The sequence below is a fragment of the Leptospira yanagawae serovar Saopaulo str. Sao Paulo = ATCC 700523 genome (assembly GCF_000332475.2).
GTDB classification, from domain to species: Bacteria; Spirochaetota; Leptospiria; order Leptospirales; family Leptospiraceae; genus Leptospira_A; species Leptospira_A yanagawae.
Genome location: NZ_AOGX02000044.1, coordinates 1 through 57671, shown reverse-complemented (window position 1 = coordinate 57671; position 57671 = coordinate 1). Strand labels below are relative to the sequence as shown.

The 57671-nt window shown below is 35.9% G+C and carries 49 protein-coding genes and 1 pseudogene (1 of these 50 running past the window's edge); 34 read left to right on the top strand and 16 right to left on the bottom strand.

Annotated elements, in window-relative coordinates:
* Both LEP1GSC202_RS17745 and LEP1GSC202_RS17740 read left to right on the top strand, forming a co-directional pair.
* Positions 1-372: the 3' portion of a DoxX family protein gene (locus tag LEP1GSC202_RS17745; protein ID WP_015679147.1), read on the top strand. The gene continues 24 nt to the left of window position 1, outside the view; the window shows 372 of its 396 coding nt (coding positions 25-396); the start codon falls outside the window, past its left edge; its stop codon occupies positions 370-372.
* 6 nt (positions 373-378) lie between these two features.
* Positions 379-693: a winged helix-turn-helix transcriptional regulator gene (locus tag LEP1GSC202_RS17740; protein WP_015679182.1), complete on the top strand. Its 315-nt coding sequence runs from the start codon at positions 379-381 to the stop codon at positions 691-693.
* A 19-nt stretch (positions 694-712) separates the two neighbouring features.
* Here LEP1GSC202_RS17740 and LEP1GSC202_RS17735 read toward each other — a convergent pair whose 3' ends face one another.
* Genes LEP1GSC202_RS17735 through LEP1GSC202_RS17725 form a run of 3 tightly spaced genes read right to left on the bottom strand, consistent with a single transcriptional unit; the run spans position 713 to position 2341 of the window.
* Entirely contained in the window at positions 713-1681 is a 969-nt protein-coding gene (locus LEP1GSC202_RS17735) for a ketopantoate reductase family protein (RefSeq protein ID WP_015679171.1), read from the bottom strand.
* On the bottom strand, positions 1678-2106 hold the full coding sequence (perRA, locus tag LEP1GSC202_RS17730) for a peroxide-responsive transcriptional repressor PerRA (protein ID WP_015679097.1): 429 nt from the start codon (positions 2104-2106) through the stop codon (positions 1678-1680). Before perRA ends, LEP1GSC202_RS17735 begins: the two co-directional genes overlap by 4 nt.
* Positions 2107-2146: 40 nt before the next feature.
* Positions 2147-2341 carry a hypothetical protein gene (locus LEP1GSC202_RS17725; RefSeq protein ID WP_015679166.1) on the bottom strand — a complete coding sequence of 65 codons (195 nt, stop codon included), beginning with the start codon at positions 2339-2341 and terminating at the stop codon, positions 2147-2149.
* A gap of 291 nt (positions 2342-2632) precedes the next feature.
* On the opposite strand from LEP1GSC202_RS17725, the gene LEP1GSC202_RS17720 reads away from it, so the two are divergent.
* Genes LEP1GSC202_RS17720 through LEP1GSC202_RS17705 form a run of 4 tightly spaced genes read left to right on the top strand, consistent with a single transcriptional unit; the run spans position 2633 to position 9316 of the window.
* The gene (locus tag LEP1GSC202_RS17720) at positions 2633-4519 is read left to right on the top strand and encodes a PP2C family protein-serine/threonine phosphatase (RefSeq protein WP_039929450.1); all 1887 of its coding nucleotides are present in this window, start codon (positions 2633-2635) and stop codon (positions 4517-4519) included.
* Positions 4516-5820, top strand: a complete 1305-nt coding sequence (locus LEP1GSC202_RS17715; RefSeq protein WP_015679174.1) for a sensor histidine kinase — start codon at positions 4516-4518, stop codon at positions 5818-5820. Before LEP1GSC202_RS17720 ends, LEP1GSC202_RS17715 begins: the two co-directional genes overlap by 4 nt.
* A 41-nt stretch (positions 5821-5861) precedes the next feature.
* Positions 5862-8126: an NAD(P)-binding domain-containing protein gene (locus LEP1GSC202_RS17710; protein WP_015679100.1), complete on the top strand. Its 2265-nt coding sequence runs from the start codon at positions 5862-5864 to the stop codon at positions 8124-8126.
* Between the two features lie 2 nt (positions 8127-8128).
* Entirely contained in the window at positions 8129-9316 is a 1188-nt protein-coding gene (locus tag LEP1GSC202_RS17705) for a glycerate kinase type-2 family protein (protein ID WP_015679129.1), read from the top strand.
* On the opposite strand, the gene LEP1GSC202_RS17700 is transcribed toward LEP1GSC202_RS17705, so the two are convergent.
* Positions 9293-10636, bottom strand: coding sequence for a carcinine hydrolase/isopenicillin-N N-acyltransferase family protein (locus tag LEP1GSC202_RS17700; RefSeq protein WP_015679098.1), 1344 nt, complete (start codon positions 10634-10636; stop codon positions 9293-9295). The two genes, LEP1GSC202_RS17705 and LEP1GSC202_RS17700, sit on opposite strands and share 24 nt — an antisense overlap.
* 52 nt (positions 10637-10688) lie before the next feature.
* Here LEP1GSC202_RS17700 and LEP1GSC202_RS17695 point away from each other — a divergent pair, with 52 nt between their 5' ends.
* From LEP1GSC202_RS17695 to LEP1GSC202_RS17680, 4 genes are read left to right on the top strand one after another with little or no spacing between them, the layout of a single operon-like run.
* Positions 10689-13202, top strand: coding sequence for a cation-translocating P-type ATPase (locus tag LEP1GSC202_RS17695; RefSeq protein ID WP_015679140.1), 2514 nt, complete (start codon positions 10689-10691; stop codon positions 13200-13202).
* Between the two features lie 24 nt (positions 13203-13226).
* Positions 13227-14090 carry a patatin-like phospholipase family protein gene (locus LEP1GSC202_RS17690; RefSeq protein WP_015679115.1) on the top strand — a complete coding sequence of 288 codons (864 nt, stop codon included), beginning with the start codon at positions 13227-13229 and terminating at the stop codon, positions 14088-14090.
* Between the two features lie 10 nt (positions 14091-14100).
* The gene (locus LEP1GSC202_RS17685) at positions 14101-16026 is read left to right on the top strand and encodes a hybrid sensor histidine kinase/response regulator (RefSeq protein WP_015679131.1); all 1926 of its coding nucleotides are present in this window, start codon (positions 14101-14103) and stop codon (positions 16024-16026) included.
* A gap of 44 nt (positions 16027-16070) precedes the next feature.
* Positions 16071-18242 carry a hybrid sensor histidine kinase/response regulator gene (locus LEP1GSC202_RS17680; RefSeq protein WP_015679114.1) on the top strand — a complete coding sequence of 724 codons (2172 nt, stop codon included), beginning with the start codon at positions 16071-16073 and terminating at the stop codon, positions 18240-18242.
* A gap of 32 nt (positions 18243-18274) precedes the next feature.
* Here the strand turns inward: LEP1GSC202_RS17680 and LEP1GSC202_RS17675 are convergent, their stop codons facing one another.
* Positions 18275-20215: a SpoIIE family protein phosphatase gene (locus LEP1GSC202_RS17675; protein WP_244147770.1), complete on the bottom strand. Its 1941-nt coding sequence runs from the start codon at positions 20213-20215 to the stop codon at positions 18275-18277.
* 219 nt (positions 20216-20434) lie between these two features.
* Between LEP1GSC202_RS17675 and LEP1GSC202_RS17670 the strand changes: the two genes are divergently transcribed.
* Positions 20435-22822: an ATP-dependent Clp protease ATP-binding subunit gene (locus LEP1GSC202_RS17670; RefSeq protein WP_015679116.1), complete on the top strand. Its 2388-nt coding sequence runs from the start codon at positions 20435-20437 to the stop codon at positions 22820-22822.
* 67 nt (positions 22823-22889) lie between these two features.
* Positions 22890-23718, top strand: a pseudogene (locus tag LEP1GSC202_RS17665) (aldo/keto reductase).
* A 16-nt stretch (positions 23719-23734) separates the two neighbouring features.
* Here LEP1GSC202_RS17665 and LEP1GSC202_RS17660 read toward each other — a convergent pair.
* Positions 23735-24778, bottom strand: a complete 1044-nt coding sequence (locus LEP1GSC202_RS17660; protein WP_015679175.1) for a hypothetical protein — start codon at positions 24776-24778, stop codon at positions 23735-23737.
* Between the two features lie 180 nt (positions 24779-24958).
* Positions 24959-26122 carry a recombinase RecA gene (gene recA / locus LEP1GSC202_RS17655; RefSeq protein WP_015679137.1) on the bottom strand — a complete coding sequence of 388 codons (1164 nt, stop codon included), beginning with the start codon at positions 26120-26122 and terminating at the stop codon, positions 24959-24961.
* A 296-nt stretch (positions 26123-26418) separates the two neighbouring features.
* On the opposite strand from recA, the gene xerA reads away from it, so the two are divergent.
* The 9 genes from xerA (at position 26419) to LEP1GSC202_RS17610 (ending at position 38514) form a co-directional block, all read left to right on the top strand.
* A complete protein-coding gene (gene xerA / locus LEP1GSC202_RS17650; protein WP_015679146.1) occupies positions 26419-27354 on the top strand; it encodes a site-specific tyrosine recombinase/integron integrase in 936 nt (311 codons plus the stop codon).
* A gap of 193 nt (positions 27355-27547) precedes the next feature.
* On the top strand, positions 27548-28261 hold the full coding sequence (locus LEP1GSC202_RS17645) for a TetR/AcrR family transcriptional regulator (protein ID WP_015679101.1): 714 nt from the start codon (positions 27548-27550) through the stop codon (positions 28259-28261).
* Positions 28258-29712 carry a nitrilase-related carbon-nitrogen hydrolase gene (locus tag LEP1GSC202_RS17640; RefSeq protein WP_015679090.1) on the top strand — a complete coding sequence of 485 codons (1455 nt, stop codon included), beginning with the start codon at positions 28258-28260 and terminating at the stop codon, positions 29710-29712. Before LEP1GSC202_RS17645 ends, LEP1GSC202_RS17640 begins: the two co-directional genes overlap by 4 nt.
* 128 nt (positions 29713-29840) lie before the next feature.
* Entirely contained in the window at positions 29841-31997 is a 2157-nt protein-coding gene (locus LEP1GSC202_RS17635; RefSeq protein WP_015679102.1) for a PAS domain S-box protein, read from the top strand.
* A 65-nt stretch (positions 31998-32062) separates the two neighbouring features.
* Positions 32063-32845: a 1-acyl-sn-glycerol-3-phosphate acyltransferase gene (locus LEP1GSC202_RS17630; RefSeq protein ID WP_039929418.1), complete on the top strand. Its 783-nt coding sequence runs from the start codon at positions 32063-32065 to the stop codon at positions 32843-32845.
* 244 nt (positions 32846-33089) lie between these two features.
* Entirely contained in the window at positions 33090-34370 is a 1281-nt protein-coding gene (locus LEP1GSC202_RS17625; RefSeq protein WP_244147769.1) for a chloride channel protein, read from the top strand.
* A gap of 47 nt (positions 34371-34417) precedes the next feature.
* Positions 34418-35059 carry a hypothetical protein gene (locus LEP1GSC202_RS17620; RefSeq protein WP_015679142.1) on the top strand — a complete coding sequence of 214 codons (642 nt, stop codon included), beginning with the start codon at positions 34418-34420 and terminating at the stop codon, positions 35057-35059.
* 83 nt (positions 35060-35142) lie between these two features.
* On the top strand, positions 35143-36285 hold the full coding sequence (locus tag LEP1GSC202_RS17615) for a FecR family protein (RefSeq protein WP_039929443.1): 1143 nt from the start codon (positions 35143-35145) through the stop codon (positions 36283-36285).
* 156 nt (positions 36286-36441) lie between these two features.
* Positions 36442-38514, top strand: coding sequence for a methyl-accepting chemotaxis protein (locus LEP1GSC202_RS17610; RefSeq protein ID WP_039929416.1), 2073 nt, complete (start codon positions 36442-36444; stop codon positions 38512-38514).
* 142 nt (positions 38515-38656) lie between these two features.
* On the opposite strand, the gene LEP1GSC202_RS17605 is transcribed toward LEP1GSC202_RS17610, so the two are convergent.
* Positions 38657-39649 carry an HpcH/HpaI aldolase/citrate lyase family protein gene (locus tag LEP1GSC202_RS17605; protein ID WP_015679164.1) on the bottom strand — a complete coding sequence of 331 codons (993 nt, stop codon included), beginning with the start codon at positions 39647-39649 and terminating at the stop codon, positions 38657-38659.
* A 272-nt stretch (positions 39650-39921) separates the two neighbouring features.
* Between LEP1GSC202_RS17605 and LEP1GSC202_RS17600 the strand changes: the two genes are divergently transcribed.
* Positions 39922-40401, top strand: coding sequence for a globin domain-containing protein (locus tag LEP1GSC202_RS17600; protein ID WP_015679104.1), 480 nt, complete (start codon positions 39922-39924; stop codon positions 40399-40401).
* A gap of 49 nt (positions 40402-40450) precedes the next feature.
* On the opposite strand, the gene LEP1GSC202_RS20410 is transcribed toward LEP1GSC202_RS17600, so the two are convergent.
* The gene (locus tag LEP1GSC202_RS20410) at positions 40451-40582 is read right to left on the bottom strand and encodes a hypothetical protein (RefSeq protein ID WP_015679103.1); all 132 of its coding nucleotides are present in this window, start codon (positions 40580-40582) and stop codon (positions 40451-40453) included.
* A gap of 323 nt (positions 40583-40905) precedes the next feature.
* On the opposite strand from LEP1GSC202_RS20410, the gene LEP1GSC202_RS19955 reads away from it, so the two are divergent.
* Complete coding sequence (locus LEP1GSC202_RS19955; protein ID WP_015679189.1) at positions 40906-41064, top strand: hypothetical protein; 159 nt, start codon at positions 40906-40908, stop codon at positions 41062-41064.
* Between the two features lie 240 nt (positions 41065-41304).
* On the opposite strand, the gene LEP1GSC202_RS17595 is transcribed toward LEP1GSC202_RS19955, so the two are convergent.
* On the bottom strand, positions 41305-42237 hold the full coding sequence (locus LEP1GSC202_RS17595) for an ornithine carbamoyltransferase (protein ID WP_015679139.1): 933 nt from the start codon (positions 42235-42237) through the stop codon (positions 41305-41307).
* A gap of 82 nt (positions 42238-42319) precedes the next feature.
* Positions 42320-42667: an LEPBI_I2431 family sigma-54 regulated protein gene (locus LEP1GSC202_RS17590; protein WP_015679092.1), complete on the bottom strand. Its 348-nt coding sequence runs from the start codon at positions 42665-42667 to the stop codon at positions 42320-42322.
* Positions 42668-42985: 318 nt separating this feature from the next.
* Here LEP1GSC202_RS17590 and LEP1GSC202_RS17580 point away from each other — a divergent pair, with 318 nt between their 5' ends.
* Complete coding sequence (locus LEP1GSC202_RS17580; RefSeq protein WP_015679132.1) at positions 42986-43972, top strand: cytochrome-c peroxidase; 987 nt, start codon at positions 42986-42988, stop codon at positions 43970-43972.
* On the opposite strand, the gene LEP1GSC202_RS17575 is transcribed toward LEP1GSC202_RS17580, so the two are convergent.
* Together LEP1GSC202_RS17575 and LEP1GSC202_RS19950 are read right to left on the bottom strand one after the other, a co-directional pair.
* Positions 43969-44604, bottom strand: a complete 636-nt coding sequence (locus tag LEP1GSC202_RS17575) for a TetR/AcrR family transcriptional regulator (protein WP_051125393.1) — start codon at positions 44602-44604, stop codon at positions 43969-43971. The genes LEP1GSC202_RS17580 and LEP1GSC202_RS17575 overlap by 4 nt on opposite strands.
* Positions 44605-44620: 16 nt before the next feature.
* Positions 44621-44767, bottom strand: coding sequence for a hypothetical protein (locus LEP1GSC202_RS19950; RefSeq protein ID WP_015679135.1), 147 nt, complete (start codon positions 44765-44767; stop codon positions 44621-44623).
* 417 nt (positions 44768-45184) lie between these two features.
* Between LEP1GSC202_RS19950 and pyrE the strand changes: the two genes are divergently transcribed.
* Together pyrE and LEP1GSC202_RS17565 are read left to right on the top strand one after the other, a co-directional pair.
* Positions 45185-45745 (top strand): orotate phosphoribosyltransferase, encoded by a 561-nt coding sequence (gene pyrE / locus LEP1GSC202_RS17570; protein ID WP_015679154.1) that lies wholly within the window; start codon positions 45185-45187, stop codon positions 45743-45745.
* Positions 45742-46494, top strand: a complete 753-nt coding sequence (locus LEP1GSC202_RS17565; RefSeq protein WP_015679163.1) for a hypothetical protein — start codon at positions 45742-45744, stop codon at positions 46492-46494. Before pyrE ends, LEP1GSC202_RS17565 begins: the two co-directional genes overlap by 4 nt.
* Before the next feature lie 28 nt (positions 46495-46522).
* On the opposite strand, the gene LEP1GSC202_RS17560 is transcribed toward LEP1GSC202_RS17565, so the two are convergent.
* The 3 genes from LEP1GSC202_RS17560 to LEP1GSC202_RS17550 form a co-directional block, all read right to left on the bottom strand.
* A complete protein-coding gene (locus LEP1GSC202_RS17560; protein WP_015679181.1) occupies positions 46523-47425 on the bottom strand; it encodes a hypothetical protein in 903 nt (300 codons plus the stop codon).
* A gap of 38 nt (positions 47426-47463) precedes the next feature.
* Complete coding sequence (locus tag LEP1GSC202_RS17555) at positions 47464-49749, bottom strand: ABC transporter permease (RefSeq protein WP_015679124.1); 2286 nt, start codon at positions 49747-49749, stop codon at positions 47464-47466.
* Positions 49750-49925: 176 nt separating this feature from the next.
* On the bottom strand, positions 49926-50630 hold the full coding sequence (locus LEP1GSC202_RS17550; protein ID WP_015679122.1) for an ABC transporter ATP-binding protein: 705 nt from the start codon (positions 50628-50630) through the stop codon (positions 49926-49928).
* Positions 50631-50687: 57 nt separating this feature from the next.
* Between LEP1GSC202_RS17550 and LEP1GSC202_RS17545 the strand changes: the two genes are divergently transcribed.
* From LEP1GSC202_RS17545 to LEP1GSC202_RS17510, 8 genes are all read left to right on the top strand, one after another.
* Positions 50688-50972 (top strand): hypothetical protein, encoded by a 285-nt coding sequence (locus LEP1GSC202_RS17545; RefSeq protein WP_015679088.1) that lies wholly within the window; start codon positions 50688-50690, stop codon positions 50970-50972.
* A gap of 32 nt (positions 50973-51004) precedes the next feature.
* Complete coding sequence (locus tag LEP1GSC202_RS17540) at positions 51005-52741, top strand: proton-conducting transporter transmembrane domain-containing protein (protein ID WP_015679108.1); 1737 nt, start codon at positions 51005-51007, stop codon at positions 52739-52741.
* A 9-nt stretch (positions 52742-52750) separates the two neighbouring features.
* Positions 52751-53629: an NADH-quinone oxidoreductase subunit H gene (locus tag LEP1GSC202_RS17535; protein WP_015679172.1), complete on the top strand. Its 879-nt coding sequence runs from the start codon at positions 52751-52753 to the stop codon at positions 53627-53629.
* A 9-nt stretch (positions 53630-53638) separates the two neighbouring features.
* Complete coding sequence (locus tag LEP1GSC202_RS17530; RefSeq protein WP_015679169.1) at positions 53639-54250, top strand: membrane protein; 612 nt, start codon at positions 53639-53641, stop codon at positions 54248-54250.
* Positions 54247-55455 (top strand): proton-conducting transporter transmembrane domain-containing protein, encoded by a 1209-nt coding sequence (locus tag LEP1GSC202_RS17525; RefSeq protein WP_039929406.1) that lies wholly within the window; start codon positions 54247-54249, stop codon positions 55453-55455. The genes LEP1GSC202_RS17530 and LEP1GSC202_RS17525 overlap by 4 nt, the downstream gene beginning before the upstream one ends.
* Positions 55452-56891, top strand: a complete 1440-nt coding sequence (locus LEP1GSC202_RS17520; protein WP_015679095.1) for a hydrogenase large subunit — start codon at positions 55452-55454, stop codon at positions 56889-56891. The genes LEP1GSC202_RS17525 and LEP1GSC202_RS17520 overlap by 4 nt, the downstream gene beginning before the upstream one ends.
* Positions 56873-57139, top strand: a complete 267-nt coding sequence (locus tag LEP1GSC202_RS17515; protein WP_015675631.1) for a transposase — start codon at positions 56873-56875, stop codon at positions 57137-57139. The genes LEP1GSC202_RS17520 and LEP1GSC202_RS17515 overlap by 19 nt, the downstream gene beginning before the upstream one ends.
* A partial coding sequence (locus tag LEP1GSC202_RS17510) for an IS3 family transposase (protein WP_015679155.1) occupies positions 57136-57671 on the top strand: 536 nt, incomplete at its 3' end. The genes LEP1GSC202_RS17515 and LEP1GSC202_RS17510, both read left to right, overlap by 4 nt.

Genomic DNA, 57671 nt, shown 5'->3' with positions numbered 1-57671 from the left:
ATGGCTTCGTTTTATATTTTCGCGGGAGCGAATCATTTTCTATCTCCCGAATTTTACTTAGAAATCATGCCCGATTATTTGCCATTTCATGAATTATTAAATGTAACGAGCGGACTTTCGGAAATCACATTAGGATTGTTGGTTTTGAGTGAACGAATGCGAAAATTAGCTTGTTTTGGAATCATACTCTTGTTATTTGCAATTTACCCTGCGAATATCAATATGTTAGTGGAAGCTTTAGAAGGGAAGGATTTTGGATTCCCAATTTGGGCGCTTTATGCTAGGTTGCCGTTACAATTTTTATTCATCTATTGGGCATGGGCCGTAAGGAATATAAAGTTTTCAGAACAAGAAATGGATCACAAGGTTTAAAACTGAATGATGAAAGAACAAAAAGGAAAAACGAAAGAGGCTACAAAAAAGATTGGTCAATGGACGTTTTTATCGAATCATTCTCATGTTTTGATTTGTTTGAGTAAAGACCCAGAAATGCGACTAAAAGATGTGGCAGTCCTTGTTGGAATCACAGAACGTGCTGTGCAAACAATTGTGAAGGATTTGGTGGATGCCTCCATATTACAAAAAAGTAAAGACGGAAGGCGAAACCAGTACATCATCCAAACTGATCAAAAACTCCGCCATCCATTAGAAGCAAATCACTCGATTTCAGAATTATTGAAATTAGGGAAGTAAGGTTTCATCCAATACAATTTCAAAAATTATTTTCTAAAGTTAAAACTTCCGAAACGACTTTTTCATTATAGGGAACTGAAACTCCAAGTGATTTAGCAATTTGGATCACTTCACCATTGATAAAATTGATTTCAGTTTTTCGTTTGTGATCCAAATCTTGCACCATAGAAGTTCTAATTTTAAAATATTTCAATCCAAGGATGATGAGCACCAAATGGCGAATCCACTTAGGAAGTGCATTTTCTCCATCGCCTAATTTCTGAATGGGAAAAGAACCTGGAACTACTTCTTCCTTTACATTGAGTTTTTTCATAAGTGTTTTAATTTCAGAAAGGATGGCGATGGCCTCGTTTCTTGATTTCAAATTGAGAAATAATTCTCCCAAACTGGATTGTTTTGAAGCCGCAAGACCATTGATGATCGCATTGATTGCGAGTTTGTGCCAACGAAAACCTAATAGATGTTCGGTGGTAACCACAGGAATCCAAGGTTCTAGGAATTGATGCCAACGCGGATCCGGTTTTTTCCTGTTCGTCTGTCCCAAAATCAAACTACCCACATTGGATTGAAAGTAAGTCCCATCCGAGAGGACTTGCGTGTTCCAACCAACTACCCCACCCATGATTTTGTCTTTCAGAGAAAGAAAATGTCCTTCTGGTAACCCATTCTGAATGAAAATCCATTTTCCATCTGGTTTCAATACATGTTTTGTAAGTGTAACGTAATTTTCCAAAGATTGATTTTTACACCCAAGGAAAATAAAATCAAAGGGCAAAGTTACCAAATCTATCATTTGTAAATGATTTGCGAGGTTCAGAACAGTTGTCTTTTTGTTTGGACCTAAAAATCGAATGGGAGTTTTTAAACTTTCCATCCTTGTTTTGTCTTTGCAAAGGATGGTAAACGGGATACCATTTTGGTATAAGGCGTGTAAGATGGTGACTGTGACAGAACCGATGCCAAAAAAAGCGATGGTGGGTGACTTCATTTCCCTCTTAGGGTAATGACGAGTTTTGCGTTTTCCAGTTGTTTTCCTGTTTTCTGAAAATAACTTTCTTTGAGCTCGGAAAGGACTTTCTCTTCCAAGTTTTGGTTCAGTTCTATGTCCACAATTTCTCCGGAATTTTCATCCAGCGCATGGTGGTGGACATCGGTGTTGGAATCAAAATGAGTGACTCCTGATTTGATCTCCAAGGTGCCAAGTAATCCTTTTTCAGCGAATAACTTGAGGTTATTAAAAATGGTAGCCCGGGATGCGTGTGGGAAATGGGTGTTCACCAAATGGAAAACTTCTTCCGCAAACAAATGTTGGTGTTTCTCAAGTAGGAGGTGGGCCATTTCCAACCTTTGGGAGGTAGGCCGAATCCCATGAGATTCCAATAATTCTTTCGTCTTCTGGTAACTTAGATCCATTCCGTTAACAATTTCTCTCCTCTCGGAAATTTGTCAATAATTAGACTAAGTCTAAAAGCCCAAAGGAAACGAAAAACGTTTGATTGGCGGTTCCTTCCCAAATCATCCCAATGATTTCACTACAAACCTTAGGTAATTTGCGTATAAAATGGAAACAATGGATCGAAGGACCAAGGGATTGTAGCCAATACACTCCTTGCTCTCTTCGGAAAGGGCAATCGTCTCGGTAGCACATAGATGCCATTCCTTCCTAATTGGGATTTGCGATCCTTAAATTTAGGCTAACGTATGTTAGTAAAACTTCGAAAAATTAGATTTTTACACGGAGTGAAAAAATCTTTTTCGTAAAGGGTTTTTAGTGACTAAAAAAATCCTTGCACTCCATTCATTTGGCAATGTAATCCTTCCGGTGATTCGCAGAAAGAGAAACATTTGTTTTGGATTTGGAAAACATGGTATCTTTGGACTAAGGACTTTGATTCGGTCTGTTCCGAATTGGCCGATAGGACAGAACCATGCAGGTCATTTGCTTATATTTTTGGTGAGCTTTTGCTTTTCTTTTACCTCCGTTTTAGCTGAGGTAAATTCACTGGAGGAAGGTTGGACATTCCAATTGGAAGGGGAACTGACACCAAAAAAAGTCCAAGTAGGTGTCCCTCTTGTGAACCAAGGATATCAAATACCCCTTCGTGGAAAATACCACCTAACAATACCAATCTCAAAGTATCCAGATTCATCGTTATCAGTTTATTTAGACCGAATTCATTCAGCAGACCAAACCTTTTGGAATGGAATCAAAATTGGTGAAACGGGAGGATTATCACCAAATTATTATGCATATTGGCATAAGGTTCGATACTATGAAATCCCAAATTCTCTGATTGGAGTAGGGGAAAATCATTTAGAAGTTTTCATTGAATGCCGTGAATCTGAATTTCGGTGTGGGATGTTCCGCTCCATACCATTATTTGGTACACAAAATGAAATCAAAGACAAGATGATTTATGAAGATGTAAATCAGATCGTTATGGCAGCTTTATTTTTTGGAATTTTTTTACAACAAGCGATCGGTTATGCTCTCAATCGTTCATCCAAGTCAGGATTGTATCTCGCTGGAACAGCCATATTCTTTGTTTGTTGGCGTTTGCCTGTTCTGAATAAAATTCACTTTCTAGGAATCCACCCTGAAATCCTGGTTCGGCTTTTGTTTTTTTGCCAATTTATATTTCCCGTCTTTATCATGTTATTCGTTCATACTCTTTTTGATCGTAAGATTACAAAGATAGCATTTTTAACTTTTTTCTTCGATACCGTTCTGGCTTTGATCCAACTCTTTGAGATGAATCCCGACCAAAGATTTTATTTTGTTTATATTTGGTATGTATTACTTGGAATCAAAGTTCCCATTTTAATTCAACTATTGGCAAAAAATTATAAAAAATCGACTGAAGCGATTGTGGTTTCGTTAGGTGCTCTGGTTGCAACCTTTTTTGGAATCGCAGATGTTTTAACAGACGTAATCACAGGAAAAAATGCATACCTGACACAGTATGGGATATTAACTTTTTTGTTTTCTGGTGTTCTTGCTATTGCCATCCAGAGTTCGCGTACAAAAAGAGAGTTAAGGAATCTAAACGAGTCTTTGGAGATGATAGTCACTCTTCGTACCCAAGAACTTCAAAAACAATACAAAATACTTCATGATGATTTATTGATGGCAGCAAGTTTGCAATCAAAACTAATTCCACCGATGGAATTCCAACATTTAAATTTGAGTGTTACTTCTGTTTTTATGCCAATGGAAAAAATTAGAGGAGATTACTTCGATTTTTTTATTCATGAAGATGGAAGTATAACATTCATTCTCTGTGATGTTTTGGGGCACGGGATTGCTGCTGCTCTCATTGCAAGTATGTTGAAGGTAAATTTTTTAGAAATTGCTCCAAAATTGAAAGATCCTTCTTCTTTTTTACATGAGTTAAATGCAAAAATGTTACCTGTAGTGGAAAAGAATTATATCACTGCTGTTGCGAGTCATTTTGACTTAAAAAAACAGGTGTTATCCTATTCTGTGATGGGCCATCCTAGTCCCTTCCTTATCAATCGGAAAAACGGCAACTTAAATCCGTTAACTGGTAGAGGTCCCATTATGGGCTGGAAAAAGGATGTTCAGTTAGAAAGTTTTTCACATCCATTAAAATCAGGAGACCGTTTTTTCTTTTACACTGATGGGATTACGGAGAGTCACAACAGAGAGAAAGAAATGTTCGGAGAAGTCCGATTAAAAGAAACACTTTTGGAAGGAATCTCACTTTCACCGAAGGATTTAAACGAAAAAATCAAAAACCAAATTAAAAATTTTACTTTTAGATTGTCAGATGATGTAACATACTTTACGATCGATTTCTTATGAAAATTGGATTGGAACAGCTGCGATTGCGAACCGTTTTAAACTTAGGTGTTCGTAGGCAAATGGATTTGCAAACATCTGTTCGAGTCCAACTTGTTAACTTAATCGCGGTACTTGGAATCGTTTCCAATCTTCAATACTCAGTTTTATTTACAGTTGTCAGTGCACCTAACTTTTGGATTATGAACGGCATTCATTTTGCCGTTATCATTACCTTCGTTTATATCCTCTATCTTAACTATATTGAAAAATATTCTTCAGCACGCATACTGACAGTCGTTACAATTACAATTCCTGTTTTTTTTGCTTCAATGATTAGTTTTGGTAATTCGTGCGGATTTTATTATTATTTTTTGGTATTTGCCCTTTCACCTTTTGTCATTTTTTCGTATGATGAAAAGTTTTGGATCTTATTTGTATTTTTATATAATAATTTGTTGTATGTATGGTTTGAGTTTTTTGGATCTCCAGGAACGTTTGAGGAAGGGACGTTGATCCACCAGGAGTCAATACAAGAACTTTTTCGTGTGAACTCGGTTGTTTCATGTTTGTTTTTTGTAGCACTCATCATGTTTTATTTTTTAAGAAATATAAACCGAATCCAAAAAGAGATGATTCGAACAAATGCTCATAAGGATCGAATATTTTCTATTTTAGCTCATGATTTAAAGGGCCCCATTGGAACTATGAATTCATTTTTGGGTTTTCTAATGGAAACAACACCCGATAGGGATGAGCTAATCATTGCTTTAAAAGAACTAAAGAAAAGTACGAACCAATCTTACTTAGTATTGGAAAATTTATTGGATTGGGTGAAAAGTGAATCAAAAAAGATTCCCATCAACCTAGATACCGTAAACCTTTCAAAAATGGTTCACAATGCAAAAGATATATTGAATTTGCAAGCGAGTGATAAAGGCATACAATGGGAACTTCAAGTGCCTTCAAATGTATTTGTTCGCTGTGATGAACGAATGATTAGCACTGTGATTCGAAATCTTTTTTCAAATGCCATCAAGTTTTCATTTCCCAATACCAAAATTAATGTAGAGGTGGTCCAAGATCCCAGTTTTGTCGAACTCATCATATCGGATTCTGGGATTGGAATGTCAGTTGAACAAATCCAACAGATCTATGAAGGAAAACCCTTTCCTACAACCTTCGGTACCCAAGGTGAAAAGGGTACGGGCCTTGGGTTACTCGTTTGTTCTGAAATGTTAAAAAATCAAGGTTGCATTATGGCTTTGACAAGTTCTCCAAATATTGGTACAAAAATCAGAATTCAAATTCCTGCTTCCTTGTAATTTCGTTTCTTTTTTTAAAAGATAGAGTCCAATCTTTGAATATGTGGCCTAAGTTTTATTTTGATTGGTTGAGAAAATCGGCACCAACAGGTTCTGTTGAAGTTTATCCTGAGATTTCGGAAACTTTCGAAACTAATTTACCTAATGTTTTTGTAATCGGTGATTTAACGGGTGTTCCGCTTTTAAAATTGGCATGTGAAAGTGGTGTCAATGTTTGGAATTCGATCCCTAGTCGCAATAATGAACGATTTGATGTCGTGATTATTGGTGGAGGCCCGGCCGGTATTTCATGTGCTTTGGAAGGAAAACGTTTAGGTAAAAAATATCTTGTTTTAGAATCCAATGTACCGTTTCAAACCATTCAAAGTTACCCGAATGGAAAACCAATTTTTGCAGAACCAAAATTTTATCCCACCAAATCAAAATTAACCATACAAGATACAACGAAAGAGTTGTTGTTAGAAGATTTAAATGAATATCTGAAAGAGAATCCAATCAATATAAAAACCAACAAACGTGTAATCCAGATTATAAGGGATTCCATTGGTTATCTTTTGGAAACAGAGTCTGGAGAAAAATTTGAGACCAATTCGATTGTCATTGCTATTGGAAAGTCGGGAGATCCTAAAAAACTAGGAATCCCCGGGGAAAGTAGTTCTCATGTTTTTTACCGTTTGATTGATCCAAAAGACACTCTTGGACAATCGGTTGTCATAGTCGGTGGTGGGGATACTGCACTGGAAGCTGCCATTCAATGTTCTGATTATGCCAAAGAGATCACATTGGTCCATAGGGGAACAGATTTTCAACGAGCAAAAATCGAAAACGTTAATCAAATCAAACGTTTGGAAAGAGATACGAAAATCAAAATACTGTATAAGTCACAAGTAACAGAAATAGTTCCTTCTGCGGTATTTATCAAATCAAACGAAAAAGCTGTGAAGTCAAAAGCAGAAATGGTATATGTTCTCATCGGAACTTTGCCTCCTGTCGGCTTTTTGGAACGAGTAGGTATCAAATTACAGAACCAAAAGAAATTCATTGATTGGCTAGGATTTGGTGCTTTATTTTCTTTTGCCACAACAGCTTATTTTGGTAAGTCGGCCATGTATGGACCTGGTTGGTTTTCGTCTCTAGCAACATTTGCATCTGCAGTATCGGCGATTTGTTTGATTGCATATGGAGTCCTCTATTGGAAAGCAGGAAGAATCAAATGGAGTTTCTGGAAAATAGTTAAAAGTTTTTATTTTATATTCGTACTGAGTTACTTTTTGTTTGTTTATTTATCATCAACCTATTTTCAATTTCAATTTTTGGGTAAAACCCCTGCTTTTCATTATACATTTCTGTATTCAACCACCATTCTGATATTTGGAATCAGAAGGATTTTGGTTCGCAAAACAGAATATATTTTATACCAAACGTTAACTCTAATTGGAATTCAAGTATTCTTCTTATTTTTACTTCCTGAAATCATTTTGCCCAAGTTAGGTGAGTTTGGTTTATTGGGATCAGAGGATAGTTATATCAGAAGAGAGATCTTTCCAGGTGATGCATATTGGAAAGCCTATGGTTTGATTTTGGCTTGGCCATTGAATATGGGTGTTCTGTATGATGGAGGGATCACAACATTTTGGTTAGGTTATGGTTTGCTTTTTAGTTTTGGATTGATTCCCTTTTTGGTATATCGATATGGAAAAGGGGCATATTGTGGTTGGATTTGTTCTTGTGGAGGTCTTGCAGAAACATTGGGAGACGAATACCGACAGAAAATGCCTCATAGTCAAACGGCTTACCGCATAGAACATTTTGGTCAATACATTCTATTTTTTGCTTTTATTTTGACATTATTGAAGTTAGTTGGGGTTTTTGGTAAATCAATCATTCCTATTTTGTCTTTAGGAGAAATATTCGCAGATTCGACAAAGTGGATATATGATTTAGTTGTTGATATTGGATTGGCAGGTGTTATCGGTGTTGGTTTTTATTTTTTATATTCAGGAAGAATTTGGTGTAGGATGTTTTGTCCTCTAGCCTCGCTGATGCATATTTATGCAAGATTTAGCTCATTTCGAATTTTTTCAGACAAAAAAAAATGTATTTCATGTAATATTTGTACTAAAAACTGCCACCAAGGTATTGATGTTATGGGTTATGCGAGTCGAGGAATTCCAATGGATAGCGTACAATGTGTACGTTGTTCCGCTTGCGTTTCACTTTGTCCTACAGACGTATTACGTTTTGGCACTGAAAGGAAAGGACGAATTTCCTATGATCATTTAGAAGCGATAAAAAAGGAATCATAGAATTGAGTTCGCTGAGGTCTGAGATCCAAAACTTATTCCAACTAGGGATCAGTGCAGCAAACCCATTTCACTTTTTCCCTGAATTTTGGAATAAAAATCCTGAGCTCTTACAGAAGTTAAAGGATCCAAACAAAAATCTTTACGTGTTTGCATTAGGCAAAGCTGCGTATTCGATGGCAATGGCTTTTCATTCTGATATAAAAGTCAAGGAAGGTTGGATCCTAACAAAATATGGCCATATACCAGAAAAGGAAAAAGCAAAGGAATCAAGTACCATTTGGCATTTTAGAGAGTCAGCACATCCGGTTCCTGATGCAAACTCCATCCAACATGCAATCGAAATTGTAAAAGAGTTAAAAACATTAGGTGAATCTGATCGATTGGTTGTTTTGTTATCGGGTGGTGGTTCCAGTTTATTTGAAATTCCAATGGACGGTGTCACACTTCAAGAATTAAGGGAAATCCAGTTTTCCTTATTAAAAAAAGGAATTTCCATCCAAGAACTCAATTCGGAACGAAAGAAGTATTCTCAAGTCAAAGCAGGAAAACTCTTAAATCTCTTAAATGAAAATTTGGAAGTTTTTACGTTTGCCATCTCAGATGTATTAGGTGATGATCCCAATTTGATTGCTTCTGGTCCAACCTATCCTAGTCCTAATTATTTCCTTTTAGGGAATTTGACCAATTCCATTGAAAAAATTTTGTATGAAGCAAAATCAAACGGTTATTCGACAAAATGTCTTTCATTCACTTGGGCGGAATCAAGTGAAAATACCTCAGTTTTAATCGAAAAAGAATTTTTAAACGCTATCGAATATCCAGGAAAACAAATGATATTGTTAGGTGGAGAATTGGTCTGCCCTGTTAATGGAAATGGGAAAGGTGGCCGTAATATGGAAACTGCTCTTCGAGTTTCCATATTATTAGAAAAATACAAAACAAATCGTTGTTGGGTATTTTTATCGGGAGGAACTGACGGAACTGATGGGCCAACTGATTCTGCAGGTGGGGTAGTGGATCAGGATTCGTATTTTATGATGATACAAAAAGGATGGGACCCATTAAAAGAACTATCCAACTCAAATTCCTATCCAATTTTAAAAGATATTGGTTCCACATTGGATACAGGTCCAACGGGAACGAATGTGAATGATATTTTGATTTTATTAATTGGAGAAACGGAAACCTAAGTTTTTATTTTGTCCATTCCAATACAATTGAAATATAGGGTTTTGCCAACGACTTTTACCAATATTGGAATGTAACAATTCATCATCGATTTTTTTAAGAACATTGACATGGTCTTTTAAAAACCTCCACTGAATTTCTTCTTTTTTAGCTGATGGAATTGATTCTTTGGTGATATTCATGATGGAATCTTGTAATCCAATCAAACTAGGAACCAATAACGATCTTACACCTTGATAATCAAAATTACTTTTCCTTGCAACTGATTCATGTAACCACCATAAGGTGTCTGCATACGTTCCACTTGAATCTAAACTTGATGCACTTATAAAGTTTTTTGTCCCAAAAAAGAAAGGTTTGAATAAACTAAGACAGGGTGTGGACGTTCCTGTATAATAAACTCGTAAAGGATCCTGGTTTGTTTCTGAAGTATCCCACTCGACTATCAAACTACCGTTGGTTTGATTTGGTGTTGTTGGGCCTGTTGCATGCAAACAAAGAGATTTCATCGAACCATTGCAAGGTTCGAAATCATCAATTTGGATTTCATGAGTTTTTAAGGTTTCCATCGCTAGTTTTGTATGATATTCAGAATGAATATTCTGTAAAGATTCTGCTGTTTTCTTATGCAGTGACCTTCTGTCTGAACAATGGCTCATGTAAGTGTAAAATGAATCGCTAAATTGTTTTTTAAATGAAAAATGATTCATTGATTTTATTTTTTCTGATAATGCGGATGAGATACCATCAAAATCGGATTCAATTGTTAATCCATTGGAGATGGCATAGAATGTATCGATTTTTTTAGAAACCCAATATTTGTCTGCTGTTTCTAAAACATAACCATCTGTCCGATCAGCTATGATAAAACTATTATGGTAGTAAAAGGATTGGTTTTTGTATCCACCACAGGCGTCCTGCCCGTATTGTTCCAGAAGTTCGGTTATTAATGATAAGGCATCTTTTGCAGTTTTACATCGTTCTAAGGCCAACCGCAATAAATCCATTCCAGTTAAACCATCATTCTTTTTTTTGATATTTAGATTTGTAAATACAGCCTCGTTTCCTATACAAACTCCAAATTCATTCACCCCCATTTCGGCTCCCCACATATGGAATGGTTTTGATAAAAAAACTTCAAATGTAACGGAAGTTTGTGGGATTTCTATAAAAGTAGTTTTAAGTTTTGTATTTGGTGGGTATTCCTTACGTGGGAGGTGAAGGATCGATTGGGCTTCATTGGGTTCCCGATCAGAATTTTTTGCAAAAATTCTTTTTTGCGTTTTTGTGAATTTTTCAGTGGCAAGGGATGTGTCGCACATTCTAGAATGTTAATCTAGAAACAAAATTTTTCAATTCGAAAATCCAATAAATATGCAAGCAATTCCAAAACAAATTTCTGAATACATCTCTATGGGTTTAACCCAAGAAACAGTAAAAAAGAACCGTTCAGTCTACGGATCAAACGAAATCAATACAAACAAAAAAAACGGATTTTTTAGAATGTTATTGGGAGTCGTGATGGAACCAATGATTTTGCTTCTCATTTCCATTAGTATTGTCTACTTACTTTTAGGTGATCGAAATGAAGCCTTGTTGTTGTTAGGCTCTGTGATTGGAATTATTTGTATTACATTTTACCAAGAGAAGAAAACTGAAACTGCAATTTCTGCTCTAAGGTCTTTGGCGAGTCCAAGGACAAACGTCATTCGGGATGGCCAAATCATTCGAATTGAAGGAAAAGATGTTGTTTACGGAGATTTATTGATTTTAAACGAAGGGGATAGGATTCCTGCAGATGCGGAATTGCTTTCGGATCGTTTGTTTACTTGCGACGAGTCATTGTTAACTGGTGAATCGATACCGGTGAATAAAACTTCAGGTCAGTTTGTATATTGTGGAGCTTTGGTAGTTGGAGGTGAAGGAGTTTGTCGTGTTACTTCCGTAGGAAATCATACTGAAATTGGTAAAATTGGTCTTAAAATTGCAGATGAATCGGTTGGTAAAACTTTATTGGAGATTGAAGTAACACGGTTGGTTCGTAATCTATTTTTAGTTGCTACTAGCCTTTGTATACTACTTGCTCTTTATTTTGGTTTTATCAAATCAGAATGGTTACAAGGATTGTTGTCTGGTTTGACATTGGCAATCGGACTAATGCCAGAAGAATTACCATTGGTGATGACAATTTTTTTTGCGTTAGGCGCTTATCGTTTGAGTACGAAAAATGTATTGGTGAGACGTTCCTCAATCATTGAAACTCTTGGTGCGGCAACTGTTTTATGTTCGGACAAAACTGGAACAATCACACAAAACAAAATGAAACTTGGGAAAATTACAACAGCTGATAAAGTTGAAAATTTGGATGGCCTAAAGGAAGTTTCTATTGAGTCTAAACATATTTTACAAATTGCATTCTTTGCTTCAAAACATCCAAGTTTTGATCCTATGGACAGTGCAATTTCTTATACTATGGAATCATTTCACCAATCGGGAGATTTTTCTCTCCTTTCAACTAAAGAATTTCCATTAACACCAAATGAACTGACCATGGTACGTGTATTAGAAGAGATTAATGGTTTTGTTTGTTATGCAAAAGGTTCTCCTGAAGCTATTTTTAAATTATGTAACTTGAATGAATCTGAAATAGAACTTTGGACTAATAAAACAAATGAACTTGCAATGGAAGGTTATCGAGTTTTAGCAGTTGCGAAATCTGAGGTTCCCTCAAAAGAAATTCCTGAGAATCGAAATTCTGTAAGGTACAAGTTGTATGGCCTACTTTCCTTTTTAGATCCAATCCGAGAGATTGTACCAGAAGCTGTAAAAACAGCATACCATTCAGGTATCCGTGTGATCATGATTACGGGTGATTATCCTGAGACAGCGAAAAACATTGCAAAACAAATTGGATTAGAGAATGCGGATACAGTTTTGACAGGGAAAGAATTGGCAAATTTACCTGAAGAAAATTTGCGTTCTGTTGTAAAAACCTGTAATGTTTTTTCAAGGGTCAGTCCTGATGACAAATGGAAATTGGTACGAATTTTAAAATCTGAAGGGGAAATCGTTGCCATGACTGGTGATGGGGTCAATGATGCACCTGCTCTTAGAACTGCCAACATCGGAGTTGCTATGGGAGAAAGGGGAACTGATGTAGCAAGAGAGGCTGCCGACATAGTATTGTTAGATGATTCTTTTTCTTCAATTTTAGATTCAGTTAGAATTGGTAGACAAATTTTTGACAATCTAAAAAAAGCTCTTGGATATTTAATTGGAGTCCATATTCCAATTGTAGGTATTACTTTTTTACCAATATTATTTGGCTGGCCAATTGTTGTTCTTTCTGCAATCCATATTGTTTTTATGGAAATGGTCATTGATCCCACTTGTACGATTGTGTTTGAAAAGGAAGCAGCCGAATTTGATTTGATGAATCGAAAACCAAGGCCGTCAGAAGAGCCCTTGTTAGATAAAGAATTGTTTATCAATTCTTTGATTCAGGGATTTTATTCTTTGTTTTCCGTCGTGGCAACCTATTGGATCACACAATTTTATTTGAATGAAGAAGGAATCGGCCAAGTTGTGAGTACCGCAACGTTTGTATCATTGGTTTTCTCAAATTTATTTTTAATTTTGGCGAATCGTTCGTTACATGAATCCATGTGGAGTCGCATGCGAATCAAAAACTCGATGATTTATATTGTATTTTTTTTCACCGTTGGTGTATTGCTTGCGTCAATTTATCTACCGGGTATGAATGCGTTATTTAGGTTTGTCCCTCTTAATTTTCTACAATTTTCAGTAGCGATACTTGTTGCTTTTATAGGAGTATTGTTCTACGATATGACAAAAGTTACCATTGCCAAATTGATACGAAATACATAAAAAGGTTAAAACTAATTCATCTTTATGATTGAACTTATCTTTCCGAAAAAATACTCCGCGTTATGTTTAAAATCTGCCTTTTTTGGATTTTTTGCTCACACAGGTTTTGTGAGAGGATTACAAGAAATTGGATTCAAACCTGCAATCGTAACTGGTTCAAGTTCGGGGGCGATGATAGGCGCTCTGTATGCCACAGGAAAGGAAATGTTGGAATTTGAGTCGGTTGTTTTAAGGCTTAAAAAAAAGGATTTTTGGGAAGGTAATTCCTTAACATTACTTGGTCGGTTCTTAAAAAAAGGATGGAATCGTTCAAGTGGTGTTCTCACTGGTCAAGCGACTCGTAAAATTTTATATCCCTACTTAGGAAACAAAAAATTTTCAGAATTACCAATCAAACTGGGAATTGCCGTTTCAAATTTATCAAAGAATAAACGCGAATTGATAACAGAAGGTAATGTGTTGGATGCCGTTATGGCTTCGATTGCATTTCCTTTTTTGTATGAAGTGCAAGAGTTTCAAGGCCAGGAATTTTTGGATGGTGGTATCGGAGATGGGGAACCGATCAAAGAACTCATTTTGGATCCTAGTATTGATCGCATCGTCATTCATCAAATCAATAACAATCGGCCTGTTAGTAAAAACATTTTAAAACGAGCGTTAGATGCCTCGGTTCAGATCATTGAATCGGAAACTGAAGATTTAAAAACTCTTTTAGCTAAAGAGAAAGGTAAAAAATTAATTCGTCTTGAAACCAATACACCATATCTATCACCAAATGATTTTTCCAATGGGAAATTTGCTTTGGCTGAAGGGAGAGGGACTGCTTACAAAAACAAAGCAGAAATTTTAGGTGAGATGGAGTTACCTATTTTTGGTATGTTTAATTAATTACTGAATTATGGATTCACAAAAAAAATTAAATATTCTTGTCGTAGAGGATTCAGTTGCTTCTTATAAAGCAATTGTTTCCGTATTGCAGAATTTTGGTTTTGTAATTAATTCTGAACGAGTTGAATGGAAAGCGGAATTTGATAAAAAAATTTCAGAAAACAATTGGGATATCATTATCTCAGACTTCTATTTACCTGATTTTGATGGTAAGTATGTCATCGGTAGAGTAAAAGAATACTTTCCCGATTTACCTGTCATTCTTATTACAGAATTTATACCTGAAGAGTCAGCCTCTGAATACTTAAATTTAGGTGCTTCCGAGTTTTTGCCTAAATCATCAATCATTAAACTACCGTTTGTTGTGAATCGTGAATTGGAAGCAGCTAGACTCAAACAATCCCAAAAAAAAGCCTGGGAGATGTTGGTTCATGGTGAAGAGATTTTAACTCGCTCTCAGAAGATTTCTCATTTAGGTCATTTTGAAGTGATATTCCCTGAGAATAATACTCTATGGTCTTTAGAATTGTATCGAATTTTGGGATATGAGTTTAGTGAAGTACCCTTAATGGATAAGGTATGGTTACTACTTGATGATGATGAAAAATCTATAATCCAATCCATTTGGAAACAGGTAATGAATGAAAACATATCCAAAGAATTGGTTTTACATTTAAATACAAAGTTTGGTCGAAAAAAAGTAAATTTATGGTTAGAGGCCGAGCGATTTGAAGAAAATCGTTTTCGTATCTTTGGTACCATCCATGATATCACGGACCTTTCGAGTTTAGAAAATTCAATCCAATTGAATGAGCAGTTATTTAAAGGGATTTTTAACAATTCATCCCAAGCAATTTTTTTATTGGATTTGCAAGGTCATATCATTCGGATGAATCGGAATGCAATCTTATCATTCGAAAGGAATGAAGCGGATGTGCAAGGATTGGAATTGATTAGTTCTATTTTTTCCGATTCTAATGAAGATTCGATTAAAAAATTAACGTATGGAATGAAGTTGGCTTTAAAAAACCAAACCTTCGAAGTTCTTGTATCCTATAAACTCAACGATGGAAGAGAAAAATACTTTGATTGTGATTTTTATTCTCTGAATGATCCAAATGGTAAAATTTTATATATTGTTTTAGAAGCAAAAGACATAACAGAAAAAATTGTTTTAGAAAGAGCCTATGCTCAAGCTCAGAAATTGGAGGCACTCGGAACTTTTGCTGGTGGAATTGCACATGATTTTAATAATCTATTAACACCAATGATGGCATACATCTCATTTCTCAATCAAGAATGGTCAAAAAATGAATCGAATGACATCATTCAGAAATCGATGCCAGCAATCGAAGGGATATCTAAATCTTTGGAACGTGCAAAAAATTTGATCCAACAAATTTTAACTTATTCGAAAATTGATCATTCGACATCGAATCAATTAGATCTGAAAGAACAGTTATTGCAAGTAATGAATGAATTCAGATTTGCTTCTAAAAATCAAATTTCGTTATTCACAGATTTAGGGGAAGAACCTGCCTATATTGAAGCAGACCCAATTCAGATATTTCAAATCCTCTCTAATCTATATGAAAATTCTATTTTCGCTCTCCAAGAAGTTACAAACCCAAAAATCACGATCCGATTGGAAAGGATTTCTTACGAGAAATCTGATTTGTTTCAGATAGGGTTTATGAAAAATACTGAATATTGGAAATTGAGTTTTGAAGATAATGGAAGTGGTATACCAAAAGATATTTTGGATAAAATATTTGATCCTTTTTTTACAACCAAGGGTGGGAAAGGAACAGGTCTTGGTCTTTCAATCATCTATGGTATCATTGTAAAAATGGGAGGAACTATACTTGCGGAATCAAGTCCAGGAAAAGGCACAAAGTTTGATTTGTATTTTCCCGCATGGAAGGCTATGCTTTAAACAATTGACAAGTTCTTTACATTGGAATATGACAATAAGTTCAGATGAATTTTTTGGATCAAAAGAAAGTTCTGCCCTATTACCTTGGGTTCCTTTGGCTCACATTATCATTTTTAATATTCTCATCATTTTTTTTCTTTTATCAAGTTTTCCATAACCGTAACAAAGTCACAGCGTTCGAAGAGAAAAAAGAATGGAATGTCAAACTCAAAGAGTATGCATCCTACTTAAAAGATGCGGAAACAGGAGTCAGAGGATACTTGCTTTCAAAGGATCCAAATTTTTTATCACCTTACCTTACAGCCAAAACGGAACTCATATCACTCGAATCCTATCTAATACAGAATGTCGAATTGCTTGATAGAGAAAATTTAAATGAACTACTTCGTTTGAGCCATCGAAAATTATCCCAACTTGAGGCTTATCTTGAACTTCGTCCTTTTAGAATTCCAAATAAACAGACTCTCGCTGAAGGGAATCAGAAAATGGCAGAGTTTAGGAATTTCTTTGATCGATTTTTAAAACAAAAACAAACTCGTGATGATCTAGCATTCCAATCCCATAAGCAATTGAATGATCGATTGATTGTTGTATCTGGAAGTCTTTTTCTTTTATTATCATTACTTATTTTCTGGATGATATTCGTCTTAAAGAAAAGTATTCGTTCCATTGCGGAAAAAGAATTACTTTCGGATCGTTTCACTGAAATTGATGATTTATATCAAAATTCGCCAGTTGGATTTCATAGTCTTGATACAAATGGCGTATTTCTAAAAGTGAATCGAACAGAATGTGAGTGGTTTGGATATACTGAAGATGAGTTAGTTGGTAATAAAAGATGGATTGATCTTTTAGCAGAAAGTAGTAAAGAAGTTTTTTTGTCGAACTTCCCAGTTTTTAAAAAGAAAGGTCATATCGATTATTTGATTTTTGAAGTAATCAAAAAGAATGGGAAATCGATGTTCGTGAGTTTATCCGCTACTGCCATTTATTCTCCGGGCGGAGAGATGATCCGAACCAGATCTGTGTTAGTTGATGTAACCAAATCTGTTGTTTATGAAAAAGAACTTATTGAGGCTAAAAAGAAAGCGGAGGATGCAAGTAGAGCCAAGTCTGAATTTTTATCTAATATGAGTCATGAACTTCGAACGCCATTAAATGCTGTTATAGGACTCTCTTTATGGTTATTAGAAGAAAATCCAAAACCTGAACAATTAGAGAATTTGAAGAATTTGAAATTTTCTAGTGAATCATTATTATCTCTTATCAACGATATATTAGATTTCAATAAAATTGAAGAAAGGTTAGTTATCATTGAAGCTATTGATTTTAATTTGAAAGATTTTTTGAAATCGATTACGACTTCTTTTCTGGTTCGATCAAATGAAAAATTATTGGATTTCCATCTTGAGATAGATCCTAATATACCAGAATTCATCCATTCTGATCCCACAAGGCTTTTGCAAATTTTAAATAATTTATTATCCAACGCTTTGAAGTTTACTCACAAAGGATTTATTAAGCTAAAATTGATTGTTGATAGAATAAATTCGGAATCCTTGGTTTTGCACTTTGAAATTTCGGATTCTGGGATTGGCATTGATAAAAGTAACCTAAGTTCAATTTTTGAAAAATTTACACAAGCTAACCAAGATACAACCAGAAAGTATGGTGGATCGGGATTGGGACTCGCCATTTCCAAAGCGTTGGTTGAACTGATGAATGGGACTATGTCTGTGGAATCTACTTTGGGTGTCGGGAGTAAATTTTGCTTTTCCCTTCCCTGCGAAATGGGAAAAACCAATGAACACATTACAATTACATCGATTAAAAACAATGAAAGTTTAAAAGGAAAACGAGTTCTCGTTGCCGATGATATCACCATCAATCGAAGTATTGTCATTCGATTTTTAAATCGGTGGGGGATTTTGACATTAGAGGCCGCTCATGGATTGGAAGTATTGGAAATACTCAAACAACAAACTGTTGATTTGATCCTTATGGACTTACACATGCCTGAAATGGATGGCTATGATGCATCGATTGCCATTAGAAAAAATGATGATTGGAAAGACATTCCAATCATTGCATTAACGGCCTCGGCCCAAATTGAAACTAGGCAACAAATTAAAGCAGTCGGTATGAAGGATTTTATTTCTAAACCATTTAATCCAAACGACCTATTGAATAAACTTCATACTTGGATCGGAACATAAGTTTAATTTTATTCATTCGAATCCACATCATTTTATTCTGAATCAATCGATAATGCAAGGATGGTGATATCGTCGTCAGATTTTTTGGAATGTTGGAATTTTTCCAATTCTGATACTACTGTATCGCAAATCATTTGAGGACCTTCTTTTGCGAGAGATTGAATGAGGGAATAAAATCTTTCTTCTCCAAACAATTCTCCACTATGAATGTTCCGTGCTTCTATCACGCCATCGGTAAATAAAATTAGAGTACCTTCATTAGGCATGGAAAAAGTTTTTTCAACAATATCGGATTGAATGTGCTCATTGATTGCGCGACCATAACTGGTGTATGTTGTTATTTTGCCATCACGATCTAAATGGAGTAGAGGTAGATGTCCTGCATTTGCAATGCGTAAAATTTTCTCATTTGGTTTTAAATACACAAAAAAGGCACTTAAAAAATGTCCTGACAATGAGCTAAGTAGTGATTTTCTGATTTTTTCTGCAGCTAATGCAGGTTTATCTAACATATCATTCCAAATTTCTAATGATACCTTTGTCATAGATGCAATCATCGCAGCTGGGATTCCGTGGCCAGAAACATCGCACAAAAACAATCCAACTTCATTTTCTTTCACTAGAATTTCAACAAAATCTCCTCCAATGTCAGTGGCTGGGGAGTATCGAAAGCCTAGCGGATAATTTAATACGTGGGAACGTTTTTTCGGTAATAAGCCGTTTTGTAATTTCTGCGCAATTTTTAATTGTAAGTCTAACTCTTGTTTATCTTCAATGGATTTTCGATAATCAGAGACTCTTAGAACAAGTGCGAGAGAAAGAAAAAATACTTCCAACGCTGAGCCTAGTGGAAGGGAATACGATGCAAAATGGTATGGTTTTATTATACCTTGCACTGTAAATGTATTGATACTTGCTCCAATTAGAATCGAACCAAAAGCTAATAAAAATAATACCACTTCTAGTTTTTTTTTGCTTCTGAATAAAGTCAATGTTGATGTGGCGATGGCTATGAATATGGGAATGAAAACAAGTATGATAGCCATTTGGATGAAGTTTCGAAGATCCATTATAAAAATAAGCACGTTGGAAAAAACCAAAAGTAAGATATAAATTTTTGTAAAGGCATTCAGTTTTGGAAATGATCCTTTGATTTCTAAAAACTCTAATGTGAATAACAAACCGAATATGGATGTTAAAAGGATAGTGATTGGAAATAAATAATTTTTCCAGGTATTGGAATTCCCAAACTCAATGTATTGTATGAATCCAGTAGAATAAGTATTCAATAATAGGATCGTTGCTAAATAAAAGAAAAAATAAAAAAACTTCCTGTAACGAAGGGTATGTGCCAAAAACAAACTAAACAAAAACATCATAAAACCCGCACCAAAATATGCGGCAAAAAAGATATCTTGTTTTTTGGAATAAGCGATAAAGGTCCTTGCGTTATATATAGAAACAAAACTAAAAATGGGATTGTCAGATCTAATTTTTAGATATATCGTTTTTGATTCATTTGGTGAGAGAGTGATCGGAAAAGCTGAGATATGCGAATAAATTGGTTTATTCTTTTGTAATATCTGTTCGCCAGACCAAACTGTTTTCCATTTCCCATTTATTTCCGTGTGAAGCTCGAATACATCCACAACGGGATTCGATAAATGTAAAAAATAAGTGTGAGGAAGATTTCCGTAGTGGATGAGAGTGATCTTAAGCCAAACTGGATTTTTGTTTCGAGGGATTAGGATTACATTTTTTACATTGGGTCGCCAGAGGGTATCTTCCCGTAAGATTTGGTTTAATCCGGCTTCTTTGTCCGCGGGGATAGTGTATTCAAAGTATTTTCCGATGTCTCGGTAGTTCTGCGTTTCTTCAATCGATATGGGCAAGGCAATCAAAGAAGGAACAGGAATCGCCAATGAGAGCAAAAACAAACACAATGTAAAAATGCCCTTCTTGTAAAATTTCACGTAACCTACTATTCTCCCCAATCCCAATCAAAATCGCAAGACGACCGTTCCCCTGCATTTGGTCCTTTTGGAAAAGGAAATTCAAATTGGTTCGGGCCAAATTCCTTTTCTAGATTCTTTCGGAAAGGGAGTAAAGAAAGTCCTTTTCCAAAAAAAACTTGTAAGTTGAACACAGAATTAGCAGTCTAATGCCTAGAGTGCTAAAAGTGAGGAAACACTATGAAACAATATGACTCGAACGTCCAAGGTGCCTTGGACATAGCGCAAACAGAAGCAATGAGGAGACAGAATACAGAAATCACTCCTTATCACTTGGTATGGGGGTTTATGACCCTTCCCACTTCTGTTTCGGGAAAAACATTGCTTAAATATAAATCTGCTGTTGATGAATTTTTGAAAAAACAGGCGAAGGTCACGGGTGATATTCCTTTCGAGTCCCTGCGAACATCGCCAAAATTGGCCCAATGGTTTACCATGGCATCTTCACGAGCTGCTGAAAATGGAAGGGAAGAACTTAAAGAAGCAGATTTTTTAAAATTTTTACCTCAGATTTTGCCAGAGTTGAAAATCAACTATGAAGAGTTAAACGTAAAAGAAACGGACGAGGAAGTTCCTAACTTTTTAGTGAATCTAAACGATTTGGCAAAAGAAGGTAAATTGGATCCAGTGATTGGTCGAAGTAAAGAAATTCGTTCCGTCATGGAAATTTTAGGTAGACGATCAAAAAACAATCCCGTGTTAGTTGGTAGCGCTGGTGTTGGGAAAACTGCCATTGTAGAAGGACTTGCGGAACAAATCGTAAAGGGACGAGTGCCTGATGTATTAAAAGGAAAAACCATTTATTCACTTGATATGGGGCAACTCATGGCAGGTACTAAGTACCGAGGTGAATTTGAGGAAAAACTAACAGCACTTTTGCGTTACATCAAAGGACAGGCTGGCGAAGCGATTTTATTTATAGATGAAATTCACCAATTGGTTGGTGCAGGAAAAACCGAAGGTGCAATGGATGCAGCCAATCTATTAAAACCTGCATTGGCAAGGGGAGAATTACATTGTATTGGTGCAACAACAGGTGATGAGTTCCAGAAATACATTTTAGGTGACCAGGCATTGGAGAGAAGGTTCCGAGCAGTGCCTGTGAATGAACCAAGTAAGGAAGATGCGATTGAAATTTTAATGGGGATACGTGATAAACATGAAATCCATCATGGAATCAAGATTTCAGATGAAGCGATATATGCATCCGTTCTTTTGTCAGACCAGTATATCACAGATAAATTTTTACCTGATAAAGCTATTGATTTAGTGGATGAGGCTGCATCTGCTTTGAAACTATCGGCGGAGGCAATGCCAACAGAACTGGTAGAACTTGAAAGTGAGATCCGTGCCAAAAAAATTTATGCCCAGGTAGAGAAGAAAAATGAAGAGATTTTAAAGGAAATCGAATCATTAGAAAAAAAATTCCAAGCTGGAAAAGAAGTTTGGGAAAAAGAGGTAAATTCTTTGAAACAAATTGCATCGATCAAAAATAAAATTGATCGCGTGAAGTTTGACCTGGATGCGGCCCAACAACGTGCGGATTATACAGAAGCTTCTCGATTAAAATATGCAGTGTTACCTGAATTAGAAAAGGAGCTCAGCACATTCCAAAATAGTTGGATTTTAGAAAGAAATCATATAGCGGCAGTGATCGCAAGGCAAACTGGAATTCCGGTTGAGAAAATTCTCAAAACAAAACAGGAAAACCTTCTCCATTTGGAAGATGATTTGAATTCAGTAGTTTACGGACAAAAAGAATCCATTCGTGAGATTGCTGATACATTATTAACTTCTTATGCAGGTATATCATCGGAAACAAGGCCACTTGGTTCATTTTTACTGAAGGGTCCAACAGGCGTAGGGAAAACAGAAACTGCAAAGGCGATTGCTAAGTTTTTATTCGACCAAGAAACTAATTTGGTTCGATTGGACTTAAGTGAGTATTCCGAAAAACATTCTGTTGCAAAACTCATTGGTGCACCTGCAGGTTATATAGGTTACGATGAAGGCGGAATTTTGACCGAAGCAATTAGAAGAAAACCATATTCAGTTGTGTTGTTTGATGAAGTGGAAAAAGCCCATCCTGATTTTTCTGATATCTTATTACAGATATTAGATGATGGTAGGCTTACTGATAACAAAGGTAGGACCATAAATTTTAAGAATACCATTGTGATCCTCACTACGAATTCTAAAAATATAGAGATGGATTTTAAACCTGAAGTATTGGGTCGGCTAGATGCAGTGTTAACTTATCATTCTTTAGATTCTTCGATTATGGAGAAACTGATTGAGAAGCAACTTCGTTTGTTAAACGAACGATTGAAGGTAAAAGGGATTGTAATCGAACTTTCCGAAAGTACAGAACATATTTTGACAGAGCAGGGATTTGATCCAAAATTTGGTGCAAGGCCACTCGGAAGTGTGTTCAACCGGATCGTGAATCGTCCTCTGGCAAAAGCCATTCTTTCGGGAAGTATAGGAGAAGGAAGATACCGCGCAGATTGGAACGGAGATGATTTACATTTTGCTCCGATCCAGGATGCAGTGGCCACCAAAAGGTAATTCGAGGAGAATTTTATCCCAATCATAGAATCCACTATGGTTGGGATTTTCGTCTAAACTCTCAGTTATGGCCGAATTCACAATCAACTCTACCCTTACTACCAACCAAAAAGTACCCATCCCAATATTGGGATTAGGAGTCTGGAAATCCCGCCCGAAAGAATGTTTCGAGGCAGTGAAATTTGCTCTAGAATCAGGATACCGTCACATTGATACAGCTGCCATTTATGGCAATGAAGCCGATGTAGGGGCTGCCATCAAAGAGAGTGGGATTCATAGGAAGGATGTATTCCTTGTCACCAAACTATGGAATGCGGACCAAGGTTATGACGAAGCACAAAAAGCAATCGATGTTTCCTTAAAAAAAATTAGGAACTGATTACGTAGATATGTATTTGATCCACTTTCCAGTCTCTGGAAAACGAAAGGAATCTTGGAAAGCATTAGAACAAATCAAAAAGGACGGAAAAGCAAGAGCGATAGGTGTCAGTAATTTTATGGTACTTCATTTGGAAGAATTACTTAAAGAAACTGACATTATACCTGCGATGAATCAGGTGGAGTACCATCCATTTTTGCAAGACACGGAACTTAAATCCTATTGTAATGAAAAAGGAATTTTATTAGAAGCGTATAGTCCGTTAGCCCATGGACAAAAATTAGAAGATGAAAGGGTGACAAAATTAGCCAATCGGTATGGAAAAACAAATGCTCAGATTCTCATCCGATGGTCATTACAATCAGGAAATGTTGTGATACCAAAATCAAAAAATCCAAGCCGAATCAAAGAGAACGCTGATGTTTTTGATTTTAATTTGTCCCCAGAAGATATGAAAGAAATATCAAACTGGAATGAGAATTTTCGAACTTGTTGGGATCCGACGACAGTCGTCTAAATCTCATTCAGAAGATTTATTTTTTTTCAAACACTAGGACAGCAGATTGTCTGTTGTCCTTTGTTCCCAAATACCCATATCCAAAAGGGAAGGGCAAAATTGAATCATTCGTGCGATCACTTAATGATTTCAATTCTGGTTGGGCTTCCGGGATCACAGCTCCAGACAAATTCCAAGATTTTTCATACCTTCCATAAATAAACCGTTTCCAAAGCTCTTCGGGAAAAAGACGAATAGGAAATCCAGAGTCATCTTGGACAACGAAACTGACATTTTTTAGAAGGAGGTCTCTGAAAGTTTTTCGTTTTTCGCCATGGAATAAATATTCTGCTGACTTTGTGAAGATACCTATTTCACCCAAATTAGAGAAATATTCATACAAACCGTCACCTTCGACACCTTCATTCCCAATTAAGAATATTTTAAAATACGTAAGTGACTCTTTCTTTTTTAATGTTGAGTCATACATTTGGATGGTAAATCCTTTGTAAATTATCCCTTTCCCGACAATTGTTTCCTCATTTGAGTCAACGATTTCCTTACCCATTCGTTTTAAAAAAGCAACAAACACTGGGTAGGCGCCATTTAATTCTTTTTTCTTTGTTTCCTCTTTCATCTTTCGGTAAGTAAAGTAATTTCTCCCTGCCAAGTGGTCTGACAAAGAACGGATACCTGCTTTGACTATGGATTTTTCTTTCTCCGATAATTCTGCATATTTGTTTGGATATCCTGGATCTTCTAAACCAAAAAGAATGTAACGGTCACAATTGGGATAAAATGAAAACAAATTTAAAACATCAATTCCACTAAACGGATAAACAACTGTTTTGACTTTTGGATTGTACTCTTTTGTTTTTAAATATGTAGTAATGGTATCTCTCGTTTGGATTAATTTATTCCAACTTAGATCCATTTCCCTTTTGTGAATAGGATCTGCATCAGTTAACCCTGCCCACTCCTCATAAAGATTCTGTTCTACTGGAGTGATGGTATGTTTGTTTTCTAAAATTTGGCATTGGATTGTGAAACAGAGTAGGAAAATAAAAATTTTTTGGATCATACTAGAAAAACTAAGAACGAACTTATACTCACTTTGGTATGTTTAGTGGATAGGTTTTGATTCCATCCTTTTTCTTATATCTTTTTTCTCAAAAGACCCACGATAGATTTTGGCAAAAAAAAACCGGCTCGGGGAAAACCCGAACCGGTCAATGGTTCCTAAAAAGAAAGCCTTTCTTTGTTATTCGCCTACTGCGATGTCTCCATCCCCTTCTGTTGAGAAACTAACAGGTTGTTTTGATTTTGTTTCCTTTGTTTCTTTGGGGTCTCTCTCAATCGATTTTACTTCTCGAGTTTGGATCTTGGCTTGGTCAAGGACTGGGAGTCCATTCAAATCACGCACTTGGTTTTCGATTTTAAAAGCAATGTCAGGGTTTTCTAAGAAGAAGTTCCTAACTTGTTCTTTTCCTTGGCCAATTTTTTCTCCGTTATAGGAATACCAAGAACCAGCTTTCGCTACTAGATCATGACGGACCGCTAGGTCAATGAGTGAACTTTCGCGATTGATTCCATTGGCATACATGATATCGAATTCAGCCTGACGGAACGGCGGCGCACATTTGTTTTTCACCACTTTCACTCGAACACGGTTTCCGACTGGTTCCTCTTTTTCTTTCAGAGTTTCAATCCTACGGATATCAAGGCGAATGGACGCATAGAATTTTAATGCATTCCCACCAGTAGTGGTTTCTGGACTTCCAAACATCACTCCGATTTTCATACGGATCTGGTTGATGAAAATGACGGTTGTACTGGATTTTGAAATGGTTCCCGTGAGTTTACGAAGGGCTTGTGACATGAGGCGGGCTTGTAGACCCATGTGGGAGTCTCCCATATCCCCTTCGATTTCCGCCTTAGGGACTAGGGCGGCAACTGAGTCGATGACAATGAGGTCAATGGCGTTGGAACGAACAAGAGATTCGCAGATTTCCAAAGCTTCTTCGCCGTTGTCTGGTTGGGCAACGAGTAGATCGTCTACATTCACACCTAGTTTTTTGGCATAAGACGGATCGAGAGCATGTTCGGCATCGATAAAAGCAGCAATGCCACCTTTCTTTTGTGTTTCTGCAATGGCAGAAAGAGTGAGTGTTGTTTTACCAGAAGACTCAGGTCCATAGATTTCAATGATACGACCGGATGGGAAACCACCAATCCCTAAAGCAATGTCAAGGTCCAAAGAGCCAGTGGATACCACATTCATTTCGGCCATACGTGTGTCGGCACCGAGACGCATGATGGATCCTTTACCGAATTGTTTTTCAATTTGGCCTAGGGCGGCATCAATTGCCTGCTTTCTTTGGTCGGTTTCTTTTTCTAGTGCCTTGTCAGCTTTCTCTTTTTTCATGAATCAATCGTTCTCCTAAGTCGGTGTTCCGAAAGACTAGGTAGGGGACTTGGCCAGTTGGTTTTAAAAAATCCGTCTGACTCTCTCAAGGATGAACCCATCCCTTCCGAATTCCACTCTTTTTCTCTTCCGAAGTGACTCCATTATGCCTTAGGCCTGGGACAAACTAGGGTTGGGAGAGGAATTTTTCTGGATTATGTCTTTTTTTTCCGAATTCAACACTAAACAAAATGTAAGTACTTGTATAGTATTTTTTTGAAGGGGGAGAAAGAAAACTTAGCCGATAGTTTTGATGTATGACCCTGCCTGTCCTCGAAGTCCAAATCCCAGAACATTTTCCCCAAGCCATGGTGGATTTATTTCGTAGTTACCGCACTTACCTAAAAATTGAGAAGAACTATTCGGAGCATACTTTATTTGCCTATTTGCGTGATTTAAAGTTTTTCTTCGAGTTTTGCATCAAAGAAGAAATAGATATCTTAAGTGTTGATGTTTTAGATGTTAGAGCATATTTTTCAGATCTTAAATCTACAAAGAAACAAGACAAACGAACACAGAGTCGTAAACTTTCTTCCTTACGCACCTTTTATAAATTTTTATTCCGTGAGGAAAAGATCGGGGCAAACCCAATCCTCCAGGTAAGTTTCCCAAAAACAAAAAAGAAGTTACCTAAAAATTTCACTCCGATTGAAACGGAAGACATACTCGATTATGAAGATCCTGAAAAAAAGGAAGTACTTGGAAAAAGAGACAAAGCTATCGTAGAGGTTTTGTATAGCACGGGACTTCGTGTATTTGAGTTAGTGAATGCAAAGTTAAGTGACTTGAATGAAGAGTTAACATCGCTTAAAGTGATGGGAAAAAGAAGAAAAGAACGTTTTGTTTTTATTGGTCCAGAAGCAAAAGAAGCTCTCAAAGAATATTTAGAAGAAAGAGGGAACAGTGGGCCAGATGAAATTTTTTTAAACCAACGTGGTGGAAAACTCACTACTCGTGGGATTCGATACATTTTATCTGAAAGAAGGGTGATGATGGGAATGGAAAAAGCCATCACTCCGCATAAATTTAGGCATACATTTGCAACAGACCTATTGAATGCCGGGGCAGACATTCGCGCCGTACAAGAGTTACTCGGTCATTCGTCTTTATCCTCTACACAAGTGTATTTGAGTGTTTCTAGGGATAGGCTCAAGGAAGTCTACAGGAATGCCCATCCGCATGCAAAGAAGTAAGGAATTAAATCCCCGCCCGACTTAGGGTGGGGAACTAGACCCGCCTCCCAATACGTTCCGACTATCACAACTTTCACTTTCTCACAATCGTTTTCCAAAAAACAAATAAAAAAATTCCAGTAAGTTCGTTTTTCAGCAATTGATAAAGAAAATATAGTTGACTATAAAAATATAGCTGACTATAGATTGATTCGTGCTCCGATTTGAAAATACAAAGGCTGATCCATTACAAAAATTCACTTTAAAAGAGCGGAAATTTGCTAGGACTCGAACAAATCTTACCTTTGGATTGCTCACATTATTGGAATCTCGTTCTTTTGATGAGATCAAAATCATAGAACTTTGTGAATTCGCTGAAATTTCGGAGCCAACCTTTTACAATTATTTTCCTGAAAAAGATGATTTGATCCTTCACTACATCCAAATTTGGAGTCTTATGGTGAGTGTTCTTAATGAAAAACAAAACTCTGAAGAATCAGGGTATGGTTTGTTGTTATCACTGTTCCAATACACTGCAAGAGAATCCAAAAAAAATCCTAGGATACTACTTGAAATCATATCCTTTCAAGCTAGGAAGAAAAAAGAGATACGGCACCAAACTTTGACAGATGCTGAAAAGATATTACTTTTCCCCGATTATCCAGAAATACTAAATTTGCAAGTCGGTGGTATCGAAATGCTTTTAGAAAAAGCAATGACTTTGGCAAAGATAAATAAAGAACTTCCGAAAGATACAAATTGGAAATCATTATCTTTGTCGATTGCTAGTTGTTTTTTTGGGATCCCAATCCTTTCGTTTCAGTTGGGAGAAAATTTAGAAACACTTTGGATGGAAACGTTTCATTATATTTGGTTAGGTGCCGGTGGCAGTATCAAACATAAAGAAAAAAAGAGAGTAAAAAAATGAGATACCTATCAAACCAATGGATCCTATTATGTTTAGGCGGATTATTTGTTTGTTTTACAGGAATGAAATGGAATGTCCCAATTTTTTCTTGGATTCTTTTTATACCCTTTTTGCGGTATGTTCGTTTGGGTCATTCGTTTAAGATTTTATTGCCTAGTTTGATCTTATTTCATACCATCTCAACATTGAGAATTGTAAGTGAACCTTTTCATGTATGGATTGCCATTTTCTCCGGAATCCAAGCAGGCCTTCTCTTTTCGTTTATACTTTGGATCTGGAATTTTATAAGGATTCGTTATTCAAAAATTGTTTCACCGATTTTGTTTTTTTCTCTCCTATGTTGTAGTTTTGAATGGATCGGAGGTTACTTTTCAGATTTGGGTGTTTGGGGAATGTTGGCTAATAGCCAAATTGGAAATTTAATTTTAATGCAATCAGCATCTTTGTTTGGTGCAACAGGAATCAGTTTTATAATTTATTTAATCAATGTTTGCTTAGAGAAAGTTCTGAGTGAAATATTTGGTGAGGAAATTTTAAAAAAAGAATCGTATTTATATCTTTTCTTTTCTTTCTCTTTACTGGTAGTTCTTTATTTTTACGGCACATTTCGATTGAGTAGACCCATTCCTGGAGAACAAATCAAAGTAGCCACCATTACCACCAAATTTCCGATTTCTGCCATCTTTAAGGATACAAAAATCAATTCACAAAATACTGAAGTTACACTTGAAAAAACAAAATTAGCTGCGAAAGAAGGAGCCAAAGTAATTGTTTGGAATGAAGGTGCGGTTCTCATCGCTAAAGAAAAAGAAACTTATTTTTTAGATTTAATTTCCTCAATGGCTAAAGAATACGACATTGAAATCATTGCGGCATACATCATCCAATTAAAAGAAAAGGAATTTTTCTTTGATAATAAATTGGTATGGATTGCTTCTAACGGAACGATTCGCCAAACATATTTTAAACAATTTTTGGTTCCAGGAGAGCCAGTGTCAAAACAGAAGTCTGAGATTAAAGCATTGGAAACTCAGTATGGGAAAATGTCTGCTGCTATTTGTTATGACTTTGATAGCCTTTGGGTTACTGGAATCCATTCAAAAGAAGGTGCGGGTATCACGTTCATTCCAGCTTCCGATTGGTCAGGAATTAATCCCTTTCATACTGAGATGGCTGTTCTCCGAGGAATCGAAAATGGTTCCTCAATCGTGCGTTCTGCAAGAGATGGACTTTCTGGGATTTATGATGCGTATGGAAGGGCAAAAGGAACATTAGATTCTTTTGAGTCCAATGATGGTGTGTTAGTCTCTTCTGTTCCCGTCACAAAGTTGGATACACTTTATACGCAATTTGGAAATTGGTTCATTGGTTTCGTTTTTCTTTATCTGTCTATTTCCATGGTTCGAATTTTCTATTTTGTCATAAAAAATAGTATAAAAAAAGAAAAATAAAGGATAGTGAATGGGATTTGAATATTAGAAAATTTCTAAATATTTGATTGAAATTCAAAATCAATCTGGCATCTTTTGGAGTTCGGAAGTTTTTCTGGTCCACCTAGAGGAACACGAAAGGATGTGAGATGACAATTGTTGCGGACAAATCTATTTTACTTGTAGAAGATGAAGCCATCCTAGCCCTTTATGAAAAAAATCAATTAGAACAAGGTGGATATCAAGTAACACATGTTACCAATGGTGAAAATGCAATTAATCTCATTCTTCAAGGAGAAAATCCTTATGATTTGATTCTCATGGACATCGATTTGGGAAAGGGCATGGATGGAACTCAAACTGCCACTCAAATCCTAAACCACAAAGAAATTCCAATCGTCTTTTTATCTTCCCATACGGAAAGAGAAATTGTCAAAAAAACAGAATCCATCACATCCTATGGTTATGTTGTAAAAAATTCAGGTTTCACTGTGCTTGATGCATCCATCAAAATGGCTTTCAAATTGTTCCAAGCAAACGAATTAACCAAAAGTAAAAAAGAACATTTAGAGACCGTATTACACTCCATTGGCGATGGAGTCATCGCAACAGATAAAGAAGGAAAAATCACTCGGATCAACCCGGTTGCAGAAAAATTAACTGGTTGGACTCATGAAGATGGAATTGGATTGGAAATCAATCAAGTTTTCAACATCATCAATGTGAAAACAAGGCAAAAAGTCGAAAACCCAGTAGAAGTAGTATTAAAAACAAATTCCATTGTCGCCTTGGCTAACCATACCGTTCTCATTGCAAAAGATGGGAAAGAATTTCAAATTGCTGATTCAGGTTCTCCCATAAAAGATTTAAATGGAGAGACCAACGGTGTAGTTTTAGTCTTTCGCGACATTACAGATGAATACAATGTCCAAAGTCGAATCGCCAAACAAGCAAATATGCTTAATAATGTTTTAGACGCTGTGATTGGCACAGATTTTAATCAAAATATAAATTATTGGAATAAAGCTGCAGAAAAAATATTTTTCTGGAAGGAAGAGGAGGTCATCGGAAAAAATTTATTAGAGGTTCTAAACACAGAATACCTCCGCTTCACAAATGATGAAGTGATTGAAAAAGTAAATTTAGAGGGAAGTTTTATAGGTGAAGCAATCCAATATGCTAAAAATGGAGAAGTCAGAAATATTGAAGTCAACGTAGTATTGTTAAACGATGAATCTGATTTGCCAACTGGTTACATCTTTGTAGCTCGTGATATTTCGGAACGATTGATTGCTCTAAAACAAATCAAGGAATCCGAAGCAAAATTAACCCAAATCATAGAGTCTGCTATGGATGCAATTATCAGTATCGATAGTTCAAAAAAGATTATCTTGTTTAATGGTGCAGCAGAAAAAATGTTTGATTATGATGCTCGTGAGATCATTGGTCAACCCTTAGACAAACTAATTCCAGAAAATTTTAGAAAACAACATGATAACCATATAGACCAATTTCAAAAAACGGGTGTCAGTCGAAGGGCGATGGGCGCTTTGGGTGAGATCAGTGGACTTCGGGCAAATGGAGAGGAGTTCCCGATTGAAGCATCAATTTCCCAAATCACCGTCAATGGTGAATCTTTATTTACGGTGATTTTAAGAGATGTAAGTGCTCGAAATTTATCCGAATCAAAAATCCAAAAGCTCCTCATAGAAAAAGAAAATATTTTAAAAGAAATCCATCATCGTGTTAAAAACAATATGAGTTCCATCTTTACGCTATTGAATTTACAGGCAAATTCTCAAGAAGACAATGCCGTACAAACGATATTGTATGAAGCGGCTGGTCGAATTAAAAGTATGATTGTGTTGTATGATAAGCTGTATCATTCGGAAACGGATAATAGTGTTTCTATCCAAGATTATTTTCCAACCTTTTGCCATGAGATTGTTTCTATTTTTCCTAAAAATGTTTCTATCCAATTGGATATTGTTGATGAGCGTGTAGAAGTGAATGCAAAAATTCTTTCTTCATTGGGAATCATACTGAATGAACTAATTACAAATTCAATGAAACATGCATTCATTGAAAAAACGAATCCTGCAATCATTCTGAAAATCACCAAACAGGGGCAGGTGGTATTTTTAGAATACTCGGATAATGGAAAAGGTATACCAGAGACAGTTTCATTTCAGAACACACCAGGTTTTGGTTTGCAATTGATAGGAATGTTGACCGATCAAATTGGAGGAAAGATTTCAATTAATCGTATGGAATATCCGAAGTTTGTATTGGAACTTCCCCTTTAAGATTTTTTTATAAGATAGAGTAGAATATTTGTTTACCTTCTTATCATCTCTACTTCTATTCTCCCATGGGCAAACTTCAGTTTTTTGTCGTCTTATGTTACCTTATACCTGTAGTCGTAGTCATATTTCCAATCGGATTGATTTTTTCCTATGTTTTTAAGATTACTGGACTCGATAGATGGTCAAATCGAATTAACAATTTTTTAGGTTATTTTTGGTATCGTTCGTTTTTCATTGTAACAGGTCGTACTTTAGATGTCTCACTTGAAGGTTGGGATCCAAAAGGAAACAATCGATTCCTTATTTGCAATCATACAAATGCCTTGGAAGTTCCTTTAATCGTATCTCTACCTTATTTAAGTAAAGAAAAAGATATTCGTTTATCTTACTTAGGTGGAGATATCATCCAAAGGTATAAAATCATTCCTTTGATGATGCATAAGACTATCGTTGAAGCTGTCATATATTCTGAAAAAAAACCAAATTTTAGAAATTTTAAAACCGATGTATTACGTGTTTTAAAAACGAGATCTATCTTTTTGTATCCAGAAGGGGAGAGGACATTTACGGAAGAAATCAAACCGTTTCAAACTGGTGTGATGAAAATTGCCTATAAGTTTGATATTAACTTGGATGTGTTTGTCGTAAGTGGATTTATGGGTTATTCTAATTTAAAAGAATACAAACATCTTTCCAATTCTAGAAAGATATATTTTCATTATTGTGGTTCCATTCTGGCAAAGGATCATTCTACATTTGAAGCCTATCTCGCAAAAGCAGAATCGTTAATGAAAGATAAGAAAAAAGAACTAGAAAAATTGGAGAGAATCGCATCCGAATCAAAATAGATTTCGTTTGCGGATTTTGATTTTTCCACAATGGGAAAGAATTCCGTTTTGTACCTTTGGATCATTTCCAATAATCAAAAATTACACTCCATGTAAATTTCCATTTGCATGCAAGTTTACTCGAAACGAATGTTTCCCAACTTCAATTTTTACGTTCTGTGAAAAAATCGCCTAAATTGATTTTTTCTGTTTTTAGGAAAGGATTCATTCCTATCTTTGGTGGTTAGAAGGGATGGATCTATTTTTGCAAACAGATCAGAAAAACGGAAAACAAAATCCAGAAAACGAAACAAAAATTCAGTTTCTCTGCCGTTGGGTATTTTATTGCCTATTGATTTCTGTTTTGGTCGGAAGTGTGTCTGCATTTTTTTTGATCGCTCTTGATTTTGTTACGGAGGTGCGAGAAAAAAATACATTTTTGGTTTACTTACTTCCACTCGTTGGTGGTTGTATTGGTTGGGTGTACCATCGTTATGGTTCTCGGGCGAATCGAGGGAATAACTTACTTCTTGAAGAAATCCATTCTCCAAGTTCTCTGATCCCTTTTCGAATGACTCCCTTTGTATTATTGGGAACACTTGGTACCCATTTGGTAGGAGGATCTGCAGGCAGGGAAGGTACGGCTGTACAGATGGGGGGTTCCATTGCCCACCAGCTGGCTAGATTTTTTCCTTTCGATCGAAAAGAACACCAAACATTAATTATTCTCGGTATCAGTGCAGGATTCTCTGCCGTTTTTGGAACTCCATTTGCAGCTGCTATTTTTTCTATTGAAGTGATCCAAATTGGAATCTACCGTTGGAAACTTTTTTTACCTTCTTTAGTTGTCGCATGGTGTTCTCATTTGGTATGTTTAATTTGGAATGTAAAACATACGATTTTTCCAATGGTTCCCTTTCAATTGGAGCTGAATTTAGTTTTAGGGATTTTTTTACTTTCGATTGCTTCTGGTCTTGTTGCTAAGGTTTTTATTCATTCTACTCATACCATTTCAAATTATTCACAAAAGTTAATTTTATACCCACCACTTAGGCCAGTGTTAGGTGGATTGATTCTTGTATTACTCTTTTCGTTAGGTGTGAGTTTGGATTATTTTGGACTCGGTGTGCCGTTCATCCAGGAATCCTTTACTGAGAATTTACCGGATGCCGCATTTCTATGGAAACTACTTCTTACATCGATTACGATTGGATTTGGATTTAAAGGTGGGGAAGTGACTCCACTTTTTTTCATTGGCGCAGCATTAGGAAATTTATTTTCTGAGATCAGTCCTCCGCATATGGTATTGTTTGTTAGTGTAGGATTTGTCGCAGTTTTCTCAGGGGCAACCAATACACCACTTGCTTGTGCGATTATGGGAATGGAGTTATTTGGTTTTTCGGCTGGAATTTATTTTTTAGTGGCGACCCAAATTTCTTATATCATGTCAGGGCATATGAGTATCTACCCTTCGCAAGTCATTGGAAAAAAGAAATGGTTTCGACCCCATTCTCATGTTGGTAAAAAAATTTCTGAACTTAAATGATTGATTTTATTTTTGATCATTGATACTCCTTTTGTTTTGAGGCTATCATGAATCAAATCCCTGATCCAGACACAAAACAAAATGGGAATGGAAAACAAATCTTTGTTGGATTCCTTTTCCTCCTTTTACCTGTAATCCTTTATAGCTATGTGGGCATTGGTGCAACTTTGAAATGCCGAAACCAGATTTGTGAGTTAGAAAGAAAAGGGTTTTTCCATAGGTCACAGACATCATTTTCCATCTCTGATATCCTTAGGATTGGTTACAATTCGGATGGAGCCTCGTTAGTTAGGACAGGGCCAAGTTCTATAGGAGTTTCGGGAACTGATTTAGAAATACATTTTAAAAATGGAACGAGCACTCGAGTGTTTGGTACTCCCATTGGGTACCAATTTGGGAATTTAGATTTTAGGGAATTAGACGCATTGGTTTCCCAACCTAACAAAATTTCAATCGAGTTGAGTAGTTATAGTTTTGGCGGTAAACTCTTGTTTATCGGTCCAACGATGGTTTTTATTGGATATATTTTAATTTTGATGCAATTGGTCCGTCCTGTAACAGCTGATTTGTTACCAGCTGTATTACAAAAAAACAGAATTTACAATTTGTTTGTTTTTTTAACGAGTTTCAGTTTTGTCATCGTATTGTATTCTTTGTTATGGCACTTGGGAAAATCCAAATTAATTTGAATTCAAAAAAAATCCTTTCCATTTTTTGAAAAAATGATCAAATTGGATTGTTATTGAAAGTACCGACGGAAATGGAAATCCATATGAAAAAATATTTTATCACCTCACTTTTGCTTTTTGCCATCACCCAATGCAATTTTCTTTCTTTTTCAAAGTCGTACGGTAAGGACGATACCGCAGGGGCCGTTGTCACCTTTCTACAAGGCCAGGTCATCCTGCTTAGCAATGGAAAAGAACGGATTGCAAGTTTGGGGGATGTAATCAGACCCGGAGATCGCATCCTTTCCAAACTCGGTAAAGTCGATTTACAAACCTATCGTGGCGAAGTGATCCGTATCAAAGAAAACTCAGATGTTTTGTTTCGCGATTTGTCTGGTGATTCGAGACCCAATACTGATTTATACATTTGGACAGGAAATTTGATCGTTAAATCTGTAAAATTAAAATCAAACCAAGGTTTGTCGATCACTTCACCGACCATGGTTGCAGGTGTTCGTGGAACCATTTTTTCCTTCGAATTGGAAAAAGGTTCTGTACCGAAAGTGAAGGTATATGAAGGGGCCGTGTCTGTCGCTTTCAAAACTGGGCCCAAACTCATCGAACAGAATGACGGAATTTCAAAAGAAAATTACGAACGATTTGTGAAAACCTTAGAAGAAAACGATGTGGTGTTAGAACCTGGCGAATCCTTAGAAGTGAATCCGAATTTGAACGAACTGGTATACTTGATCAATGCCAAAATGGCGGCTTCCTCTCTCACAACAGATGAGTTAGATGGATTTTCTAAATTGCCAAATGGAGGAATTGGAAAAGTAGTGAGTCCAGTTTCTCCTAGAGAAAAAGCAGAAGTAGAAACCTTGGTTTCTGTAAATTCCGATTTGATCCAAAAACAAATCGAGTCAAAGGACGTTCCGGCCGAGGCCATCCAAGAAACGATTGGTAAAATTGAAACCGAACACGAAAACAAACGAAAAGATGCTCTCAATCAAATCGCTACAGACGCCGAGAAAATGGGGTTTGATGATGAGGAAGACATCCAAAAACATTACAGTGTTTTGGAAACGATTCATAAATCCAACGGAGAAATCCTATCGGGAGCAGTGGTTGCCCAGTTAGGTGATATATTTATCGTCCATTCCACAAAAGGTGTTTTCCAACTCAAAGAGGATGAAATCGAATATGTTGAATATCGAAATTTCAAAATCCAAACGAGAAGTAAAAAATAAGGGACAAAATGTAACCCATTACCACCGGATCCCAATGGGATTCGGTTCGTACCAATCCTTAATTTGATCCAAAATCGTTAGTTTTTATCAGAAATTTCGCTGCGAACTAAAACGAAACAATTTACAAAAATTTCCAAATCAGTAAGATCGATCCCTATGAGTATTCGCCAGAGGGTTTCGCTTTTTATTGCTGGAATTTTGTTCGTTGGATTCACCATTTTAACATCCTTCCAAATCTACCGAACCGTCACCGATCTTAAGTCGGAAATCGAGGAAAATGCAAAGATCACTTCCGAAAAATGGTCCTTTCAAATCCAAGAACATCTCAATGCGATGATGGGAGTCATCCGTGGTTATCGTTTTGCTTTGTTTTACGCTTCTCCCCCACGGGAGTCGATGGTCAGTAGCCTTCGGGAAATCTTAGAACGAAACGACAATATTTTTGGGATTTGGTTGTGTTACGAGCCAAATGCCTATGAGGGTAGAGATGCTGCGTTTGTAGGAAAACCGGGTCATGACAAAACAGGACGATTCATTCCCTACCTTCACCACACACCTGATGGCAAAATCAATTTTGAACCACTTGTTGATTACGATAATCCGAATGGTGCTGGAGATTATTACCTTCAGGTAAAAAAAACCAATAAAGCCAAGGTATTTGGCCCATATGAATACATTGCGGGCGGCAAAAAAATTCAAATGATTTCTCTTGTTGTTCCTATTTACCCAAAGGGCAAATTTTTAGGAGCTGCTGGAATTGATTTAGATATCGGCACCTTACAAGAAAAAATCGGAGACAGTAGACCTTTCCGTGGACAAGGTTATATCGCTTTTATTTCCGATGACGGAACTTACGTCATGTATGGGCAAGACCAAAATAAATTGGGAAAAAAAATAGAGAATCCGGAACACTTAAAGATCTATTTAGAAAAACTAAAATTGGGCGAAATGTTCACCATCCAACACGATGGTTACACAAATTATTTCACCCCCTTTCATATAGGGAAAGACCCTCAGTTTTGGGCATTGCAAGTGAGCATTCCCGATTCGATTTTGACAGAACAGGTAACTAAGGTAGTCATCAGTTCCATTGGAATTTCTCTTTTGATATTGTTGATTGTTCTTTTCTTTTTAAACTTTGTGTTTAAAAATCTAATCAGTCGTAGGTTAAGTAAGGCAATCGATTTTTCATCCCAAATCGCAAGTGGAAACCTTGCCTCGAATCCCGAAGAAATCAACCAAGATGAAATTGGTAGTTTATTAAATTCCATGAACCAAATGAGAAATAGTTTGGTCTCCATCATCGGTGATATCAAAAACACAGTAGAAAAATTGGGTAACCAATCCAACCGAATGGCAACGACTTCACAAAATTTATCAGACATTTCTCAAACACAAGCGAGTGCTGCCGAAGAATCATCGGCCGCAGTGGAAGAGTTATCTGCTTCCGCTGATAATGTTGGTAAATCTATGGAAGAAGCCGTTTTAAAAATGAAAGAAATTGATAAATCTGTTCTTACCTTACGAGAAGAAGTACAGAATATCAATAAAGAGATGGAATACCTAGCCAAGTTTGCTTCCGAATCAAGGGAACATGCTGTCGTCGGGGAAACTGCCATGAATGATTCCACAAAAGCGATGGAAGACATCGGGGAAAAAGCAGAACGAATCAGTGAAGTCCTTGACATCATTACAGAAATTTCTGAAAAAACCAACTTACTTGCATTAAATGCAGCCATTGAAGCCGCGAGAGCGGGTGATGCCGGACGTGGTTTTGCTGTGGTTGCAGAAGAAATAGGGAAACTTGCTTTACAAACTGGAACCTCAGTGAAGGAAATCGGAGACCTTGTTATTTCCACAAATTCCGCAGTTGAAAATGGAAACAAAAAAGTAACAGAAGCTGCACAAGTCCTCAATTTATTGAATAGCAGAGTAAAAGAATTTGAAACGTCTGCCAAACGTGTGTTAAATTCTGTTTTGCTCCAAGAGAATAATGCCAAAGACATTGCACAAAACTCAGGTTTACTTACCAATTTAAACCTTCAGATTGAGGAAGCGGTATTTGAACAAAAACGTGCCACTGAAGAAATCTCCAAAACCATCATTAGCATTTCAAACGGAACACAAGATGTTGCTTCTGGTTCGGACCAGCTAACGATTGTCTCAGCTGAGATTGCTTCGCAAGCCTCGTATTTGTCTACTCAAGTGGAAAAATTCAAATTGAGCTAAATTCGAAAAATTTTCATTTTCGATTGGCTAAAACTAAAAGTTTTCCAGAAACATCAGTAAAATAAAAAAAAGCCCACTCATTCGTGGGCTTTTTCAAATCTTCTTATTAAAAAATTTAGAGAGTATGTTCTTCTAAAATTTCTTATTTAGAAAAAAATCTTTTTTCTACTTCATCAGGAAGTTTTTGTCCTGTAAGTTTTGCCCTTTGGACCAATTCCCAGAAGTATCGGTATGTTGCACGGTCGTGTAGGTCTCCATCATGTTGGATTGGGCCCCAATCTGCGTCTTGTGCTTTGATTAAGATGTCACAAGCAGTTTGTGTTTCCGCAAAGTTTGGTGCCATCGCGTCTAAGATGGATTGGATTTGTGCAGGGTAAATTGACCACATACGTAAGAAACCAAACTCATCATGCGCACGTTTCGCGTCTTGGTATGTTTGGTATGTGTTTTTTAAATCCAAAGTTACGTTGTGAGCAGGGATCACTCCATTCATAAGTGCAGCGGCAACCATCGTTGATTTTGCACGACGAAGCAATTCGTGATCAAATTGACCAGGAGATTTCATACAAGAAGCAGGGATTGCACCATGGTGTCCTGAGATAAAATCCATGAGTCCGAAATCTAAAACTTGTAACCAAGGGAGGCTTGCGATTTCAAAAACATCGTTTAACGCACCATGAGTTTCAATCAAAACGTGAATTGGAATTTCTCTTTTGATACCTGCTTTTTTACAAGCTTCTTGGATGTAAGTGATTTGTTCTTTCACTTGGCTTGCTTTCGTTGGTTTTGGAATTGTGATGTAAGCAATTACATTTCCAGCACCCGGAACGATGATGTCAATATCACCTCTCCAATGTTCGTTGGTATAATCATGAATACGAACACCACTCATTTTATGTTTGTTAAGCTCAGAATTTTGAATGCGAACAATCATTTCTGCGTGTTCTTTTTCTTTCCCTGTTTGAGCACCGTCTTCACAGTCCATCGTAATATCGAAAAGACCGCCAAGTTTGTTTTGCAACTCGAGAGCTTTTGTGATGAGTTTTTCAGATCCAGCGAAGTGTTCACAAGCAGGGATGATAGGGAAAGGTTTTTCTCCTGCAAAGAGAGCTGATTGCGGGTGAGTCAGTGCCATTTAGTATACCTTTTTCGGATTTTTTTACCAAGTTTTGTGAATTTTACCTGTCGTCCAGGATTTAATGGCAAAAACCGAAGGGATCGAACTGGTAGCGACCTTGCTTTTACAACCCGATGTCAATTTTACACTGCAAGCAACGTTTCCATCTTAGAAAATTTCCCTGGGGCGAACCCTTTGTGCCAAAGGGCCGGGCCAGTCCGGGCTACGCCTTCGGCTCCGGTCGAAAATCGACTTCCCCTTCCTGTCCCTTTCGCGAAGCTGGATTTCCATTGGAACCGAACGAAATTTACACACCTCCAGGCGGACCTCCACCTTCCCATCCCCAAGTAAAACTTTTATATCAAAAATGGGGAGAAACAAAGATCCGTAAACTTGTCTCCGATTTTTATGATCGCATCCAAAATTCCGAAATCCAATGGATGTTCCAGGGTGATTGGGAGCTTGCCAAAGAAAAGCAAGCAGACTTTATGATCCAAGTGTTAGGTGGCCCAAGTTATTATATTGAAAAATGGGGACCTGCCAGAATGAGAATGCGTCATTTTGCCTTTCCCATCTCTGAAAAAGAAAGGCTCATTTGGTTCCAGTGTTACGACGATGCTTTACAAGAATTTGACTTTGAGCATGAGGATAAAATTGATTTCCTCTACTTCTTGGATGGATTTAGTGCATGGATGGTAAACCGAAAGGAACCACCTTGGGAAAAATACTCGCAAGATCTCCCATATCCCCAGCGATCAAAAGACGAATGATTCACTCTCGTAAGCATCATCACATTTGTCTGATTCTTGCAGTGGGTAATCATTTACTGATCGTGTAAAACTCCTCCGAATGTAAAATGAAAGCAACTGCAACTCGCATTTTGATTCGATTCCGTAATGGTATGAGGGAATCGTATGCAATGAGTTGTGATAAGGAAACGTTGGTTTGCATGACCAAGGATTTTCTTGGACGATCAGTGAGTTAGGAATGGAATGAAACATAGGACGTACATTTCCATGTAGCAAATTGTTTCGTTAGACGTATATTTGGTTAACGAGAGATTTTTTTGTCCATAATTGAAAGAAGAAAAGACTTTTACATGAAATGTAAATGTATATGAAACGTGAACTTTCATTGGATGACGGTAGGATTGGGAGGGAGAAACCTAAGATAGAAAATTTGATCGGGAATGGAAATTTACATAAGATGCAAACATTTCTAAAACGAAAACTTACATAAGGAGGGAATTTGCCTCTCCATTGGATAGAGATCGAATGCAAATGGAAGGAGCTAGAAATTCAAATCATCAGGAATACCCTTCATCTCCAATGGTTTCGTTTCAGTTTGCCGAGATTGGCATTGAGTGGGTGAACGAAGAATCCAAAGAAACTGGAATTGTGACAGTTTTCCTTTTTTATACAATTTCTAGTTAAAATTCAGATGCAGTCGAACTTTCATTGAAATTGTAATGCCAAGGAAACAAAATCGAATGGAGAAGTGAAGGTCCGAAGCGCTGATTTTTCTATTAAATTTCTTTTTTCACTCACTTAAATTTTGTCACCGAAACAATGTTGCTGTTAGCTGATGTTTTCAGCCTGAGGAAATTTCTATTAAATGTAAAATTTTGCAATGTTAGAGAAAGCAAAGAGTACTTTGCTTTAATACATCATTGATTAACTGTGATTTTCTAAAAGTTTTAAAATGATTGCTTTTTGGGCATCGAGCCTATTTTCAGCCTGAGTAAAAATAACAGATCGTTCACTTTCTACCATTTCTCTTGTGATTTCGTAACCCGCATGAATCGGCATATCATGCATGACTTTGGCCTTTGAGTGCTTCATTAACTCAGCATTTACCTGGAAGGGCATCATCATCTGTATCCTTTCTTCCTTTTCTTTTTGGAATTTTGGATCATTAAAAAATTCCATATCTACCCAAGTGTCCGTGTAAACGTAGTCAGCAGAAGCAACTGCTTTTTTTACATCCATTTCCCAAGAAACAGTGCCTTTCTTTTTTGCTCGATCAATTGCATCTGACACAATTGATTCCTTGGCTGCAATCGGTGTGACTAAAATCAAATGAATTCCTAATGCTGCAGTGATTTCAACTAAGGAGTTGGCAACGTTGTTGTGGACTCCGATATAACATAATTGTTTTTTTTGCCAATCTTTCGGAGAATCCATAACAATTGTTAGGATATCAGCCAATGACTGGCAAGGATGGAATAAATTACAACAACCATTGATAACAGGAACAGTGGATCCTGATTTTAAAACGAGTAAATCCTCATGTTTTTTCAATCTTGCCATTATGATGGCAACATTACTGGACAGATACTTTCCTTCAAAGTCAATGTCCGACAATAGAAAATTCGATGCCATCCAATCTAGAAAAATAGCATGACCACCAAGTTCAGTCATTCCTGCTTCGAAAGATACCCTTGTCCTTGTTGATGTTTTTTGGAATAACATAGCCAGGGAGCGTCCAGACATATGCCCAGAAAAATACACTCGGTTTTTCTTTACATAGACTGCAAAATCTAACAGTTCTTGGATTTCTCCATCAGTCCAATCTTGCCAGGAGATCAAATGTTTCACTTGGGACATAGCTTCCCTTACAGTATCGGCCGACCCATGCGCCAAATCGAGAGAATCTCAGTCAATTTGGAACAAGAAAGTATAAAATTTCTTAGGCTGCCGATTCAGCTAGGGAACGAGCTATGATAAAATTAGGTAAAATCAATTCCTCGGAAAATTTGATCCCAAATTGAATTCCATGTTCAGATTCCTTAAGCCACGCAATTTTTCCACGGAATGAAATTCTTGACCGAGTTAAGTCACTTTCGATGATTCCAGTCACTGAATCCTTTTCTTTGAGTGCGATATCATAGTCGAGCCAACTGCTGACTCCCAATTCCGAGATATTTCCAATTTTTGTAATCGCATATTCAGGCACTTCGTTGATTGAAAAAATCTTTAAAACAAGGTCATCCCAATCCAAAGCGATGATTCGATCCGTTGTTCGTGTATTCAACATATATTGCTCCTAAACGAGAGAAGTTCACTTACACTTTGCATTATTCGTGCCAACATGAAAAAAAGAGGAGAAGGGTTGAATATCACAAAAGATGCATACCGTAGCCATTTTTTTGCCTTAGTTCGCTGATTCTATCAGCAAGCCGTCGCAGATTCTTATCAAATTTGCCTGCTAAATAACAATTTGAACCATTTCCCTTCTTAATTTTATCCTTCTCAAATTGGGAATCCTTCGGGATGTACCAAGAAGTCGTCCAATGATGAATTCTCACTTGCCCAATTCCTGATTTTTTAACGATATAGCCGAAAGAGGAAAGACATGCTCAAACAAATATTTACACCTTTTCTAATCGTAATTACGCTTTTTTCGATGGTCTTTTGTGGTCCGTCAGAAGAAACAAAAGAAATCCGAGGAAAAGCGAAACAGATCATTGGTGCTCTGCCTGAAAAAATGCCAGGTTCTGAAAATGATACTGAGGATCTGATCACACTTGGTAAAAAACTTTATTTTGAGAAAAAACTTTCGCAGAATGAATCACAATCCTGTAATTCTTGCCACAATGTAGAAGGAAAATCTGCAGGTGTTGATAATCTTCCTACCTCTCCGGGAGCATTTGGTAAAAATGGAGATCGAAATTCTCCAACCGTTCTCAATGCAGGATTTCACTTTGTACAATTCTGGGATGGAAGAGCGGCTGATTTAAAAGCGCAAGCGAAAGGTCCGATTTTGAATCCAGTTGAAATGGCAATGCCATCTGAAAAGGAAGTATTAAAACGTCTGAATGAAGATCCAGATTACCCTAAAATGTTCGCCTTGGCATTTCCAAATGATAAAAATCCGATTACTTATGATAATTTAGCAAATGCAATTGCAGCCTTTGAAAGAACGTTAGTATCGGCTTCAAGATTTGATGATTTCGTAAAAGGGGATTATAAAGCACTTTCTAAATCAGAACAGGAAGGATTTAAGAGCTTTTTAGCAGCTGGATGTACTTCTTGCCACTCTGGAAATTTACTCGGAGGGAATTCATATCGCAAAGTAGGACTGGTAAATGAATACAAAACTGAAGATTTAGGTCTTTATAATCTGACAAAAAAATCAGAAGATAAGTTTGTTTTTAAAGTTCCGAGTTTAAGGAATATCACCTTAACCGGTCCTTATTTCCATGATGGAAAAGTGGCAACCATCGAAGAAGCGGTCCAAAAAATGGCATATCACCAATTAGGGATCAATCTGTCTGAAGAAGAAACGAAAAAGATTGTTCTTTTTCTGGGAACTCTAGCTGATAAAACTCGAGTCAATTAGTACATTTTCTGTAAGTTTTCTCGGATCCCTGACAAAAGTTCAAAGGATCCGAGAATCCACTTTTCTAAGGCACGGTAACGTAACGCTGATGGGATTGGTTTTAAATATTCTTTAAATTCTTTTGATCCCAAAGTTCGCAAAATAGTCACCATCTGACATGCAGCAACTCGTAAAATGGGGTCGTATCCAATCCTTCCAAATTGCATTTGTAGCGAATCGGAGATCCTTTTTTCGTAATTTTCCCATAACTGTAAATATCGCTGCTCTAAAATTGGATCATCCATCCATGGATGGAATCCTGGTAGTGATTCGATTAAGTTTTCTGGATCAATTGAATGAATCAAATTCCAAACGAAATCTTGAAACGCCTCAAAAATCGATTGGTCCCTATCTCTGGAAAGGATGTGTAAAATCACGCGATCACAGAACAAAATTTCTTCCCGAAACGCAATCTCTTCCTTTGTTCCGAAGTAATTGAATACAGTTTTTACGGAAACATTCGCATTGTCTGCGATTTCTGGAACTGTCACTTGGGAATATCCCTTTTCTAGAAAAAGCTCTTTGGCGCTCGAGAGAATCATTTCTTCTGTCGCGATTTTTTTTCGGATTCGTAATGGCAATTTTGTCATCATAACTCCTTACTTTAGGTCAGATTTTGATGTTTTGGTCCTTTTCTCCACTTTCCCATTTTTTGGCTGAGACCCGAACCGGCAATACCGCAAATCCTATCATTGATTTTGAGATGGGAAGGATAGTGGCAATGGTTTCCTTGCCTGCAAAGAGACGATTGCACAATTTTCATAATGCTACTATTTCAATTTAGAGAAAATATACCTTATAAGTAAATATACTATAAGTTTATATTTACACTCACTGTAAATTTACGCTCACTGTAAATTTACACTCACTGTAAAATTTTTTCAGTCTAAAGTCAATCCAATTTGCAAAATAACGTAAAGTCCAATTTCCGGTTAGAAAAAAGGAATGAAATCTAGAGGAAAAATTCTTTAAGCGATCAAAATCGGGAAAACTTTCTCATATACCTTTGGAGTTTGCGTAAAAGGTGGAATTGATAAAAAATTCGTTAGAAGTGGTTTTGAATGTAATGACAAATCCAAAAATGGGTAGAAAAACAGAAATCGTAAATGACTGGTCTCTCAAAATACCTCCAAATTTTTGTATTCACGGTAAAGGTGAGTGAATAATTAGAATATGTCCCATTCCAATCGTGACCAGTTATTTCAGTGGATGAAATCGTTTGTCTATCGTTATTCTGAAAAACCGCTTCGGTTAGCTAGCGGTTTAGAATCCCATCATTACTTCAACTGTAAAGAAATCACATTACATCCAGAACGATTGTCTGTTTTGGCAGATTGTTTCGTCGAGGAAATCATACCTCAAATGCAAGTAGAGTTTGATGCAGTTGGTGGTTTGACTTTGGGTGCCGACCCAATTGCATACTCAATTGCATTGGCTTATCAGAAAAAGGGAAAGTTAGTTTATCCATTGGTAGTTCGAAAAGAATCGAAGGGACATGGCACCGGCCAACAAATTGAAGGCTTTTGGAAGGACGTAAAGTCATGCCTTATCGTTGATGATGTGATCACGACAGGTGGATCTACAATAAAAGCAGTGAAAGTGCTTCGAGAAGTGGGCATAAAAGTAACAAGTGGCATTTGTATCTTAAACCGCGAAGAAGGGGGGAAAGAAAATTTAGACGCTGAGCAAATTTCTATGCACTCCATCTTTAATAAGAGTGAGTTTTTACAATGAGTGAAAAAAAGATTTTTACATACAATGTACCAGTATTTAAGAAAAAATTACAAACTCGAACTTGGTCAGTAGTGATTTTGTTTGTACTTTTCGTAATCTATAATAGTTTACAAATTCCAAAAGAAGCAAGATTTCAGTTTTTTACCATTTTCCTTCCTTTACTGGGTCTATTCTTTTGGTTTCTCCGAAGGAATTATAATAAACAAATCGAAATACTCTCTTCAGGAAAAGTTGAAGTTGAAGGAGGAATGCTGAAACAATTCGACTCAAATGGGAACTGTGCTTCAATTAGAATCAAAGATTTAGAAACGATAATTCTTGATAAATTTAGAGGTTACGATCGCATCATTTTGGAGACGAAAGAGAGAATTTACCCACTAGTGAATATAGCCGATTTCCAAAATTTGGTTTTGATTTTAGAGTCTTCTTCTGGTGTTAAAAGGAAAGAGGATTTAACGGACGATAGGTTGTGGAATATAAAAACTCCTTTATATTTTTTGCCGAGTTTCATTCTTCTGATTTTTGTTTATTTACCTAACTTAAACGAAAAATTTCCTATGTTAACTAAGGAATTTTTGGCATTATTTTTTAATATAAATCTAATTATTTATTTGTTATACATTCCAGAGAAGGAAAATCATATCAATTCAAAGTTTTCCTTAAAAAGAAGATTGGTATTTATTTGTCTGGTTGTTTTTTTCTTTCAAGTATACACACAATTGGAAAAAGTAGGTTGGTTCAATCGATAAATTGATATTAATAAATTCTTTTTCTCAACTATTTTTGGGAGCTGACTCCTTGGCGTATCATATTTAACTTAGCTTGTGCGTATCGCCTAAGTTCTATCATCTCATTTGCATATCTTTTTAAAAGATTATCTTGTTCCATTCGGTTTTCCATCGTTTGAATGGTATCTCTAACGTATTTGATATCTTTTTCTTCCTTTAGTTTTCCTGATTGTATTAACTTTTTTACAATATCAAATTCATACTTTCGAAAATGTACTCTTAACAAAAATTCAGTTGAAAAGTTTTCTTGTGCTTTGACCCAATTTGAATCAATTTTCTCTTTTGGAGATTGGTCTTTCAGAATATCAACAGCTCGTTTGGTTGGGTCACTGTCACGTAAATTAGAATTGTTTGCCAATTCTTCCGCAATCATTACCTCATCTTTGAAAATTTCTTGTAGTTTATTGCGCCTCCATTGATCCGTATACTCGTAACTTTGCGCAGTTAACATACGTTGGAATTCTTCCAACATGACAGATAAATTTATTGATCTTCCTAACGGGGTGTTGTTGAATTCTTTTATTTTTGGGAACAATTCCCTTGTGATTTGAAAGGCAGATTTTCGTTTATAATTACTTGCTTCGTAAAGTTTTTCTAGAGAATCTTCGGAGTGTTTCTTAAGTTCATTTAAGATAAAAGGCTCTGCGAAAACATATGCATCTTCACCATAAACAAATAAATTTGGGTCTGGTGATACAATGCTAACTATGAAGATAAAATGACTGTCCCGTAGTGCATTTAAAAGTTTCCTTAATTCTTCTTCACTTCTTGCCAATTGTGAAGACCAAATACGAAGGTGAGTATCGGATGTGGGTATTTTCTCACGTGATTCGAGATTCTCTTTTCGAATGATATCCGCGAGTTCCAAACAAACCTTAATACTTCCAGCCATGGTATAAATATAAGTAGAGGTCAGTTTTCGGTAAAGAATTATTCGTAATTCAACTCTTTAGAAATTCTCATTCTAGTTAGAAAATAAAATGGAATTAAAGTTATGAAAATTGTAAAAAATGGAATGAGTATCGGAAGTTTTGCTACAAAGTGAACAGGAAATGTATAATCTAATTCCCAACCGAAAGCATTTTTATTGATTCCAAATATAACTATTGGTGACAGAAGCAAACTATTTAAAATCCCAGAAAAAATACCATGTGATGTCAAATAAAAAACTTGGTAGAATAAGAGTGCAAACATTTGATAGGAACTCATACCGATTGCTCTCAAACCAGCAATAATCCTCGATTTTTCCTTGATAAAATAAAAAATAGAGGTAATCAAGGAAAGAACCGAGATAACGATTGCTGAAATTTTAAGTTTATCCAATACTTTGAAGACCTGATTCATACCTGAAATATAAAGATCCTTCAGTTGTTTATGATCTAAATAGTTAAGTTGGTATTTTTCTGATATGTTTTTCAAAAAAGTCATCGTTTCATTGAATTCCATTCCATCGGCCAAAGTGATTCGAATCGAATTCAAAAATTCTTCTGAATATAGAGAAGAGAAAAGTTGGTAGTCCATTACAATCGTACCTCGCTCAGAGAAAAAATGTTCTATCTCATTTTGGATTTTTAATCTCTGAACCCCTTTTTTTTTCGTAATGATGTCGATGAAGTCTCCAGCACATAATTTCTCCAAAAAACAAAAATTTTTTGAGACAAGTAATTCATTTCCATTTTGATTTTCTCTAAACTTTAGCACGTGTAAGGTAAAGTAATTTCCATTGACAATAAACTTTGAATTGATGAAAAACGGCTCCACATCTGAAAAGTATCCAGAATTCTCAAGTTCAGATAATAAATTGATTGGAACACCAGGTTCACCCGAACTTAATTTTTTCTCATTGATAAGGGAAAAGTCTGATCTATTTTCTTTATCAACCCAATGTTCTAGCGAAAGTTCGTAACTATCGGTTAAGCTCGTTAGTGTAAAAACTAAAGATGTTGATAACATAATTGTTGAAATTGTTAAACTATTTTTCCAAGAATCTGATTCTATTTCTTTAATGCCCAAAATGAAGCTTGGGTTTGTGAAGAACCTTTTCGAAAGTTTCGATAATAATGAAATAAAAATTGGGATTGTCAAAAAGTTTAACAAAACAAAACCAATAATTACTAGTCCTACTCCAACCAATCCTGGAATGATTTGTTTTTCATACTTTAAAAAACCAAGGAAAACTCCAATGGAAATACAGGATAACGCAATGAGATATAAGAGATAAGTCGGTAGGTTGATAAACTTTCGGTTATCAATTTCATCTTTTTCTCGTAATAATTCGATTGGAAGGATATGATATGCTTTTACTGCATTGAAAATAGCACTAAACAATGACCCAATTATCGAAATCAAAAAACCATAAAGTATGAATTTTACTGGGAAATTTAAATAAGTTTCAATTTGGTTGGCATCGGTTAAGGTGTTTAACGTTTGGAAAAAATTTAGTTTTGAAATCAATACTCCTATTGAAGTTCCGATTAGACCTCCAATGAGAGCAAAGACAGTTGTTTGTGTAAGGAAAAGGAAAAAATTTGATATTCTTGTTCCGCCGATAGATAACAAAATACCAAATTCTTTTTTTTGAGATACAAATAATCCAGAATATATATTGGAAACCATAAAAAAGGAAATCAATACTGATACTAATGATATGATTGTAAGATTAATTTTTAGCGATCCAAGGGCGATGCCTGCTCTTTCTGTGATCTCTTTTTTAGATTCATATTTCCAATTCGATTGATTAAGCAATGGCTGAAATGAAATGTTTTCTTTTGAATTTGAGTTTGAAATTAAATTGATATTGGAATATGATTTTGTTTTACAAATGTTCTGTAATCTTTCAATATCTAAAACAATAAATAATCCATCTTGATCGATTACTTCTATTTGATCAATTTGAATTGAGATTTCGGTGCTACAAATCGTAATTATAATTGGTTTACTCTCAGCGTTTGATTTAAGGAGTAGAGACTTACTAAAAAAATATTTTTTGGTTTTTTTGTTTGGATCAAAATCCTTTTTCAATTGGTTTGAAGTGATTAAGTCTCTCCCAATGGTTGGAATACTTAAGGTTTCGTTATTATCTAATTTTAAAAAACTTTTTAGATTCAGCTCAGGTTCAATGATGATGTCATTTGGTAGTTGAGAATAAAGCGTTTTGATGAAATTAGAATTGTTGTTTGTTGTGTCTAATATGTCTCTAAAAACGTATCGGCCCAAAAAATTTTCTGAAGTAAAACCGATAGTTTGATCAATTATACTTTTTTCTGCTTTCCATGCATTTATTTGAGTACTTACAAATAGTGCTATACCCAAACTAATGCTTAGTATGCTTAGCAATGATTTACTGATATCATTTTTGAAATGCCCAAAGATAAAATATATAAATTTATGAATCATTTTTGGATAATCTGTCCATCTAACATTCTATAATTGACATCTCCCGAACTTCCAATTTCTTCATTGTGAGTAACTAAAAATATTGTGATACCGAGTTTTGATGCACATGTTTTAAATATTTCCATGATCAAATTCGATGACTTTGAATCTAAATTCCCTGTTGGTTCATCAGCGAAAATAATTTTTGGTTCATGAATCATTGCCCGTGCAATGGATACCCTTTGTTTCTCACCACCAGACATCTCCTTAGGTGAAAAATGGTACCTATGTCCTAAACCTACCAAATCTAAAATTTCCGAAGCTTTTTGTTCTGCTAATTTTCTATTTTTCCCGGCGATGAGGAGTGGTAAGGAAACATTTTCGATCGCTGAAAGATAGGGGAAAAGATGGAAAAACTGGAATACGATGCCAATCTGATTCCGACGATACTGAGTGAGCTTTGTCTCGGAGGCACCCACTAGTTCTTCTCCGAATATTTTAACACTACCTTCCGTAGGTCTCTCAACAGAAGAAAGAACATTGAGCAAGGTTGATTTACCCGAGCCAGAGGGACCCATCAAGGTAACCATCTTTTTCTCAGGAACTTGGAAGCTGATCCCATTTAGAATTGGGAGTGTGAGGTTTTCTTGGAAAAAAGACTTCCTCAAATTTTTTACATCGATGGCAAGAATCGGTTCACTGTATTTTTTTTCTTGGTCCACTAAAAATCACTTCCCATATATAGGACAGGTGATAGTCTCTAATTGTAGGAAAACAAGTTGTTCATTCGTATTATTTTGGTTCTATTTTTAGGTTTTCTTTTTTTGGGAAAGTCACATGTCCAATGGATAGGCAGCTCATTTTCGGAAACCAGTGAAATTTTACAGTTAGAGAATTACTACGAAGATACAAAACAAGAAAACGAAACAGTTTTCCATTCCTTAAGTTTTTTATTTCCATCGATACAATTTCAATTTTTATCCGTCTCTCAATCAGACCCTAATTTACGTTTCTCCCTCAATTTTTCAGTTTTAAAATTACGCGGACCTCCTTCCCAAACTTAATCTCTTCTCATTTCCACATTTGAGGTATATTTATGTTTGAAGAAAATAAAATATCGATCTTGCAATCGATATTGGTTGGTATATCGGCACTTTTGCCACTTATCTTTTTAGTGATCGTAAATGATGACATTATGTCAGTCGACTTTCCGATATTAGTTGGGCTTTCAATCCAAGCTTTCATTGGTTTCGCATCTTTTATGTTGGTTTTATCTTATGAACCGAAAGAAAAAAATAAAGTAACCTTAGGATACGCTATTTTTTGGTCAGCCTTAGGAGTTTGTTACCTTGCTGGGAAATCATTATTACTTCCAATAGCATTAGAAATTACTTCATTCTCAACAATTCTAATTTACTCCGGTACGGATTTCGGCAAAAAACAAATTGAAAGTTTGGGATCATTATTACTTGCATCAGGTATTTCCGCTTTATTTTTATCTGCTTGGGTAATGTTACCCGATGGAGACAGTATTGGCATATTACTTTTGTTATTTGGTCTTCTAATAAAGTCTGGATTTTCCGGATTTCATATTTGGTTACCGAAAGTCAATGAAGGAGGGCCATCTCATGCCCTTGGAGCATTTGCAGGTGTTTTGGAAATTTTCCCTTTACTTTTGTTTTATCGTTATGTTCTTCCAAATCAAATGGATCCCATTGTTTACCAAATACTATTTCCATTAGCAGCTCTTGGGATATTTTTCGGTGGAATCACAAGTTTTTTTCACAAGAATCCAAAAATATCTTTAGCATATAGTTCAATCGAATCATTGAATTTTTTATGGTTATGTTTAATCATCACAGGGATGTTTCAATTTTCTGGAGACATCGAGTTGATGAATTTGAGTAATTCGTTTAGGATTTTATTTTTTTTAAGTTTGTTCCATCATTCGTTTTCAAAAACTTTCCAACTATTTTCAATTGGAATGGTTTCACGGTTGGTTCCATTTGATTCAAGTGACTCGCTAAAAGGGATAGGGCGATTGTTAGGGATGTCTCCAATATTATTAGGAGCGGGCACTTTTAGTTATGCGGTTATACCTGGCACATTGGGTTTTGTTTCAGAAGCGACTTATTTTTATCTAAACGTAAGAATCTTAGATCTTCCAATTGGAAGATCCGTCTTTTTATTGCCTTCTATGATTTTTATATTCTTCGGTATTGTGCTCGGAGGTTTTACTCATTTAAAATTATATTTTACAATGTTTTTGTCTTTACCAAGTAATAAGATGAGCGTTTTGCCGATTGATAATGAAAGAAAAAAATGGTTATATATATCACTATTTAGTTTATCAATCATGATCTTTGCATTTCCATTAGTATTGCCTTTTTTCATTCAATTGCCTATGTTAAAACCATTTGCAGATACATCTTTAGAGAAATGGTTTATCAATTTGTCTTTTGTTTCTTTTCTTAGTTTAGCGGTAATTACTTTATTTATTATTTTCGATAAATTGAGTTATCGAAAGCAAATGAGTTTGAAAAGGAAAGGTTGGGATTGTGGAGGAGGTTACGATGGTCATGAACTTTCAATTCCATCTACAGTTTTTTCTGAACCATTAAAAAACTCGTTGGGACGTTATTTTATTAATAAAAATGGTGATTCAAAAGTGGATCATTATATCTTATTGTTGGTGACTTCGTTCTTTAAATTTGGAACACGATTTATATCTTCAACCAATCAAACTAAGGATGAAGATATAAGTCGATATTTGGCAATTTCATCTATATTTTTAATATTTATTTTTTCGTTATTAATTCTTGGAGATTTTTGAGCATTAGTTATGGAATTAATAATTTATATCTTATATCTATCTTTGTTGTTTATTTTTTTACCATTCCTCTTAACGGGAATTATTCGAAAAGTTAGAGCATATGCACAAGGTCGGAAGGGACCAAAATTGATTCAGTTTTATTGGGAGGTAAGCAAAGCATTTTTGAAAGTGCCAGTTTTACATAACTACTTTTCTGAAATTTCAAATTTGGCACCTAGGGTAGCGCTTTATTCTTCATTCATGCTTTGGACAATCGTTCTTTTCGAATGGGCACCTTTCATCCTGATTCCATTTTTTTTGGCTCTATATCGTTTTTCATTTATAGGATTTGCAATGGAAGGGGCTACTTCCTTTGGAGGAATGGCTTCAAGTCGCGAGATTTTATTGTCAGTAATGGTCGAGCCAACTTTTATTCTCATGATTCTTGCAGCACAATCGCACATAGAAATCTCAGAAACTCCCCAAGGTATACTTATCGGAATATTGTTTTTGGCTTTATCCTTTATGACGATATTGGCAGAACTTGCGAAGCCACCTTTTGATGACCCTAGAACTCATCTCGAACTCACAATGGTACATGAAGCCATGATTTTGGAGGCATCAGGAAGGCAATTGGCATATTTTGAATTAGCAAGCTCGATTAAGTTATCAGCATTACTCGTTTTTTTAGTTAAACTCGCGTTAGAACATTCCAAAGTATTTGATTATATTTTTATGAATCATCTTGGTCGTGAGTTTTTAATATTACCTATTGTTGTAGTCCTCGCCATATTAATTGGTTTTTGGGAAGCAAATAGTGTTAGGCGTAAATGGACATGGATTCCTGAATTTATGGGATTAACATTCATTGCCATATTAATTTTAGGTTCACTTGTAAAACTATCTTAGGAATTCGATATGGTATATGATTTTGTTTATCTTTTGTTACTATTGACTGGCATTGTGGTTTTGGTTGAAAACAGACTGAGTAGAATCATTTTGTTTTTAAGCATACAAGGTTTTCTTCTGATATTCCCTGTGATTCAGACCCATGAAGATGATTGGAAACATGCATTTTCATTAATATCACTTGTTGTCTTATTTAAAGCTATATTAACCCCTTTAATCTTAAATTGGACAGCAAATAAATCCAAAATGAATGAAAGTACAACCCCTAGGTTCGGTTATTTGGCCACCTTATTGTTTATGATTCTTGGGCTTGTGCTTGCAGTAAAGGTTACGGAAGGAGTTTCTGTTTTAACAATCCCTGTCCATAAAATTGCATTAATTTATGTGATTTTATTGGTTTATGTGGGAGTATTATGTTTTGTTGTTAGGCGAAATTGGCTCGCATTGATTGCTGGATTTTGTGTATTCGAAAATGGAATTTTTGTCTTAACTATGGTTTTAGACAAGGGATTACCTTTTGGATTAGAATTTGGATCCTTTTTAGATGCGATTTTGGTTATTGTTTCCGGAGGTATTTTGCAATTATCTCCGCACATGCATACGAAGGAAAGAAAGGTATGATGAAGAGTATATTTTATTCTACTGGTTTAATAACCTTTTTTGTTATTTTTTTTGTATCTATTTTTGCACCAACAAAAGGTCAAACAAGAATATTACATTGGAGTATTCTCAAGGTATTGTTTTTCTCTGTATTGTTTTGTTCCTGGTTTACAGATAATATTGTATTAAAATGGATTTTAATCGAAGCATCAACACTTTTTGGTGCGTTGCTTATTTCATCTAGTGGAACAGAAAAATCATTTCATGTTGGTTGGAAATTTTTACTCATTAATTCTTATGCTTTAGGTTTAGCATTCCTTGGAATTGTGATTTTATTATTTGCTTCTACCCCTTTGGAAAATTTGGAATTTTCCTCTTTAAAAATTGGGTTACTTGGCCAATCGGGTCTTTTGGTTGAGACCGGAATTTTATTAACCGTTTATGGTTATAGTGGAAAACTGGGACTTGTTCCCAATCATTTTTGGGTAGGTGATACATATGCGGAGAGTCCAAGCCAAATTTCATCATTAATTGCATCGTTTGTTCCAGTTAGTGTTGTATTAGCGATAAGACCTTTAATTAGTTTAGAGAAAGAGTTAAACCCTCATTTTATTAATGCTTCAAACGGTTTATTGTTTATAGGGGTCTTGACAATTTTGTATTCTACTTTAATGCTCGTTTCACGAGATGATATTCGTCGAATATCGGCTAAGGTGGCATTGTTCCATACTGGTATGTTGACTGTATTTTTATGGATCGATGTAAACGATGATGTATTCTATTTTTTGATTACAACAACTATCCTTGTAAAACTTTTAGTATTTTTGTCTATGGGAATTTTACGTATGGATGCAGGGAAAAGGAATATTTCTCAAATTCTCTTAAATGTAAATTTAAGTCATAAAGCATTATATGTTTATTTATTGGCATTATTAATTGCTTTTGTTTTTCCTTTGTCGCCAGTTTTTGTTTTAGATTTAAAAATTGTAGAAATTGCAATTTTAAACAAACAGTTTTATTTATTTTTATTTCCAGTCTTAGGTTCTGTTTTCTTTTTTATCTCTTTGAACAAAGTTTTGCCAATGGTAAAAATTCCGAATCGAAATTTTAATTTGAATGTATACCAGATACTTTCGATTCGTTATATCTTTTTTTGGTTTTCATTATTGTTAACTATCGCCGTAGGAACCTATGGCTTGTTTTTTTTAATGGTTAAGTATATATGACAAATGTAACGGGAATCACTAATTTTAACGGTACGTTCTTTCAGTTTTTGTTCCAGAATCAATCAATTGTTATGGAACAAGAAAATTTGAAAAAAAGTAATATTGATTTTTTGTTGGACCAACAATATCCACTTTGGTTGGTTCGTCATGCACTTGGTCAAGATATGGGACCAGAAGAGTTTGCAGATTTGAAAGAGGAGGAATATTTATCAGAGAATCGAGGTAAAAATCTATCGCTACACCAAAAAATTGGTATTGTTCGTGATTTGTTTTATCATGGTCTGACAGTTCCGTTTGGTGATGGTAATTATTCACATGCAGTGGGTCCAATTCATGCTGGAATCATTGAACCAGGGCATTTTCGATTTGTTGTAGAAGGTGAAGTGATTCGTCATTTAACAATTCGCTTAGGATTTCAAAAACGGAATATTCGAGAATTGATTTTAAACCAATCATTGGAACGAGTTTTGTCATACTCTGAAACAATTTCGGGAGATACAAGTATTGGATATGCACTCGCATTTTCTAAGTTATATGAAGATGCTTATCAAGTGACTTTGCCAAAAGAAATTGTTTTGTTCCGATCGATCCTTGTCGAATTGGAACGAATAGCCGTCCATATTGGAGATTTGGGAGGTATTTCAGAAGATATTGGTTATTATCCCTTATACGGTGTTTGTGTAACAGATAGGGGAGCTGCTTTGGGACTTATGGAAACTTGGACTGGGCATCGATTTGGAAAATCTGTAATTAGACCAGGATCTCTTTTCAGCAATCGTAAGATAAATGCAAAACAAGCCAAAGAAGCTTTTTTACAATTAAAGAAAGTTTATTATGATCGAATTCGACCTCAAATTCTAAGAGCCTTATCAATTTCTACAGTGAAAGAGCGAATGCAAGGTTGTGGATTTATTTCAGAGGTAGACGTTGAAACCTATGGATTCGTTGGTATGGTTGCCAGAATGGCTGGAGTAGAAAAAGATCTTAGACTAAGTCAAATGGAATATCCTGATTGGAAACCTCTACCTTTAAAAGAGGAACACCATCATTATAATGGTGATGTTTGGGCAAGAATGTACTTACGTTTTGCTGAGATCGAACAATCATTACATTGGATTGAAACCACTTTATCCAAAATTGATTTAGAGCAAATCTGGAATGGAAATCGAACTCTTAAACAAGAAGTAAATGGTTTATCAAGAAAAAAAGTGAAACCAGGAGTGTACTTTTCGACTGTAGAAGCTTGGCGCGGGCCTTTACTCGTTGCTCTTGAATTAGATGAAGATGGTCTCGTAAAAAATTCTTATATAAGGGATCCATCCGTTTTGAATTGGCATGCATTAGAATTGGTGACCTGCTCCCCAAAAACTGCACCGATATTTAAGTTAGTTTTCTCCGATATTAAGGAGAGAGCATTATGGCAAGAAAGAAGATAGAAGAAAGCGAGATTTTTCGGATATTAAAGGAAGCGGAAACAGGTATTCCAATCAAGGAACTTTCACGAAAATACGGAATCACTGAACAAACATTTTATCGCTGGCGTAACAAGTATGGAGGAATGGAGCTTAGCGAAATCAAGAAGATGAAGGCACTCGAGCAGGAAAATTCAAATCTCAAAAGATTGGTAGCTGACATGGCTCTCGAAATCCAAGCAATTAAGAATGTTTTGGGAAAAAAGTTTTGAGCAGATCAACGAAGGAGAGAGCAGTTGATCTGCTAGTTGAAGAGGGACTTTCTCTAAACAGAAGCCTAGATGTTGTTCTTCTTCCTAAATCAAGTTATTATTATCAGCCGAAAGCTATTGATGAAGAGACAATGAACGAAATTCGAAGACTTGCTTTTCGATGGAAACGGGAAGGCTATCGACGAATTTACCGAAGGTTAAGAAGGTCGGGTAGGACAATCAATCATAAGAAAGTATATCGACTATATTGCTTAGAAGGGCTTAAAATAAGGACAAAACCGAAGCGAAAGAAAAGAAATGCATCATCACAGCAACTACCATTGCCTAAGAATTCAAACGAAGTTTGGTCAATGGACTTTGTTTTCGAACGGACGATTGATGGAAGAAAGCAAAGAATTTTAACAGGTATTGATCATTTAACAAGAGAGAATACCATACTTCAGGCAGAGTTTACTTTTTCGTCAGAAAAGTTGATCAGATATTTAAACACCCTCGAAAGACTTCCAAGAGCATTTGTTTTGACTAGAGGCGT

Bases quoted from the DNA above. Each gene is read 5' to 3' on its own strand.
- LEP1GSC202_RS17520 (WP_015679095.1), top strand. From the start codon at position 55,452: ATGACAAATGTAACGGGAATCACTAATTTTAACGGTACGTTCTTTCAG.
- LEP1GSC202_RS20410 (WP_015679103.1), bottom strand. From the start codon at position 40,582: ATGCAAACCAACGTTTCCTTATCACAACTCATTGCATACGATTCCCTC.
- LEP1GSC202_RS17735 (WP_015679171.1), bottom strand. From the start codon at position 1,681: ATGAAGTCACCCACCATCGCTTTTTTTGGCATCGGTTCTGTCACAGTC.
- LEP1GSC202_RS17535 (WP_015679172.1), top strand. From the start codon at position 52,751: ATGGAATTAATAATTTATATCTTATATCTATCTTTGTTGTTTATTTTT.
- LEP1GSC202_RS17590 (WP_015679092.1), bottom strand. From the start codon at position 42,667: ATGTTGAATACACGAACAACGGATCGAATCATCGCTTTGGATTGGGAT.
- LEP1GSC202_RS17725 (WP_015679166.1), bottom strand. From the start codon at position 2,341: ATGTGCTACCGAGACGATTGCCCTTTCCGAAGAGAGCAAGGAGTGTAT.
- LEP1GSC202_RS17685 (WP_015679131.1), top strand. From the start codon at position 14,101: ATGGATTCACAAAAAAAATTAAATATTCTTGTCGTAGAGGATTCAGTT.
- LEP1GSC202_RS17610 (WP_039929416.1), top strand. From the start codon at position 36,442: ATGAGTATTCGCCAGAGGGTTTCGCTTTTTATTGCTGGAATTTTGTTC.
- LEP1GSC202_RS17635 (WP_015679102.1), top strand. From the start codon at position 29,841: ATGACAATTGTTGCGGACAAATCTATTTTACTTGTAGAAGATGAAGCC.
- pyrE (WP_015679154.1), top strand. From the start codon at position 45,185: ATGTCCCATTCCAATCGTGACCAGTTATTTCAGTGGATGAAATCGTTT.
- LEP1GSC202_RS17615 (WP_039929443.1), top strand. From the start codon at position 35,143: ATGAAAAAATATTTTATCACCTCACTTTTGCTTTTTGCCATCACCCAA.
- LEP1GSC202_RS17540 (WP_015679108.1), top strand. From the start codon at position 51,005: ATGTTTGAAGAAAATAAAATATCGATCTTGCAATCGATATTGGTTGGT.
- LEP1GSC202_RS17580 (WP_015679132.1), top strand. From the start codon at position 42,986: ATGCTCAAACAAATATTTACACCTTTTCTAATCGTAATTACGCTTTTT.
- LEP1GSC202_RS17700 (WP_015679098.1), bottom strand. From the start codon at position 10,636: ATGTGCGACACATCCCTTGCCACTGAAAAATTCACAAAAACGCAAAAA.
- perRA (WP_015679097.1), bottom strand. From the start codon at position 2,106: ATGGATCTAAGTTACCAGAAGACGAAAGAATTATTGGAATCTCATGGG.
- LEP1GSC202_RS17630 (WP_039929418.1), top strand. From the start codon at position 32,063: ATGGGCAAACTTCAGTTTTTTGTCGTCTTATGTTACCTTATACCTGTA.
- recA (WP_015679137.1), bottom strand. From the start codon at position 26,122: ATGAAAAAAGAGAAAGCTGACAAGGCACTAGAAAAAGAAACCGACCAA.
- LEP1GSC202_RS17715 (WP_015679174.1), top strand. From the start codon at position 4,516: ATGAAAATTGGATTGGAACAGCTGCGATTGCGAACCGTTTTAAACTTA.
- LEP1GSC202_RS17620 (WP_015679142.1), top strand. From the start codon at position 34,418: ATGAATCAAATCCCTGATCCAGACACAAAACAAAATGGGAATGGAAAA.
- LEP1GSC202_RS17670 (WP_015679116.1), top strand. From the start codon at position 20,435: ATGAAACAATATGACTCGAACGTCCAAGGTGCCTTGGACATAGCGCAA.
- LEP1GSC202_RS19955 (WP_015679189.1), top strand. From the start codon at position 40,906: ATGCAAATGGAAGGAGCTAGAAATTCAAATCATCAGGAATACCCTTCA.
- LEP1GSC202_RS17660 (WP_015679175.1), bottom strand. From the start codon at position 24,778: ATGATCCAAAAAATTTTTATTTTCCTACTCTGTTTCACAATCCAATGC.
- LEP1GSC202_RS17740 (WP_015679182.1), top strand. From the start codon at position 379: ATGATGAAAGAACAAAAAGGAAAAACGAAAGAGGCTACAAAAAAGATT.
- LEP1GSC202_RS17525 (WP_039929406.1), top strand. From the start codon at position 54,247: ATGATGAAGAGTATATTTTATTCTACTGGTTTAATAACCTTTTTTGTT.
- LEP1GSC202_RS17575 (WP_051125393.1), bottom strand. From the start codon at position 44,604: ATGATGACAAAATTGCCATTACGAATCCGAAAAAAAATCGCGACAGAA.
- LEP1GSC202_RS17690 (WP_015679115.1), top strand. From the start codon at position 13,227: ATGATTGAACTTATCTTTCCGAAAAAATACTCCGCGTTATGTTTAAAA.
- xerA (WP_015679146.1), top strand. From the start codon at position 26,419: ATGACCCTGCCTGTCCTCGAAGTCCAAATCCCAGAACATTTTCCCCAA.
- LEP1GSC202_RS17530 (WP_015679169.1), top strand. From the start codon at position 53,639: ATGGTATATGATTTTGTTTATCTTTTGTTACTATTGACTGGCATTGTG.
- LEP1GSC202_RS17640 (WP_015679090.1), top strand. From the start codon at position 28,258: ATGAGATACCTATCAAACCAATGGATCCTATTATGTTTAGGCGGATTA.
- LEP1GSC202_RS17680 (WP_015679114.1), top strand. From the start codon at position 16,071: ATGAATTTTTTGGATCAAAAGAAAGTTCTGCCCTATTACCTTGGGTTC.
- LEP1GSC202_RS17560 (WP_015679181.1), bottom strand. From the start codon at position 47,425: ATGGCTGGAAGTATTAAGGTTTGTTTGGAACTCGCGGATATCATTCGA.
- LEP1GSC202_RS17695 (WP_015679140.1), top strand. From the start codon at position 10,689: ATGCAAGCAATTCCAAAACAAATTTCTGAATACATCTCTATGGGTTTA.
- LEP1GSC202_RS17595 (WP_015679139.1), bottom strand. From the start codon at position 42,237: ATGTCCCAAGTGAAACATTTGATCTCCTGGCAAGATTGGACTGATGGA.
- LEP1GSC202_RS17565 (WP_015679163.1), top strand. From the start codon at position 45,742: ATGAGTGAAAAAAAGATTTTTACATACAATGTACCAGTATTTAAGAAA.
- LEP1GSC202_RS17515 (WP_015675631.1), top strand. From the start codon at position 56,873: ATGGCAAGAAAGAAGATAGAAGAAAGCGAGATTTTTCGGATATTAAAG.
- LEP1GSC202_RS17605 (WP_015679164.1), bottom strand. From the start codon at position 39,649: ATGGCACTGACTCACCCGCAATCAGCTCTCTTTGCAGGAGAAAAACCT.
- LEP1GSC202_RS17710 (WP_015679100.1), top strand. From the start codon at position 5,862: ATGTGGCCTAAGTTTTATTTTGATTGGTTGAGAAAATCGGCACCAACA.